At 69.6% G+C, this 51,727-nt stretch carries 44 protein-coding genes, 1 tRNA gene, 3 pseudogenes and 1 riboswitch; of the genes and pseudogenes, 22 read left to right on the plus strand and 26 right to left on the minus strand.

The window, feature by feature from the left end; genetic code table 11:
* Nucleotides 1–260, minus strand: a pseudogene (locus tag ABZ078_RS34740) (MarR family transcriptional regulator); the annotation flags it as partial.
* 141 nt (nucleotides 261–401) lie between these two features.
* On the opposite strand from ABZ078_RS34740, the gene ABZ078_RS34745 reads away from it, so the two are divergent.
* Together ABZ078_RS34745 and ABZ078_RS34750 are read left to right on the plus strand one after the other, a co-directional pair.
* The gene (locus ABZ078_RS34745; RefSeq protein ID WP_356581999.1) at nucleotides 402–1,613 is read left to right on the plus strand and encodes an MFS transporter; all 1,212 of its coding nucleotides are present in this window, start codon (nucleotides 402–404) and stop codon (nucleotides 1,611–1,613) included.
* Nucleotides 1,614–1,704: 91 nt separating this feature from the next.
* Nucleotides 1,705–2,127 carry a heme-binding protein gene (locus ABZ078_RS34750; RefSeq protein WP_356582001.1) on the plus strand — a complete coding sequence of 141 codons (423 nt, stop codon included), beginning with the start codon at nucleotides 1,705–1,707 and terminating at the stop codon, nucleotides 2,125–2,127.
* A gap of 97 nt (nucleotides 2,128–2,224) precedes the next feature.
* Here the strand turns inward: ABZ078_RS34750 and ABZ078_RS34755 are convergent, their stop codons facing one another.
* Nucleotides 2,225–3,091, minus strand: a complete 867-nt coding sequence (locus ABZ078_RS34755; protein WP_356582003.1) for a GNAT family N-acetyltransferase — start codon at nucleotides 3,089–3,091, stop codon at nucleotides 2,225–2,227.
* Between the two features lie 169 nt (nucleotides 3,092–3,260).
* Here ABZ078_RS34755 and ABZ078_RS34760 point away from each other — a divergent pair, with 169 nt between their 5' ends.
* Both ABZ078_RS34760 and ABZ078_RS34765 read left to right on the plus strand, forming a co-directional pair.
* Entirely contained in the window at nucleotides 3,261–3,893 is a 633-nt protein-coding gene (locus tag ABZ078_RS34760) for an HAD-IB family phosphatase (protein WP_356582005.1), read from the plus strand.
* Between the two features lie 296 nt (nucleotides 3,894–4,189).
* Nucleotides 4,190–5,935 carry a globin domain-containing protein gene (locus tag ABZ078_RS34765; RefSeq protein WP_356582007.1) on the plus strand — a complete coding sequence of 582 codons (1,746 nt, stop codon included), beginning with the start codon at nucleotides 4,190–4,192 and terminating at the stop codon, nucleotides 5,933–5,935.
* A gap of 14 nt (nucleotides 5,936–5,949) precedes the next feature.
* Here the strand turns inward: ABZ078_RS34765 and ABZ078_RS34770 are convergent, their stop codons facing one another.
* The 5 genes from ABZ078_RS34770 to ABZ078_RS34790 all read right to left on the minus strand — a co-directional run bounded on the left by ABZ078_RS34770 (nucleotide 5,950) and on the right by ABZ078_RS34790 (nucleotide 9,715).
* Nucleotides 5,950–6,432: an NUDIX hydrolase gene (locus tag ABZ078_RS34770; RefSeq protein ID WP_356582009.1), complete on the minus strand. Its 483-nt coding sequence runs from the start codon at nucleotides 6,430–6,432 to the stop codon at nucleotides 5,950–5,952.
* Nucleotides 6,433–6,544: 112 nt separating this feature from the next.
* Nucleotides 6,545–7,450, minus strand: a complete 906-nt coding sequence (locus tag ABZ078_RS34775; RefSeq protein WP_356582011.1) for a LysR family transcriptional regulator — start codon at nucleotides 7,448–7,450, stop codon at nucleotides 6,545–6,547.
* A gap of 231 nt (nucleotides 7,451–7,681) precedes the next feature.
* Nucleotides 7,682–8,842, minus strand: coding sequence for a cystathionine gamma-lyase (locus tag ABZ078_RS34780; RefSeq protein WP_356582013.1), 1,161 nt, complete (start codon nucleotides 8,840–8,842; stop codon nucleotides 7,682–7,684).
* Nucleotides 8,839–9,330 carry a low molecular weight protein-tyrosine-phosphatase gene (locus tag ABZ078_RS34785; RefSeq protein ID WP_356582015.1) on the minus strand — a complete coding sequence of 164 codons (492 nt, stop codon included), beginning with the start codon at nucleotides 9,328–9,330 and terminating at the stop codon, nucleotides 8,839–8,841. The genes ABZ078_RS34780 and ABZ078_RS34785 overlap by 4 nt, the downstream gene beginning before the upstream one ends.
* A 7-nt stretch (nucleotides 9,331–9,337) precedes the next feature.
* Nucleotides 9,338–9,715, minus strand: coding sequence for a phage holin family protein (locus tag ABZ078_RS34790; RefSeq protein ID WP_356582017.1), 378 nt, complete (start codon nucleotides 9,713–9,715; stop codon nucleotides 9,338–9,340).
* Nucleotides 9,716–9,775: 60 nt separating this feature from the next.
* Here ABZ078_RS34790 and ABZ078_RS34795 point away from each other — a divergent pair, with 60 nt between their 5' ends.
* The 4 genes from ABZ078_RS34795 (at nucleotide 9,776) to ABZ078_RS34810 (ending at nucleotide 12,058) form a co-directional block, all read left to right on the plus strand.
* Nucleotides 9,776–10,093, plus strand: a complete 318-nt coding sequence (locus ABZ078_RS34795; protein WP_019755167.1) for a cupin domain-containing protein — start codon at nucleotides 9,776–9,778, stop codon at nucleotides 10,091–10,093.
* 161 nt (nucleotides 10,094–10,254) lie between these two features.
* Complete coding sequence (locus ABZ078_RS34800; RefSeq protein WP_031484720.1) at nucleotides 10,255–10,467, plus strand: DUF5326 family protein; 213 nt, start codon at nucleotides 10,255–10,257, stop codon at nucleotides 10,465–10,467.
* 321 nt (nucleotides 10,468–10,788) lie between these two features.
* Nucleotides 10,789–11,523 (plus strand): IclR family transcriptional regulator C-terminal domain-containing protein, encoded by a 735-nt coding sequence (locus ABZ078_RS34805; RefSeq protein WP_356582069.1) that lies wholly within the window; start codon nucleotides 10,789–10,791, stop codon nucleotides 11,521–11,523.
* Nucleotides 11,524–11,620: 97 nt separating this feature from the next.
* Complete coding sequence (locus tag ABZ078_RS34810) at nucleotides 11,621–12,058, plus strand: SsgA family sporulation/cell division regulator (protein ID WP_356582019.1); 438 nt, start codon at nucleotides 11,621–11,623, stop codon at nucleotides 12,056–12,058.
* Nucleotides 12,059–12,330: 272 nt separating this feature from the next.
* Here ABZ078_RS34810 and ABZ078_RS34815 read toward each other — a convergent pair.
* A pseudogene (locus ABZ078_RS34815) lies at nucleotides 12,331–13,770 on the minus strand (YibE/F family protein); the annotation flags it as partial.
* Nucleotides 13,771–14,420: 650 nt separating this feature from the next.
* Nucleotides 14,421–14,610, plus strand: a riboswitch (TPP riboswitch).
* Here ABZ078_RS34815 and thiC point away from each other — a divergent pair.
* Nucleotides 14,603–16,399: a phosphomethylpyrimidine synthase ThiC gene (gene thiC, locus ABZ078_RS34820; RefSeq protein WP_356582021.1), complete on the plus strand. Its 1,797-nt coding sequence runs from the start codon at nucleotides 14,603–14,605 to the stop codon at nucleotides 16,397–16,399. It overlaps the preceding riboswitch by 8 nt.
* A 59-nt stretch (nucleotides 16,400–16,458) precedes the next feature.
* On the opposite strand, the gene ABZ078_RS34825 is transcribed toward thiC, so the two are convergent.
* Nucleotides 16,459–17,157, minus strand: a complete 699-nt coding sequence (locus ABZ078_RS34825) for a hypothetical protein (protein ID WP_356582023.1) — start codon at nucleotides 17,155–17,157, stop codon at nucleotides 16,459–16,461.
* 173 nt (nucleotides 17,158–17,330) lie between these two features.
* Between ABZ078_RS34825 and ABZ078_RS34830 the strand changes: the two are divergent.
* Nucleotides 17,331–17,468: pseudogene (locus ABZ078_RS34830) on the plus strand (thiamine biosynthesis protein ThiC); the annotation flags it as partial.
* A 131-nt stretch (nucleotides 17,469–17,599) separates the two neighbouring features.
* Nucleotides 17,600–18,703, plus strand: a complete 1,104-nt coding sequence (locus ABZ078_RS34835; RefSeq protein ID WP_356582025.1) for a hypothetical protein — start codon at nucleotides 17,600–17,602, stop codon at nucleotides 18,701–18,703.
* A 94-nt stretch (nucleotides 18,704–18,797) separates the two neighbouring features.
* On the opposite strand, the gene ABZ078_RS34840 is transcribed toward ABZ078_RS34835, so the two are convergent.
* The 3 genes from ABZ078_RS34840 to ABZ078_RS34850 all read right to left on the minus strand — a co-directional run bounded on the left by ABZ078_RS34840 (nucleotide 18,798) and on the right by ABZ078_RS34850 (nucleotide 22,326).
* Nucleotides 18,798–19,667 carry a hypothetical protein gene (locus tag ABZ078_RS34840; protein ID WP_356582027.1) on the minus strand — a complete coding sequence of 290 codons (870 nt, stop codon included), beginning with the start codon at nucleotides 19,665–19,667 and terminating at the stop codon, nucleotides 18,798–18,800.
* 193 nt (nucleotides 19,668–19,860) lie between these two features.
* Entirely contained in the window at nucleotides 19,861–20,937 is a 1,077-nt protein-coding gene (locus tag ABZ078_RS34845; protein ID WP_356582029.1) for a metallophosphoesterase, read from the minus strand.
* 276 nt (nucleotides 20,938–21,213) lie between these two features.
* A complete protein-coding gene (locus ABZ078_RS34850; RefSeq protein WP_356582031.1) occupies nucleotides 21,214–22,326 on the minus strand; it encodes a LacI family DNA-binding transcriptional regulator in 1,113 nt (370 codons plus the stop codon).
* Between the two features lie 426 nt (nucleotides 22,327–22,752).
* On the opposite strand from ABZ078_RS34850, the gene hisC reads away from it, so the two are divergent.
* Complete coding sequence (hisC, locus tag ABZ078_RS34855) at nucleotides 22,753–23,832, plus strand: histidinol-phosphate transaminase (protein WP_356582033.1); 1,080 nt, start codon at nucleotides 22,753–22,755, stop codon at nucleotides 23,830–23,832.
* Between the two features lie 49 nt (nucleotides 23,833–23,881).
* On the opposite strand, the gene ABZ078_RS34860 is transcribed toward hisC, so the two are convergent.
* Nucleotides 23,882–24,274 carry a cyclophilin-like fold protein gene (locus tag ABZ078_RS34860; protein ID WP_356582035.1) on the minus strand — a complete coding sequence of 131 codons (393 nt, stop codon included), beginning with the start codon at nucleotides 24,272–24,274 and terminating at the stop codon, nucleotides 23,882–23,884.
* Nucleotides 24,275–24,417: 143 nt separating this feature from the next.
* Between ABZ078_RS34860 and ABZ078_RS34865 the strand changes: the two genes are divergently transcribed.
* The 4 genes from ABZ078_RS34865 (at nucleotide 24,418) to ABZ078_RS34880 (ending at nucleotide 31,781) form a co-directional block, all read left to right on the plus strand.
* Entirely contained in the window at nucleotides 24,418–25,926 is a 1,509-nt protein-coding gene (locus ABZ078_RS34865; RefSeq protein ID WP_356582037.1) for a cytochrome ubiquinol oxidase subunit I, read from the plus strand.
* A gap of 20 nt (nucleotides 25,927–25,946) precedes the next feature.
* The gene (gene cydB / locus ABZ078_RS34870; RefSeq protein WP_356582039.1) at nucleotides 25,947–26,966 is read left to right on the plus strand and encodes a cytochrome d ubiquinol oxidase subunit II; all 1,020 of its coding nucleotides are present in this window, start codon (nucleotides 25,947–25,949) and stop codon (nucleotides 26,964–26,966) included.
* 72 nt (nucleotides 26,967–27,038) lie between these two features.
* Nucleotides 27,039–30,602 (plus strand): thiol reductant ABC exporter subunit CydD, encoded by a 3,564-nt coding sequence (gene cydD, locus ABZ078_RS34875; protein WP_356582071.1) that lies wholly within the window; start codon nucleotides 27,039–27,041, stop codon nucleotides 30,600–30,602.
* Nucleotides 30,603–30,704: 102 nt separating this feature from the next.
* Nucleotides 30,705–31,781, plus strand: coding sequence for a M23 family metallopeptidase (locus ABZ078_RS34880; RefSeq protein WP_356582041.1), 1,077 nt, complete (start codon nucleotides 30,705–30,707; stop codon nucleotides 31,779–31,781).
* A 22-nt stretch (nucleotides 31,782–31,803) separates the two neighbouring features.
* Here ABZ078_RS34880 and ABZ078_RS34885 read toward each other — a convergent pair whose 3' ends face one another.
* The 6 genes from ABZ078_RS34885 to ABZ078_RS34910 form a co-directional block, all read right to left on the minus strand.
* Nucleotides 31,804–32,673: an HAD hydrolase family protein gene (locus tag ABZ078_RS34885; RefSeq protein ID WP_356582043.1), complete on the minus strand. Its 870-nt coding sequence runs from the start codon at nucleotides 32,671–32,673 to the stop codon at nucleotides 31,804–31,806.
* Between the two features lie 139 nt (nucleotides 32,674–32,812).
* A complete protein-coding gene (locus tag ABZ078_RS34890; RefSeq protein WP_356582045.1) occupies nucleotides 32,813–33,715 on the minus strand; it encodes an LLM class flavin-dependent oxidoreductase in 903 nt (300 codons plus the stop codon).
* 165 nt (nucleotides 33,716–33,880) lie between these two features.
* On the minus strand, nucleotides 33,881–34,429 hold the full coding sequence (locus ABZ078_RS34895) for an RNA 2'-phosphotransferase (protein ID WP_356582047.1): 549 nt from the start codon (nucleotides 34,427–34,429) through the stop codon (nucleotides 33,881–33,883).
* A gap of 122 nt (nucleotides 34,430–34,551) precedes the next feature.
* Entirely contained in the window at nucleotides 34,552–35,499 is a 948-nt protein-coding gene (locus tag ABZ078_RS34900; protein ID WP_356582049.1) for a MerR family transcriptional regulator, read from the minus strand.
* 193 nt (nucleotides 35,500–35,692) lie between these two features.
* Nucleotides 35,693–37,450: an SDR family oxidoreductase gene (locus ABZ078_RS34905; protein WP_356582073.1), complete on the minus strand. Its 1,758-nt coding sequence runs from the start codon at nucleotides 37,448–37,450 to the stop codon at nucleotides 35,693–35,695.
* A gap of 8 nt (nucleotides 37,451–37,458) precedes the next feature.
* The gene (locus ABZ078_RS34910) at nucleotides 37,459–38,310 is read right to left on the minus strand and encodes a M24 family metallopeptidase (protein ID WP_356582051.1); all 852 of its coding nucleotides are present in this window, start codon (nucleotides 38,308–38,310) and stop codon (nucleotides 37,459–37,461) included.
* Nucleotides 38,311–38,564: 254 nt separating this feature from the next.
* Between ABZ078_RS34910 and ABZ078_RS34915 the strand changes: the two genes are divergently transcribed.
* The 6 genes from ABZ078_RS34915 to ABZ078_RS34940 all read left to right on the plus strand — a co-directional run bounded on the left by ABZ078_RS34915 (nucleotide 38,565) and on the right by ABZ078_RS34940 (nucleotide 42,801).
* Nucleotides 38,565–39,542, plus strand: a complete 978-nt coding sequence (locus ABZ078_RS34915) for an ABC transporter ATP-binding protein (RefSeq protein ID WP_356582075.1) — start codon at nucleotides 38,565–38,567, stop codon at nucleotides 39,540–39,542.
* On the plus strand, nucleotides 39,532–40,449 hold the full coding sequence (locus ABZ078_RS34920) for an ABC transporter permease (RefSeq protein WP_356582053.1): 918 nt from the start codon (nucleotides 39,532–39,534) through the stop codon (nucleotides 40,447–40,449). Before ABZ078_RS34915 ends, ABZ078_RS34920 begins: the two co-directional genes overlap by 11 nt.
* The gene (locus ABZ078_RS34925) at nucleotides 40,446–41,357 is read left to right on the plus strand and encodes an ABC transporter ATP-binding protein (RefSeq protein WP_356582055.1); all 912 of its coding nucleotides are present in this window, start codon (nucleotides 40,446–40,448) and stop codon (nucleotides 41,355–41,357) included. The genes ABZ078_RS34920 and ABZ078_RS34925 overlap by 4 nt, the downstream gene beginning before the upstream one ends.
* A gap of 10 nt (nucleotides 41,358–41,367) precedes the next feature.
* Nucleotides 41,368–42,087 carry an ABC transporter permease gene (locus ABZ078_RS34930; RefSeq protein ID WP_356582057.1) on the plus strand — a complete coding sequence of 240 codons (720 nt, stop codon included), beginning with the start codon at nucleotides 41,368–41,370 and terminating at the stop codon, nucleotides 42,085–42,087.
* A 98-nt stretch (nucleotides 42,088–42,185) separates the two neighbouring features.
* The gene (locus ABZ078_RS34935) at nucleotides 42,186–42,428 is read left to right on the plus strand and encodes a hypothetical protein (RefSeq protein WP_356582059.1); all 243 of its coding nucleotides are present in this window, start codon (nucleotides 42,186–42,188) and stop codon (nucleotides 42,426–42,428) included.
* Nucleotides 42,429–42,713: 285 nt separating this feature from the next.
* Nucleotides 42,714–42,801 (plus strand) — tRNA-Ser (locus tag ABZ078_RS34940).
* A 546-nt stretch (nucleotides 42,802–43,347) separates the two neighbouring features.
* Here ABZ078_RS34940 and ABZ078_RS34945 read toward each other — a convergent pair.
* From ABZ078_RS34945 to ABZ078_RS34975, 7 genes are all read right to left on the minus strand, one after another.
* Complete coding sequence (locus ABZ078_RS34945) at nucleotides 43,348–44,127, minus strand: HAD family hydrolase (protein WP_356582077.1); 780 nt, start codon at nucleotides 44,125–44,127, stop codon at nucleotides 43,348–43,350.
* Nucleotides 44,128–44,204: 77 nt separating this feature from the next.
* A complete protein-coding gene (gene serS, locus ABZ078_RS34950) occupies nucleotides 44,205–45,482 on the minus strand; it encodes a serine--tRNA ligase (protein WP_356582060.1) in 1,278 nt (425 codons plus the stop codon).
* 555 nt (nucleotides 45,483–46,037) lie between these two features.
* Nucleotides 46,038–46,970 carry a prephenate dehydratase gene (pheA, locus tag ABZ078_RS34955; RefSeq protein ID WP_356582062.1) on the minus strand — a complete coding sequence of 311 codons (933 nt, stop codon included), beginning with the start codon at nucleotides 46,968–46,970 and terminating at the stop codon, nucleotides 46,038–46,040.
* 77 nt (nucleotides 46,971–47,047) lie between these two features.
* On the minus strand, nucleotides 47,048–48,403 hold the full coding sequence (gene efeB, locus ABZ078_RS34960) for an iron uptake transporter deferrochelatase/peroxidase subunit (RefSeq protein WP_356582064.1): 1,356 nt from the start codon (nucleotides 48,401–48,403) through the stop codon (nucleotides 47,048–47,050).
* Nucleotides 48,404–48,411: 8 nt separating this feature from the next.
* On the minus strand, nucleotides 48,412–50,502 hold the full coding sequence (locus ABZ078_RS34965) for a copper resistance protein CopC (protein ID WP_356582065.1): 2,091 nt from the start codon (nucleotides 50,500–50,502) through the stop codon (nucleotides 48,412–48,414).
* Nucleotides 50,503–50,515: 13 nt separating this feature from the next.
* Nucleotides 50,516–50,989, minus strand: a complete 474-nt coding sequence (locus ABZ078_RS34970; protein ID WP_356582067.1) for a copper chaperone PCu(A)C — start codon at nucleotides 50,987–50,989, stop codon at nucleotides 50,516–50,518.
* On the minus strand, nucleotides 50,986–51,609 hold the full coding sequence (locus tag ABZ078_RS34975; protein WP_356582079.1) for an SCO family protein: 624 nt from the start codon (nucleotides 51,607–51,609) through the stop codon (nucleotides 50,986–50,988). The genes ABZ078_RS34970 and ABZ078_RS34975 overlap by 4 nt, the downstream gene beginning before the upstream one ends.
* Between the last annotated feature and the right edge of the window lie 118 nt (nucleotides 51,610–51,727).

Below are 51,727 nucleotides of genomic sequence, written 5' to 3' on the forward strand. Positions count from 1 at the left end.
CGGTCTTCCAGGCGGGTGACGAGGCGGGTGGTGGCGCTCTGGCTGAGGACGACGGCGTCGGCGACCTGCTTCATCTGGAGGTGGCCGCCTTCGCCATTGTGCTGGCGGCTGAGGACGTCGAGCAGGGAGTACTCGCGCACGCTGAGGTCGTGGCCGGACTGCAAGGCGCGCTCGATGTGCGCCTCGATCCGGCCGTGCAGCAGGGAGAGGGCGCACCAGCCCTGGGCGAGCGCGGTGAGCGCGGGGTCCGTCGCTGTCATGGCGTCTCCTCCGTCTCGGAGCGGCTGAAGCCAGAGTAGAGCTGCTTCGCAATAGCCTGCGCTTGCAAATATGTGGCGCATGCAAGTATTGTCATCACTCGTAAAGCGCTACTGCAATCTTCTGGGAAGGTGTACCCCTTCATGCCTCTCGCGCTTCTGGCCCTCGCGATCGGGGCCTTCGGAATCGGAACGACCGAGTTCGTGATCATGGGCTTGCTGCCCGAGGTGGCGGGCGACTTCGGGGTCTCCATCCCCACCGCCGGACTGCTCGTGACCGGCTACGCACTCGGCGTGGTCCTGGGCGCTCCCCTGATGACCGTGCTCGGCACCAAGATCTCCCGCAAGCGGATGCTGATGCTGCTGATGGGGCTGTTCATCGCCGGCAACCTGCTGTCCGCTCTCGCCCCCGGCTTCGCCGTGATGCTGATCGGCCGCGTGGTCGCTTCACTCGCCCACGGTGCCTTCTTCGGCATCGGCTCGGTCGTCGCGGCTGATCTTGTCGCCCCGGACAAGAAGGCCGGGGCCATCGCGATGATGTTCACCGGTCTGACCGTCGCCAATGTCGTCGGTGTCCCGCTGGGCACGTTTGTCGGGCAGTCCGTCGGCTGGCGCGTCACCTTCTCGATCGTCGCCGCTCTCGGGGTCGTCGGCTTGGCCGGCATAGCCAAGCTCGTCCCCGACATGCCCAAGCCCCAGGGCGTCCACCTGCGCCACGAACTGGCCGCCTTCAAGAACGCCCAGGTGCTGCTCGCCATGGCGATGACCGTCCTCGGCTTCGGCGGCGTCTTCGCGGCCATCACCTACATCGCGCCGATGATGACCCATGTCGCCGGATTCGCCGACGGTTCCGTCACCTGGCTGCTGGTCCTCTTCGGGCTCGGCATGGTCGGCGGCAACCTCGTCGGCGGCAAGTACGCCGACCGCGCGCTCATGCCCATGCTGTACGTCTCCCTGGGTGCCCTCGCCGTCGTGCTCGCCCTCTTCACACTCACGGCACAGAACAAGGTCCTCGCAGCCGTCAGCATCGCGCTGATCGGTGCCCTGGGCTTCGCCACCGTCCCTCCGCTGCAGAAGCGCGTCCTCGACCAGGCGCATGGTGCCCCGACACTGGCCTCGGCGGTGAACATCGGCGCCTTCAATCTCGGCAACGCCCTCTCCGCCTGGCTCGGTGGCCTCGTCATCGCGGCCGGCTTCGGCTACACGTCCCCCAACTGGGTCGGCGCCGCCCTCGCCGCGGCCGCACTGCTGCTCGCGTTCCTCTCGGCCGCACTGGAGCGCCGCGACGGAGCGGCACCCAGCACCGTCGTCACCGGCACCGCGCCCGCCGAGCAGCCAGCTGCCGTCCACCACTGAGCCGGCTCGCGTGCGGGGCCAGGAGCAGCCCCCGCGGCATCTCCGGCTTCGTGAGATCCCAGCTCAGCATCACACCGCAAGGAGAATCCCCATGAGCACCGTCACCACCGTCGCTCCCCTGACCACCCAGGACGCCGATACGCTCGTCGTCGCCGCCCACCGGGCCGCCGAGACCGCCGGGGTGACGGCCAGCGTCACGGTCCTGGATGCCGGAGGCCACCTGCTCGCCTTCCGGCGGGACGACCGAGCCGTGCTGATCTCCGGGGAGACCAGTACCCGTAAGGCCTACACGGCGCTGCAACTCGCCACCCCCACCGCCGATCTCGTCGACGCCGTACAGCCTGGCGGCCTCTTCCACACCCTGCCCACCGCGCTCGATCGGCCGCTGCTGTTCATCGCGGGCGGTGTACCGATCCACCGCGATGGTCGGCTGATCGGCGCGATCGGGGTGGGCGGCGGCGCGCCTGAGCAGGACCACCGGTTCGCGACGGCCGCGATCGAGGCCCTCGCCTGACCGAGTCTCCACCGAGTCTCCGTGGCCACGACGAAACGCCGGCTCCCGACAGGGAACCGGCGTTTGCCATGCAGGCCGCGGCCCGCAGCCGGGTGCTTCAGCCCGCCGCCACCGTCAGCGGAGCAAACCGCCGGGTCCAGTCGCCGGGCAGCTCCGAGATGCCGTACGTCATGACCGCGTTGAAGGCGACGGACGACAGACCGTGCTCCTTCACCCAGGTCAGCAGTTCCTCGTGGCGTACGTCGATGTCCGTGCGCAACGGGCGGTCGGTGTGGGCGGCGAGGGAGGCGATGAGTGCCTTCGCGGCCTCGGTGTCCTGGGCGATCAGCGGGCCCACGACCTGCGTGTCCATGTTGGGCCAGGCGCCCGCGTAGCCGACGATCCGGCCGTTCTCCTCGACAACGCGCAGCTGGTCGGCGAAGGCGGGCAGCCGCGTGATGATGTGCGTCCGGTCGGCGCCGAACACCTCCTCGTCGAGCCGCAGAATGCCGGTGAGGTCTTCGGCGGTGGCCGCACGCGTGGAGACCCGGGGCTCCCAGGTTCCAGGCGCGAAGTGTCCACGCAGCATCTCCGCCCGGCCGGTCACCTTGAAGCCGAGTTCCTCATAGAGCGGTCGGCCGTTCGGCGTCGCGTGCAAGGTCAGTGGTGTCGGGCCCATCGCGGAGATGACGTGGTCCATCAGTCGGCGTCCGATGCCCCGGCGGGAATGCCGCTCGGCGACCAGGACCATGCCGATGGCCCCGAGCTGAGGGCGGTCCTGAGGCCCGTACTCCGTGACGACGCAGGCGCTGACAAGCCCGCCGCGGGGGTCGTCGATGCCATAGCCCTTCCCGGCTGTGAGGAGGAACTGCCACTTGTGTTCCTCACGGGGCCAGCCCCGGTTCTCGGACAAGTCGGCGCAGGCGTTGAGGTCGCGAGGCGTCAGACGGCGGATGGGCAGAGTGGTGAGGGAAGGTGTCGGCACGCAGGTCAGGCTGTCTGACGACTGCCCTGGTCGTCCAGCCGTTTCCGGGAGACGTACGGGCTTTTGGCCATGTCATGGTCCACCACACAACCTGCCGACAGGCGCTGGCTGTTTCACGTGAAACATGGCCGAACGGCGGCGTCAGCATCTCGCATTAGCCTCATGGGCCATGGCGAGACTTCACCTCTTCGACCTCGACGGCACGCTCCTGCACGGAACGTCCGCCCCCGTGGAGATCTCACGGCAACTCGGACTGGAAGCTGAGACCGTGGCGCTCGACCGGGAGATCTCGGCCGGGTTGATCGGGCCTCCGGAGTATGCGGCGCGGGTGCACGAACTCTGGGCGGATCTCACCGAGGCACATGTGGTGGCCGCTTTCGAGAGTGCTCCGTGGCTGGCGCGGATCCGTGAGGTCTGGGCGGAGATCAGAGGGCAGGGCGACTACTGCGCCGTTGTATCGCTCTCACCCTCCTTTTTCGTGGAGCGGTTGACGGGCTGGGGTGCGCACGCGGCATACGGCTCCCGCTTTCCAGCCGTGCCGTTCACCGAGCCCGTCGACCCGACGGGAGTGCTCAGCGCGGCGGCCAAGGTGCTCATCGCCGACCAGCTCTGCGAAGAGTTCGGAGTGACGCGGGCCGACTGTGTCGCCTATGGCGATTCGCTGTCGGACAAGGATCTGTTCGGAACTGTGCCAGTATCCGTCGCGGTCAACGCGGACCGCCATCTGACCGGACTCGCGACCCACTCTTACATGGGGATGGATCTGTGGGAAGCCTATGAATTGGTACGTCACAGCCGTTAATTGAAGGAAATGCCCGTTCGCCCTCTCGACCAATTCGTGAGCGAGGAAGGGGGGACTTGTGATCGGGGCGTCGGCCGGTAGGGTCGACTCCGGTTCGTGTCCGAGCTGTGATGTAGTCCCAGTGATGCAGTCCCAGCACGGAGCGAGCGCAAGGCGATGCAGCCTCATACGGGTTGAGTGTGGCTGTATGGGGCGCGGCAACGAACGGGGAAAGCAAGCCGTCGCGGGGGAAGCAGGCACCCTCCCATCGAGGAAGTGCGTAGACCGACCGAAAGATGTTCGAGGCGAGGCACACCATGGACGCTCCGACCACCACGTCGGCCGACAACGGCACTTCCGGCGGCGGGGGCGGCTGGTTCACGCCGCGCAAGAAGCCGGCGGCCACTCCGGGCAGCGAGCAGCAGGCGGCTGAGGGCAGCCGCCTGGCAGCGATGCGCCCGGTCGGCAGGACGGCGATGGGTGACGGCACAGCCCCGTCGACGACCCAGGGCGACGACCAGTCCGCCACGACGGCCGGCCCGGCGCAACCGACGCCCGCTGACCTCAGCACCGACCCCGCCACGCCTAAGCCGAGCCCCACCCCGCCCCCGCCGCCGGCAGCGCCCTCCGCCGCGGCCCCGGGCCAAGCGCCGCCCCCTCCCGCGCCTGGGTCGGTCACCGGCCAAGCGCCGCCTGGCTCCGCCACCGCCTCGCCTTCAGGCCAAGCCCCGCCGGCCCCGACTCCTGCGACCGCCTCGGTTCCAGGCCAAGCCCAGCCCGAGCCTTCCACCACCTCTGCCACCGCCTCGGCCCCGGACCGAGCCCGGCTCCCCGCCCTTGCCCAGGCCGGCACAGCCCGACCGCCTATACCGGACCTCAGAGCTGTCTCCCCGCCCTCCTCCCAGTCCCAGGCGCGCGTTCCGGCTCAGCGCCCCGCCCCGGCCCAGACCGCCTCCCCGGAAGCGATCCTGATCCGTCGGACGATGACCGAGATCACCCCCGTCGCCGACAAGGTCACCTCGTACTTCTACGCGCTGCTTTTCGTGCGCCACCCCGACCTGCGCTCCCTGTTTCCGGCCGCGATGGACACCCAGCGGGATCGGCTGCTCAAGGCCCTGCTCACGGCAGCCGAACACATCGATGACAAACCCGTCCTCGTCGAGTACCTGCAGAACCTCGGTCGTGGTCACCGCAAGTACGGCACCCAGGCCGAGCACTACCCGGCTGTCGGCGAATGCCTCATCGGGGCGCTGAGCAAGTACGCCGCCGCCGTCTGGGACGGAGAGACGGAGGCCGCCTGGGTCCGGGCGTACACGACGATCTCGCAGGTCATGATCGACGCGGCGGCGGCGGACGAACTGCGCGCCCCCGCCTGGTGGCACGCGGAGGTCGTCTCCCACGAGCTCAGGACCTCGGACATCGCGGTCATCACCGTCCGACCCGACCAGCCCTACCCCTTCCTCGCCGGGCAGTACGCCAGCCTGGAGACGCCCTGGTGGCCACGGATCTGGCGGCATTACTCCTTCGCCTCCGCGCCCCGCTCCGACGGCCTGCTGACGTTCCATGTGAAGGCCGTGCCCGCGGGCTGGGTCTCCAACGCGCTCGTGCACCGCGCCAGGCCGGGGGACATCATCCGGCTCGGCCCGCCGGCCGGTTCGATGACCGTGGACCACACCACCGACAGCGGGCTGCTCTGCCTGGGCGGGGGTACCGGCATAGCGCCCATCAAGGCACTGGTCGAGGAGGTCGCCGAACGCGGTCAGCGGCGACCGGTCGAGGTCTTCTACGGCGCCCGCAGTGATCACGACCTCTACGACATCGACACGATGCTCAGACTCAAGCAGTCCCACCCCTGGCTGGAGGTCCGCCCGGTGGTGGACCGGCACGGACTGCTCCAGCTTCCCGACGCCATACGCGAGTACGGACCCTGGACCGAGTACGACGCCTATGTCTCCGGACCGCCCGGCATGATCCGCAGCGGTGTCGACGCGCTGAGAGGCGTCGGCATCCCGTCCGAGCGAATACGCCACGACTCGGTGGAGGAGCTCGTCGTCGGCGACTGACCTTCCGCCGGGTATCAGCCCAGGTCGGGGGCGTGCATCGCGCGGACGCCCTCGATGTTCCCGTCCAGGTAGTGCCGCAGCGACAGCGGTACGAGATGGACCGAGGCGATGCCGACCCGAGTGAACGGCACCCGTACGATCTCGTACTCGCCGATGGGCTCGTCCACCTCGGGCCCGTGTCGCAGGGACGTGTCCATCGACTCCAGACGGCAGACGAAGAAGTGCTGCACCTTCACCCCGGTCGCTCCGCCGTCTTCGCCGATGTGCTCGACGGTGTCGACGAAGCAGGGCACCACGTCGACGATCTTGGCGCCGAGCTCCTCGTACACCTCCCGGTGCAGTGCCTCGACGACGGTCGTGTCCGTCGGTTCCACTCCGCCACCGGGAGTGAGCCAGTAGGGATCCATGCCGGGCTTGGTGCGCTTGATCAAGATCAGGTCGTCGCCGTCCAGCAGAACGGCGCGTGCGGTGCGCTTGACCACGGGTCGGACGGTCATGGGAGAAATGTGGCCCGGCTGGTTCCACGTGAAACATCGCGAGACGTCACCGGTCCGGCTCAGGGTGTGACGGGACCGGACGCCCTGCTCAGGCCGTGTCGAAAGCCGTTCGTCAGGCCCAGTCGGAAGCCGCGCGCAACAGCCACTCATGGGCACGCGCGATGTGGGGCATCGCCAGTGTGCCGGTGCGGACCACCAGGAAGTACGTCCGTAGCGGCGGGACCGGTGGATCGTGCAGGGCGACGACGTCCCCGCGCTCCAGGGCGGCCGCGCACAGATAGCGGGGCAGTACCGCCAGCCCGGCCCCGGCGGCGGCGCAGGCGAGCACCGCGCGCAGGTCGGGGACGATCACGGTGCCCGGGGCGGCGGGACGGGAGTCGTAGACCGAAGCCCAGTAACGCGAGACGAACGGCAGGGACTCGTGCACCTCCACCACCGGGATGTCCTCCAGCGCGTGCGCACCCTTGCGGCGCAGGGGCACCGCACCGATGAGGTCGGACCAGAGGGGAGCGGCGACGAGGACGTGTTCCTCGTCGCAGAGCGGAGTCGCCGTGAGCAGGGCGCCGCGCGGGCGGGCCGTACTGATGGCCAGATCGTGATGTCCGGCGGCCAGCCCTTCGAGGGTTTCCTCGGCGTTGCCGAAGGACGCCCGCAGCGCGAAGCGCTGGCCCTCCTCGCCGGTCAGCTCGGTGAGTGCGGGCAGCGCCCGTTCCGCGGTGAACTCGGGAGGACCGGCGACGTGCAGGGATCGTAAGGAGGACTCGTCGTCGATCCCGGTTTCGGCGATCTCCACCAGGGCGTCGAGATGAGGGGCGGCCTTGTGGGCGAGTTCGTCGCCGATGGTCGTCGGCGTCACTCCGCGGGCCTGGCGCAGGAACAGGGGGCGGCCCAACTGCCGTTCCAGGGTGCGGATCTGCGAGGTGACGGCCGGCTGCGACAGTCCGAGCAAAGCGGCGGCGCGAGTGAAGGAGCCGGCCCGGTGCACGGTCACAAAGGTGCGTAACAAGGCCAGATCCATGCGACAGCCTCCCCTTCCCCGCCCTTCTCCCCACCCCCGGGGCAGGGGCCAACTATAAATAAGTCGATAGGTCGCTGTCGCTACTGTGATTGGACACTGACAGAGAGTCAACTAGCCTTGTTCGCGCGGTTCTTCGCGCGCGGAACCGAGGACGGTCCGAGCCACGAGGGGGGAGGCTCGGACCGTCCGTTCCACGTGAGCCGGATGCGACCGAACTCGGCCGCGGCCAGGTCACCGCGTCGATTCGTCCAGCGCGCGCAGCACGTCCGCCACCAGATCCGCTGGGTCCTCCGCACCGATCGACATGCGAACAAACCCCTCCGGTACGGCGTCTCCGCCCCAGCGTCCGCGTCGCTCGGCGGTGGACCGCACCCCGCCGAAGCTGGTCGCGTCGTCGACGAGCCGCAGGGCGTCGAGGAAGCGCTCGGCACGCGCGCGCGTGGGCAACGTGAAGGACACCACGCATCCGTAACGCCTCATCTGCTGCGAGGCGATCTTGTACGAGGGGTCGCCGGGCAGGCCCGGGTAGCGCACCCCGAGTTCCTCCGGCCAGTCCCGCAGCGCCTCGGCGACCGCGAGGGCGTTGGCGTTCTGCCGCTCCACGCGCAGCTCGAGCGTGGCGAGGGAACGGTGCGCGAGCCAGGCCTCCATGGGCCCCGGAATCGCCCCGACGATCTTGCGCCAGCGCCGTACGGCGACCATGGCCTCGGCGTCGCGGCCTGTGACGTATCCCAGCAGCACGTCGCCATGTCCCGTGAGCTGCTTGGTGCCGCTGGCCACCGAGAAGTCGGCGCCGAGCTCCAGCGGGCGCTGTCCGAGCGGCGTCGCGAGCGTGTTGTCGACGGCGACGCGAGCGCCACGCGCGTGTGCCGCCTCCACGAGCCGCCGGATGTCACACACGTCCAGACCGGGGTTCGACGGGGTCTCCAGCCACAGCAGCTTCGCTCCGTCCAGGACGTCGAGCTGGGCGTCCCCGCCGGTCGGCGCCGTGCGCACCTCGATGCCGTACGCCTCCAACTGCGCCCGCACCAGGGGCAGCGCCTGATAGCCGTCGCCGGGCAGGACGACCGCGTCCCCGGCCCGCAACTGGGAGAAGATCACGGACGAGGTCGCGGCCATGCCCGACGCGAAGACCAGCGTCTGGACGCCGTCCTCCCCCGGTGCCTCCAGCTCGCCGATGGCGCGCTCCAGGTGGGTCCAGGTCGGGTTCTCGTCGCGGCCGTAGGTGTACGGTCCCGTGGGCTCGCCCGGCAGGTGGTAGTGGGCGGCGAACACCGGGCCCGGGAGTGTCGGCTCGTGCTTGACCGGCTCGGGGAGACCGGCCCGCACCGCGCGTGTGCCGTCTCCGTCTCCGTCGCCGGAAGGCAGACCCTGCGCCTCCGTACCGCTCATGCCGCCCGTCCCTCCACCTGCTCGCGGATCGCCGCGAACAGGCCCGTGCTCGCCGCCTCCACCATCTCGAGGCACTCCTCGAAGCCGTCCCTGCCGCCGTAGTACGGGTCCGGCACGTCGAGGTCGTCGCCCGCGGCGGGGTCGTAGGAACGCAGCAGCCGCACCTTCGCGGCGTGCTCCGGCGAGGGCGCGAGGCGGCGCAGGGCATCGAGGTGACCGGAGTCGAGCGCGATGACGAGGTCGAGACGGGCGAACCAGGACGGCTGGAACTGCCGGGCCGTGTGGCCGCTGTCGTAGCCGTGCTCCTCGAGAACGGAGACGGTGCGCGGGTCGGCCGGGTCGCCCTCGTGCCAGCCGCCGGTGCCGGCGCTGTCGACCTCGACCAGGGCGTCGAGCCCGGCCTCGGCCACGCGGGCGCGGAAGACGGACTCCGCCATCGGCGAGCGGCAGATGTTGCCGGTGCAGACGAAGCAGACGCGGTAGGTCATCGATTCCTCAGTCCCCGTCGGGAAGGATCATGTTGAGGGCCCAGGAGACGATCGAGATGATCAGGCCACCGAGCACGGCGGTCCAGAAGCCGTCGACGTGGAAGCTCAGGTCGACCGTGTCGGCGAGCCATGAGGTCAGCAGCAGCATCAGCGCGTTGACGACCAGCGTGAACAGGCCGAGCGTCAGGATGAGCAGCGGCAGGCTGAGGAGCTTCACCACCGGCTTGACCAGGAAGTTCACCAGGCCGAAGATCAGTGCGACGAGGATCAGGGTGCCGACCTGCTTGCCCGTGCTGTCACCGGTGAGGGTGATCTTGTCGAGCAGCCAGACGGCGACCGCCAGGGCGCCCGCGTTGGCGATCGTCTTGACTACGAAATTCTTCATGTGTCTGATCGTGGCAGACGGGATCGGCCATGAGCACGGGGACGAGGGCGGACGAGAACGATGAAGGCATTCCGGCTGGACGAACTGGAGGCGGAGCGCGCCGCCAACGAGGGCGCCTACCTGCAGTTTCTGCGGGAGCGCAACATGTCGGTCGGTCTGTACGCGCTCAACGCCGGCGAGCATGATCCACAGAAGCCGCACAATCAGGACGAGGTGTACTTCGTTGTGAGCGGCCGCGCCCAGATCACCGTCGGCATGGAGACCACGCAGGTGGCGCGCGGCAGCGTGGTGTACGTGCCGGCCGGAGTCGCCCACAAGTTCCACCACATCAGCGAGGACCTGCGGGTGCTGGTGGTGTTCTCTCCGCCCGAGAGCTGACCTTTGGCCTCAGGGTTCCCTAGGGGATCGCTCAGGGGAGTACAAGGGCTGCGAGGCCCCCGCCGGAGCACCTGCGGCCCTAGCATCGAGTGCAGGGAATCAGCGGATTCGAAGGATCAGGACCCGGCACAGCGACGGGCGGAGAGATGAGGACGAGGGCGATGCGTGAGATCTTCGCGGGACTGCCGTGGTGGGTGAAGTGGATCGCGGTGCCGGTCATCGCTCTGGTCGTGTTCGGCGGGCTGATAGCAAATGTCGTCGGGTTCGTCATCGGACTGCTGTTCAAGGTGCTCGTCTTCGTGGCACTGGTCGGTGGACTCATCTACGTCGTACGCAAGTTCACCTCGAGCTCCTCGTCACGCAGCGACTGGTGAGGGCCGTGAGGCGAGGGGTGCGGTAACGGGAATCGCCGGTTCCCTCGGGCGAGGGAAGTTTCCCGGGCAGCCCGTCTGCGAGCGGTGGCAGGCGAATAGAGTCCGGAAATCGACGCGGGGACGACCCCGCGAGCGGCGTGCACCCCACCCGTGTTCCCCAGCACGGGCTCCCCCCTCGCGCTTCGGGAGTGACCCTTGGCCACGGTTGACACCGCACCCTCAGACCCTCACGCATCCATCGGACGGCCGTGTTCCTCCGTACCGCAGGTACCGCGGCAGGCGTCCCCGACCACCTCCGAGCAGTCGCACTCCGCGACGCTCATCGGATCCGTCCAGCGGGCGATGCGCCTGCTGGAATGTGTCGCCGAGCACGAGTACGGCGCTCCCGCCAAGCAACTCGCCCGAGAGACGGGACTGGCGCTGCCGACCGCCTACCACCTGCTGCGCACCCTGGTGCACGAGGGCTATCTGCACCGCGACAAAGGGCTGTTCTTCCTCGGCGAGGCGGCCGTGCGGCTGAGCAGCAGCGGAGCCCAGCAGAAACGTCGCAGCACGGTCGCCGACGCACTCGCCCACTGCCGTGACGCCATCGGCGTCCCCGTGTACTACGCCCTGTACCGAGAAGGCGAGATCGAGGTCATGTGCGTCTCCGACACCCCGGGCAATCCGGCGGTCGAGGAATGGGCCGACTTCCGTGAGACCGCCCACGCGCACGCCATCGGCCAGTGCCTGCTGTCCCAGTTGGACGAGGACGCCCGCCGCGACCACCTCGACCGCCACCCCGTGCAGTCCATCACCCCGTACACGGTGCGCGACAGCCGCACCCTGCTCCGACGCCTGGACCGGACCCGCCGGATGGAGACCGTGACCGAACGCCAGGAGTACGCACTGGGCACGGTGTGCGCGGCGATTCCGATCACGGTGGGCACCACGGCCGCCACGATGGCCATTTCTCTCCCTGTTCACCAGGCCGACCGGTTGCTGCCGGCGGCACGGCAACTGCAGGACGAGGTCGGGCGGTTGTTGGGGTCGCTCGCGATCTCTATCAGTATCTGAAAACTCACTCCTTGTGATCTCTCGTGTACGTTCAGCAAGATTCCACCAGTGTCGGGATCCGTTCCCGGCCAGTCGACGGCAAACGACGGGGTAGGCGATGCGCGAGTCCGTACAGGCAGAGGTCATGATGAGCTTTCTCGTCTCCGAGGAGCTCTCCTTCCGCATCCCGGTGGAGCTGCGCTACGAGACCTGTGATCCCTACGCCGTGCGGCTGACCTTCCACCTGCCCGGTGATGCCCCGGTGACCTGGGCGTTCGGCCGCGAGTTGCTGGTCGACGGGGTGGGCCGACCGTGCGGGGAGGGAGACGTACGCGTCTCGCCGGCCGGGGCTGAGACGCTGGGCGACGTGCTGATCCGGCTTCAGGTGGGCGCCGATCAGGCGCTGTTCCGCTCCTCGGTGGCGCCGCTCGTCGCCTTCCTCGACCGCACCGACAAGCTGGTGCCGCTCGGGCAGGAGGGTGCGCTCGCCGACTTCGACGCGCACCTCGACGAGGCCCTGGACCGCATCCTGGCGGAGGAGCAGAGCGCGGGCTGAGTCGTCAGGACAGCGCGGGTGTGGGGTGGCGTAACGCTTCGCCGGGTGCGGTGAGCGCTGAGGCGTCGTGCGGGGTGCTGTAAGTGCCGAGGCACGATGCCAGTGCCCGGGGGTGCCCATGGGTGCTGAAGGCACGCTGTGGGCGCTGTCGGCTGCTGCTGTGGGGCGCGTAGGAGCTTCAGAGGCGCGCGGGGACGCCCTTCCCTCACAGGCGTGCACCCGCATGCCGCCGGATGGACAGAACGGCTGCCTGGGACCGGTGGCCGCGTCCCTCACCGCTTCCGCCGTCGCCCCCGCCCGCCACGCGGAGCAGACTGCCCCGGAGCGGGCTGCGTGCCCGCCGCGGCCGACTGGGCCCCCACCGGCGCCGCCCCCTTCCCCGGCCGGTCGGCCGAGACGACCAGGGCCGCGAGAGCCGTGGTGACCGGCACCGACGCAACCAGGCCGATCGACCCCACCAGCGTGCGCACGATCTCCTCCGCCACCAGCTCACTGTTGGCGACCGTGCCGACGCTGCTCTGGGCGATCGAAAAGAGCAGCAGCAGCGGCAGCGCGGCGCCCGCGTAGGCGAGGACGAGGGTGTTGACCACGGACGCGATGTGGTCGCGGCCGATCCGGATACCCGCGCGGTACAGCCCGCGCCAGCCCATCGTCGGGTTGGCCTCGTGCAGCTCCCAGACCGCGGACGTCTGGGTGACCGTCACGTCGTCGAGGACACCGAGCGAGCCGATGATGATGCCGGCGAGCAGCAGACCGCTCATGTCGATCGACGGGTACAGGCCGTGGATCAGTCCGGTGTTGTCGTCGGTGTTGCCGGTGAGCGCGGCCCAGCCGTTGAACACCGAGCCGAGGACGCCGATCAGCAACAGGGAGATCAGCGTGCCGAGCACCGCCACGGACGTACGGGCCGACAGGCCGTGGCACAGGTACAGGGCGATGAGCATGATGGCGCTCGACCCGACCACCGCCACGACCAGGGGGTTCGAGCCCTGCAGGATCGCGGGCAGGATGAAGAAGGTCAGCACCATGAAACTGATGGCCAGCGAGATCAGCGCCATGACACCGCGCATCCGCCCGACGACCACGACGGCGAGTGCGAAGATGCCGGCGAGCACGGCCAGCGGCACGCGCCGGTTCACGTCGGTGACCGAGTACTGCAGGTCCCTGGGAGCCGAGGGCTCGTAGGCGACCACGACCTCCTGGTCCTCGTGCAGCTGCCGTGACTGGTCGGGCTGCACGATCTCCGTGAACGTACGGCCCTTGTCCTTGCCCGTGTCGACGCGGATCGTCGCCTTCTTGCAGGTGCCCTTCTCCTGCTGCACGGCGGAGGAGCCTTCGGCGGTGGAGGTGTCACCGGTCGGGGGCACTCCGGAGGCGCCCACGTCCTTGCAACTCACCTCGACCACCTTGGTGACCGTGGCCTGCTGCGTCTGCCGGTCGAAGCCGACTCCCGTGCGCTCGTGCGGCGGAGCACCGCCCGGCCACAGCACCACGAGCCCCGCCACCACCGCCGCGGCGAACGGGATCAGAACCGCCGCGATGACCTTGCGCAGATGCAGGGAGACGGGTGCCGCCGGCCCGTGGGCGTGACTGTGCGAGTGACCATGACCGCCGCTGCCCCCGCCGCTCCCGGCACCATCGTCGTCACCGCCGCCGCGCGAGCCTCCGGAACCAGGCCCGTGACCATGACCACCAGCGAAGTCGTCGCCATGACCTTCACCGAAGCCGTCCCCATGACCGTGGCGGGAATCGTGCCCGTGACCACTTCCGGAGTCGAGACCTTGACCGTGACCACTACCGGAGCCGAAACCTTGACCGTGACCATCTCCGGAATCGCGACCGGGACCACGACCACTTCCGGAACCGAGACCGTGGTCACGACCACTTCCGGAATCGCGACCGTGACCATGACCACTTCCGGAGCCGTGACCAGCCCCGCCCCCGCCCCCGGACCCCTGCCCCGGTACGCCGCGGTAGCCGGGACCGTAACCCTGCACGCCACCCGAACCGGGTCCGCGTTCGTGCCCGCCGCCGACCCCGCTCCCGCGCTCCTGCATCCCACCGGAGCCCTGGCCGTGTTCGTGCCAGCCGTCGGATCCAGCCGCGTCACCGTCGGGACCGCCTCCGGCACCACGGCCGAAGCCACTGTCGTAGGCACCGTCGTATCTGCCGCGGGGAATCGCCGAACCCCGGCCGTCGGTACGGCCGTTGCCCCGCGCGGGGCCGTTTCCGGAGCCGGAGCCGCGGTGCGGCTCGGGCGGTGGGTACGGAGGTTCATGCGTCGTGGTCACCGACCGATCATCGCAAGAACGACGGGGGCCCTCTGTTCACCGCGCCCGAATTGACGCTAGCGTGGAGCCACCTTTGTACACGCGGGAGCTCGGAGCACCGGGCTGAGAGGGCGCTGACCTCCGTCCCAGCGATGTTTCACATGAAACATCACCCATCGCGAGTGATGTTTCACACGAAACGTCGGCAGACGGAAGCCGCTGCGTCGACCGCCGAACCTGTTACCGGGTAATGCCGGCGTAGGGAGTAGGTCTCATGACCATCAAGGACGCGCGCACGCCTGCCTCCGTTCAGGACGAGAAGTCCCAGGAGGCCGGGAAGTCCATCGGCTGGCACAAGGCGTACGTCGAGGGCTCACGCCCCGATCTGCGGGTGCCGGTCCGCCAGGTGCACCTCACCAACGGGCAGTCGGTCACGCTGTACGACACGTCGGGCCCGTACACCGATCCACTCGCCGAGACAGATGTCCGCCGCGGACTGCCCGCGCTGCGGGAGAACTGGATCATCGCCCGCGGCGACACCGAGGAGTACGCGGGCCGCCCCGTCCGTCCCGAGGACGACGGGATCAAGCACACCTCGCCACGTGGCGGCCTGCGCAACCTCGACGCGGTCTTTCCCGGACGGCCGCGCCAGCCGCGTCGCAGCCGGGACGGCAAGGCCGTCACACAGCTCGCCTACGCGCGCCGTGGCGAGATCACCCCGGAGATGGAGTTCGTGGCCATCCGCGAGAACGTTTCTCCCGAGGTGGTGCGTGAGGAGATCGCGTCAGGCCGGGCGGTGCTGCCCGCCAACGTGAACCACCCGGAGATCGAGCCGATGATCATCGGCAAGCGGTTCCTGGTGAAGGTCAACGCCAACATCGGCAACTCGGCGGTCACCTCCTCCATCGAGGAGGAGGTCGAGAAGATGACCTGGGCGACGCGCTGGGGCGCCGACACGGTCATGGACCTGTCCACCGGCCGCAACATCCACACCACCCGCGAATGGGTGCTGCGCAACTCCCCCGTACCGATCGGCACGGTGCCGCTGTACCAGGCACTGGAGAAGGTCGACGGCAGGGCCGAGGATCTGACCTGGGACATCTACAAGGACACGGTCATCGAGCAGGCCGAGCAGGGTGTGGACTACATGACGGTCCACGCGGGCGTGCGCCTGCCGTACGTGCCGCTCACCGCCAACCGCAAGACCGGCATCGTCTCGCGCGGCGGCTCGATCATGGCCGCGTGGTGCCTGGCGCACCACAAGGAGAGCTTCCTGTACGAGAACTTCGAGGAGCTCTGCGAGATCCTCGCGGCGTACGACGTCACATACTCGCTGGGTGACGGCCTCAGGCCCGGCTCGATCGCGGACGCCAACGACGAGGCGCAGTTCGCGGAGTTGAAGACGCTCGGAGAACTCAACCGGATTGCCAAGCGTTTCAACGTACAGACCATGATCGAGGGCCCGGGACATGTCCCGATGCACAAGATCAAGGAGAACATCGACCTTCAGCAGGAGATCTGCGATGAAGCTCCGTTCTATACGCTCGGCCCGCTGACGACCGACGTCGCCCCGGCGTACGACCACATCACCTCCGGCATCGGTGCCGCGATGATCGCCTGGTGGGGCACGGCCATGCTCTGCTACGTCACGCCCAAGGAGCACCTGGGCCTGCCCAACCGTGACGACGTCAAGACCGGCGTCATCACCTACAAGATCGCTGCCCATGCGGCCGACCTCGCCAAGGGGCACCCCGGTGCGCAGGAGTGGGACGACGCGCTGTCCGACGCCCGCTTCGAGTTCCGGTGGGAGGACCAGTTCAACCTGGCCCTCGACCCGGACACGGCGCGGGAGTTCCACGACGAGACCCTGCCGGCCGAGCCCGCCAAGACGGCTCACTTCTGCTCCATGTGCGGGCCGAAGTTCTGCTCGATGAAGATCAGTAGAAGCATCACAGAGCAGTTCGGCGGCGACTCGGGTGCCACCCCGGAGGAGATCCAGGCCGGGATGCTGGAGAAGTCCAAGGAGTTCGCGGCCGCCGGCAACCGCGTCTACCTGCCGCTGGCGGACTGATCTGGGCAGACGGCTGGCCGATGCCTACCGAAGGTGTCGGCCAGCCGTTGAGCCTGTGATCAGGGTTGCTGAGCGTTCCGTAGCCGTTCCACCTGCCGACTGATCAGCTCGGTGGGGAATGACAGGTCTGCGCCTACGCCGAGCTCGGAGAACGTGGCGATGGTGTTCCCCGTGCGTACCACGATGAACTGCTCGTTGCGGTCTCCGGGCTGATCCGGCCCCATAGGGATGATCTCCCGGAAGGCCAACGCCTCTTCGCCGACCTGCGGCGGTGTCTCCGTCCGCACCGTCGCCTTGAACCGTCCGGCGTAGCTCTCCCCCTCGTAGGACCGGCAGGTGGTGAGGGCCTGCTTGACTTCCGCGAAGCGCTGTTCGGCCTTGTCCTCCTCATAGGAGGCGAGTGTCGAACTGCCGCCCATGATGTTCTCCTTCCAGTTGAAGATCTGGAAGACGTGAGCGGATGACCCCTCGCCGTTGCGGATGTCGATGAGGGGCTGGCAAGCAGGGACGGATACGGGCGGGAAGGAGCGTCCGCTTCCTTGCGGCTGGGGTTCCTTTACCGTGATGGGCTCGTGGGCTTGCGGGACCTCTCCGTCCTTGAAAGCGAGGTTCTTGAGTTGAGCCGTCGTCAGGGGTGTCACCGGGGCCTTGGCCGAAGGTGTGGTGGACGAGGCTCCAGCAGCGGCCTTCGGCTCCTGCGCCGGGGCGCACCCGGACGCGAGGAACACTCCGATGACAGTTGCTGCGGCTGTTGTCATCAGCCGTGTCGTGCGCGTTTGCATGAGTCCCCCGGAACGGTGTGGATGAGAAGCCGACGCTAGTGAGGTAAGAAGCCGGTGACCAGGGGATATTCGACCACGGATCGGGAAAATGGGATCCGGACCACGCATCGGGAAATCGGGATCCGGTGTCGGCCGACGGTGGGCTGATCTGTCGATCGGTGAAGATCTTCCAGGACATCCGCCGCGAACAGGGCGGTTCCCGGCAGGAGATCGAGGAGGGCATGGCGAAGAAGTCGGAGGAGTCCGCGGCGGCGGGCAACCGGGTGTACCTGCCGATCGCGGACTGAGCGAGTCCCGGCCGGACAGGGGAGCACGCACACCTCCGCGCCCGTGCCCGCCGGACTCGGCGAGCCGCCCGTCCCGTAACGGAACGAGCACGACGCCCCTCCGTCAGACCAAGATCCCTAGGGTCTCTCGTGTGAGTGGGATCGATGTCACCAACGGAGTGGTCGGCGCCTTCATCGGCATGCTGTTCGCGGTGCTGTTCCAGCAGCCCCTTCAGAACCTCTGGTACCGGCTGCGCAGACGGTCGGCCAGTGCGTTGCGCAGTCTGGGGCGCAGGGAGGAGTCCGGGCCTGTCTGGAGTACGTTCTCGCTGGGGCCGCTGCAGACGTCCGCGCTGATCGTCGAGGGAGACGGTGACAAGCCGATCGCCCCGGAGTCGGTGCACGTCCATGTGCTGGACGGTGAGGTGGAGTTGCCGTCGGACATGGCCGGCTGGCGGGCGGAGATCGCCGAGGAGAGTGAGCGGCTGCGGGCCGAGGGGCGCACACCGTTGTGGAACGGGCCGCGGTACGCGGTCGACTCGGTCGACATCACCCGTACCGCTCTCGACGAGTCGCCCGAGGTCCATCTGCGACTGCGTCCGACGGACTACTACACCTTCCTCGCCGCCCAGCAGCTCGACCGCCGACTTCCCGACGGCACGACTCCCCGCTCCCGCTACCTGGACCCGGAGAGGCCGCTCCAGGCACCGGACTTCCTCCAGTGCAGCTTCGCCGTCAACATCGCGGTCGTCACCGCCGACGACATGCTGGTGGTCAGTCAGCGCAGCGACCGGGTGCGCATGGCGCCGGGTGTGTGGAACTCCTCCGTCAACGAGGGCCTGTCACGGCACATCGACTCCTCCGGCAGAAGCGCACCGGATCTGCACGCGGTGGCCCGCCGGGGCATGCGGGAGGAACTGGCCGTGGAGCCGCACGAATACACGCTCGAACTGCTGGCGTTCGTGCTGGACATCGACAAACGCCATTGGAGCGGGCACTTCCACGCCAGACTCAAGGAACTGAAAAGCCCGGATCTCCAGGCGCGGATGAGCCGGGGTGTCGCGGACCGGTGGGAACACGAGACCATCGAGTACGTGCCCTTCCGGCCGGCCGCCGTGGTCAGGTACCTGCTGCGGGAGGACCGCGTGCATCGATGGGCACCCCTGGCTCCGGCCCTGTTCCATCTGTCCCTGGTGCACGCCTTCAGCCGACCACTGGTCGAACGCGTGGAAGCGCAGGTCCTTCGGCGTCTCTGACGCCGCGACGAAAACCTTCCATCGGGTCTTCGGCTTGCGCTCCCCTGGGCAGGGGGCGCAAGCCGAGGGGCAGATCCGGCTGGAGTCACTCCGGTCACTCCGGCTGGTGTTCCGGCCCCCCGAAGTCCGGGCTCGTGTAGTCCGGGCTGGTGAAGCTCGGGCGCGTACCACGGGAGGGTCCGTCGTCCGGGCTGCTGAAGCCAGGGCGGTCGTAGCCGAGGTTCGGGATGCGGCCGGCCGGCGTCGACGGTGGCGTGTGGTGCAGTGCCGATGCCGGACCGGGAGCGGCGAGTGCCTCCCGTAGGAACGGCAGGATGCCGCGCTCCAGCAGTGCCTCACGCCAGGCTTCCCTGGCCCGCGCCACCTCCTCGCCCAGTTCGCCGTACGGCCCGCCCTCGAACGCGGGGCGATTGCGCAGGGCGGTGAGCAGGAGTCCGACGGCGGCGACCAGGATCGCGGCCGCTGCCAGGGCGCCGAACACCCATCCGGTGGTGAGCATCGTCTGGGCGAACGCCGGCTCGGGGCTGAGCATCTTGAGGATGTAGCCGACGAGCAGGAAGATCGCCGCGGCGGTGCCGGCGAGGACGGGTGCCAGGACGGCGAGGACGGCGGTGACGCCCGGGCCTGCTGTCTCGGCGACTTCTCCCATGGTGGTGGCGAACCCCATCGCGCCGCCGCCCGACTCGGTGGAGCCGGACTCGCGGGCGGACGACGGGGTGGACGGCGCCGGTTGGCGCAGTTCCTCGCGGACCTTCACGTAGTGCTGGTACTCGGTCGCCGCGGCCGCCGTGATGAGTGCGGTGGCGTTGAGCGCCATGGTGCGCAGCTGTTCTGGGTTGAGCCGCTGTCCGACAGCGGCCAGTTCCGGGCGGTGTGGTGCGGAGCGCAGCGCCTCATCGAGGATCCGCTCGTATTCCTGGCGGTCCTCGCTGTGCAGGTGCTGCGGAACGCTGTTCATGTGCATCCCCCGATGCTCCGTAGGGCTTGGGGCTCGCATGCCAACGAGCCGTCGGGCAGAAACGGAGGGGAGCCTGCTACGGATAAGCCGATGGTAGAGCGGTGACGGCACACGGTGACAGGGGGTTTGCCAAAATTGGGCCTTGGCCTGCGCCGTCCTTTGTCACCGCGTCATGGGGCGACGCCTTCCCCGTGAACGTTCAGATACCCAGGGGAAGTTGCTGGACCAGCAGCTTTCCGGCCATGGTCACGCCGCCGTCCATCGCGATGGCGAGGCCGTCCGCGTAGACGTGCGGCCCCGCGACCGAGGGCCCGCTGTCGTCCTCGCCGTCCTCGGAGCCGACCTCGCCCAGCAGGTACGGAATGGGGCTGTGGCCGTGAACGATGCGGGTGCCGCCGTACGTATCGAGCAGGGAGCGCACATGGTCGGCGCCGCCCTGGTCACGGAAGGAGAAGCGCTTGGTGAACTTGCGGAAGAGGTCCCAGACTTCGTCGGCGTCGTTGCGGGTGAGCGTCTCGCGGACGGTGTCGTTGACCGCCTCGATCGAGTCGCCGTAGTCCAGATAGGCGGTGGTGTCCGAGTGCACGAGCAGGTGGCCGTCGACCTCCTCCATGGCGTCCAGCCGGGACATCCACTGGAGGTGGTGGTCCTGGAGGCGGTCCATGTCGGTCTTCTGGCCGCCGTTGAGCAGCCACGCCGCCTGGAAGGTGGCGGTGCCCGCGCCGGAGTTGACGGGGGTGTCCCCGAACCGCTTGGCGCCGATCAGCAGCAGCTCGTGGTTGCCCATCAGGGCCTTGCAGTAGCCGCCGGCCGCGGCAGCCTCCGCGGACAGCCGCATCACGAGGTCGATGACACCGATGCCGTCCGGGCCGCGGTCGGTGAAGTCGCCGAGGAACCACAGCCGGGCGGTGCCGGCGCTCCAGTTCCCCGCGGAGTCGATGAGGCCCTTCTCCTGGAGGGCGGCCACCAACTCGTCGAGATAGCCGTGCACGTCGCCGACGACGAACAGCGGGCCGGGGCCGTCCGCCGACTGCGGGACCGGCACAGAGGCGGGGTCGACATGCACCTGGACCGTGTCGCCGCGATTGATCACGGGCAGGTCCCGCTGCGTGGGCGTGTACCCCTCCGGATAGGTTTCGTCGAGGTGCGGGGCGACATCGCCCGAGTGTGTGCTGTGGACGTACGGACCGGTCTCGTGGACGTAAGCGGGCACCCGGAAGTCGCGCAACGTCGCCGTCCGCTCCACCTCGGGTCCCTGACCGGCCCCCTGAGTCATCAGACCCCTCCACCATCGCGCCGCAGCTGCACCGCATCGGACTGCCTGGTCGCAGCGGCCCGCGGTGTCGTGGGCCCATCATAGGAATGCCGATCGCGCCATGTGATGACCCAGGGGTGGTGAATCGGAGCGGGACTCCTGTTCGCCGCGGCTTTCGCCCCGATTGGGCAGGTCTTCGGCCGTCCGACGGCAGCCTCCGCGTCGCTCCCCGACCTGCCTTCGCCGACCTGTCCTCGCCGTTCCCGGACGGGCTCTGCCACCTCCGCCGACCTGCTCCTACCGCTCCTCGGGCGACCGGGGCGGGCTGACCGTCGTACGCGGTGGCCGTCGCTGGGACGAGGTACGCACGATCAGCTCGGTCGGTATCACCTGCTCGACCGGGTGATCCGACTGCGCTCCTTCGATGGCGTCGATGAGGAGTTGGACCACGGCCGTGCCGATGCGGCGCGGCTTCAGGGAGAGCGTGGTGAGGGGCGGATCGGTGTTGGCGTACACGGTCGACTCGCTGCAGCACACCAGCAGCAGGTCGTCCGGCACGCGCAGGCCGTAGCGGCGGGCGGCGGCGAGCAGGTCGGTGCCGTTCGGGTCGAACAGTCCGTAGACGGCGTCGGGACGGTCGGGGCGGGCGAGCAGCCGGTCGGCGGCGACGGCGCCCGCGCACGGATCGTGCGCCGGGTAGGCCTCGTACACCGGATCCTGGCCCACCCGCTCGCACCAGCGCAGGTACGCGGTGGTCGACAGATGCGTGTACGTGTCCGTCGTGGTGCCCGTCAGCAGGCCGATGCGGCGGGCGCCGGCGTCCGCCAGGTGGTCGAGGATGCCGAGTACGGCGGCCTCGTGGTCGTTGTCGACCCAGGCGGTGACCGGCAGCGAACCGGCCGGGCGGCCGTCGGAGACGACCGGCAGTCCCTGTCGGACCAGTTCGCTGACGACCGGGTCCTGGTCGGACGGGTCGATGACGACCGTGCCGTCGAGGGCGACGTTCGACCAGACGTCGTGGCGCGAGGTCGCGGGGAGGATCACCAGGGCGTAGCCGCGGGCGAGCGCGGCCGAGGTGGCCGCGCGGGCCATCTCGGCGAAGTACGCGAACTCGGTGAAGGTGAAAGGTTCATCCCCGTATGTCGTCACGGTCAGGCCGATGAGGCCCGACTTGCCGGTACGGAGCGTGCGGGCGGCGGCCGAGGGGCGGTATCCGAGCCGGTCGGCGACCTCGCGGACATGGCGTCGGGTGGCGTCGGGGAGCCTGCCCTTGCCGTTGAGGGCGTCGGAGACGGTCGTGATGGAGACCCCGGCGGCGGCGGCCACGTCTCTGATCCCCGCCCGCCCGGGCCGGCTGCCTCGACGTGAGGTTTCCGCGCGGCTCACCTGGTGCTTCCCTGCTGCTGTCATGGCGAGCCGATAGTAGGGCTCATGCGGTGGGGTAGTGCGGACGCATATGCACTCGTTGACAGGCACGTTTCTGCAAGGTCATCAGGCGTCAAAATCCTTGAATTGCAAGGGAGTTGAACGATCCAATAGTAGGACGTGACTTGTCGGCACGCATGAGCCTGCCAAGTGTCCGATGTTTCGAAGAGGTCTCAACTCACCTTCACGAGGGATGCGCGCCACGGCGCGAGCCACCGGCGCATAGATATATGTGTGATGCGCCCCCCAATTCGTACAGATTCGTACAGTGATGCCCCTGATGCTGATGTGGCAGAAGGGTTCACAGACGAGGGCTCGCACCTGTACGCATCGGCGTCGAATCCTCATAAGGTAAGGAGCATTGGAGCCGGCGGTGACGATGGGCCGCCAGTGGTCACGAGGAGGACTGCGGTGAGCGAGACGAGCCCCAGGCTGCGTGCCGAGCTGGAGGGTATCCCCACCTACAAGCCGGGCAAGCCCGCCGCGGCCGGTGGCCCGGTGGCCTACAAGCTGTCCTCCAACGAGAACCCGTATCCGCCGCTGCCCGGTGTGCTGGAGACCGTGACGGCCGCGGTCTCGTCGTTCAACCGCTACCCAGACATGATGTGTACGGCGCTGATGAACGAGTTGTCGGAGCGCTTCGGCGTGCCGGTCTCCCACCTGGCCACCGGCACCGGCTCGGTCGGCGTCGCCCAGCAACTGCTGCAGGCCACTTCGGGTCCCGGCGACGAGGTCATCTACGCCTGGCGGTCCTTCGAGGCGTACCCGATCATCACGCAGATCAGCGGCGCCACGTCCGTGCAGGTGCCGCTGACGCCGGGCGATGTGCACGACCTGGACGCGATGGCCGCCGCCATCACCGACCGGACCAGGATGATTTTCGTCTGCAACCCCAACAACCCGACGGGCACGGTCGTGAAGCGGGCCGAGCTGGAGCGGTTCCTCGACCGGGTGCCCGGCGATGTGCTGGTGGTGCTCGACGAGGCGTACCGCGAGTTCATCCGCGATCCCGAGGTGCCGGACGGCGTGGAGATCTACCGTGAGCGGCCCAACGTCTGTGTCCTGCGGACGTTTTCCAAGGCGTACGGCCTCGCCGGCCTCCGTGTCGGCTTCGCGATCGCCCATGAGCCGGTCGCGGCGGCGCTGCGCAAGACGGCTGTGCCCTTCGGAGTGAGCCAGCTCGCGCAGGACGCGGCCATTGCCTCGCTGCGTGCCGAGGACGAACTGCTCGGCAGGGTCGGCTCATTGGTGTGCGAGCGCAACCGTGTGGTCGACGGGCTGCGCGCTCAGGGCTGGACGGTGCCCGAGACCCAGGCCAACTTCGTGTGGCTGCGGCTGGGGGAGCGCACGGTCGCCTTCGCTCAGGCCTGTGAGCAGGCGGGCGTGGTGATCCGGCCGTTCCCGGGCGAGGGTGTGCGGGTGACGGTCGGGGAGGCCGAGGCGAACGACATCTTCCTGAAGGTGGCGGAAGGGTTCCGGAAGGAGCTCTGAGGCTCCACACGGCGCTTTACCTGTAGTAGCTGAGTCTCCGAGAGGAGCCTCAGCTGTCCACGAGTTCCACGCGTACGGGGTCGCCGTCGCGCACCGTGGACAGTAGGCGCGGGTCGCCGTCGACGCGACCCAGGACGTTGGACGGGCTGGCGAGGCGGCATTCGTCGCCTCGCGAGACCGGGGTGGGCCCGTAGGGGAGGGCGAGCGCGTCGCCGTCCGTCCAGAAGGCGACCGTGCCCGGTTCGACGACCTGTCGGGCATTGGTTTCACGTGGAACGGCGACGCCCGTGTCGAAGTAGACCTCCTCGCCCCAGGTGCGGGCGGTGGAGACGAGGGGCAGTGCCTTGGCGAGGGCCTGCGTGGTCGGGGTGTCGTCGAGGGTCGCGGTGAGGTGGCCCGCGGGCCAGGAGATCCGTATCTGTAGTGGCGGCTGTGTCTGCATGCTGCTGATTCAACAATATGTTGAAGGCCGCGCCAAGGGGTCGGTGTCGATGAGGGGACCCCCCTTCCGAGGCGGGAACAGCTGTGCTGCATAATTGCTTGTGAATGTGAACGCTTTCACAAGCGTAGGTAAGGAGCGGCGACGTGGACCTGGCTTTGGCGCCGGAGACTCTGGCGCGCTGGCAGTTCGGTATCACCACCGTCTACCACTTTCTGTTCGTCCCCCTGACGATCTCGCTGGCCGCCCTCACGGCCGGACTGCAGACCGCGTGGGTGCGTACCGAGAAGGAGAAGTACCTCAGGGCGACGAAGTTCTGGGGCAAGCTCTTTCTGATCAACATCGCGATGGGGGTGGTCACCGGCATCGTGCAGGAGTTCCAGTTCGGCATGAACTGGTCCGACTACTCCCGCTTCGTCGGTGACGTCTTCGGCGCTCCGCTCGCCTTCGAGGCCCTGATCGCCTTCTTCTTCGAGTCCACTTTCATCGGCCTGTGGATCTTCGGCTGGGACAAGCTGCCGAAGAAGATCCACCTGGCCTGTATGTGGATGGTCTCCATCGGCACGGTCCTGTCGGCGTACTTCATCCTCGCGGCCAACTCGTGGATGCAGCACCCGGTCGGTTACCGGATCAACGAGGCGAAGGGGCGGGCCGAGCTCACCGACTTCTGGCTCGTGCTGACCCAGAACACCGCGCTCGCCCAGGCCTTCCACACCCTCTCGGCGGCCTTCCTCACCGGTGGCGCGTTCATGGTCGGCATCTCGGCCTATCACCTGCTCCGTAAGAAGCACATCCGCGACATGAAGACCTCGCTGCGGCTCGGCCTGGTCACCGTCGTCATCGGCGGCATGCTCACCGCGATCAGCGGCGATGTCCTCGGCAAGATCATGTACGAGCAGCAGCCGATGAAGATGGCCGCGGCCGAGGCACTGTGGGACGGCGAGAAGCCGGCGCCCTTCTCGGTCTTCGCCGTCGGTGACGTCGACAAGGGCCACAACAAGGTCGCGATCGAGATACCGGGCCTGCTGTCCTTCCTGGCCAAGGACGACTTCTCCTCGTACGTCCCCGGCATCAACGACGTCAACAAGGCCGAGCAGGAGAAGTACGGCCCCGGCGACTACCGGCCCAACATCCCCGTCGCCTACTGGGGCTTCCGCTGGATGATCGGCTTCGGCATGGCGTCGTTCACCATCGGTCTGATCGGGCTCTGGCTGACCCGCAAGAAGTTCATGCTGCCGCAGCATCTCAGGGTCGGTGACGACGAGGTGCCGCATCTGGTCCTGCTCCCGAAGAAGGCGCTCGGCCCCAAGCTCACGAAGTGGTACTGGCGCATCGCGATCTGGACCCTGGCCTTCCCGCTGATCGCCAACTCCTGGGGCTGGATCTTCACCGAGATGGGCCGCCAGCCGTGGGTCGTCTACGGCGTCCTGCGCACCCGTGACGCGGTCTCCCCCGGCGTCTCCCAGGGCGAGGTCCTCACCTCGATGATCGTCTTCACCACGCTCTACGCCATCCTCGCCGTCGTCGAGGTCAAGCTGCTCGCGAAGTACGTCAAGGCCGGCCCGCCCGAGCTGACCGAAGCCGACCTGAACCCGCCCACGAAGATCGGCGGCGACTCCCGGGACGCCGACAAGCCGATGGCCTTCTCGTACTAGGCCGAGGGAGCTGCACAGTCATGGAACTTCACGACGTCTGGTTCGTCCTGATCGCCGTCCTGTGGATCGGCTACTTCTTCCTGGAGGGCTTCGACTTCGGGGTCGGTGTCCTCACCAAGCTGCTCGCCCGCGACCGGCCCGAGCGGCGCGTGCTGATCAACACCATCGGGCCTGTCTGGGACGGCAACGAGGTGTGGCTGCTCACCGCGGGCGGCGCCACCTTCGCGGCCTTCCCCGAGTGGTACGCCACCCTCTTCTCCGGCTTCTATCTGCCCCTGCTGCTCATCCTCGTCTGCCTGATCGTCCGGGGCGTCGCCTTCGAGTACCGGGTGAAGCGACCCGAGGAGAACTGGCAGCGCAACTGGGAGCACGCGATCTTCTGGTGTTCGCTGATCCCGGCGTTCCTGTGGGGAGTGGCCTTCGCCAATATCGCGCGGGGCGTGAAGCTCGACCAGAACCACGAGTACGTCGGCACCGTCCTGGACCTGCTCAACCCCTACGCGCTCATCGGCGGTCTGGTGACGCTGACGCTGTTCACCTTCCACGGTGCGGTGTTCACCGCTCTCAAGACCGTCGGGGAGATCAGGGGGCGGGCACGGACGCTGGCCACGCAGGTCGGGATCGCAGCCGCCGCACTGGCGCTGATCTTCCTGCTCTGGACGCAGATCGAGAGCGGCGACGGCAAGAGCCTGGTCGCGCTCGTCGTGGCCGTGGCCGCGCTGGTGGCGGCGCTGGTGGCGAACCAGGCCGGGCGCGAGGGATGGTCGTTCGCCTTGTCCGGCGTGACCATCGTGGCCGCCGTGGCGATGCTCTTCCTGACACTCTTCCCGAACGTCATGCCGTCCTCGCTCAATGACGAGTGGAGCCTCACGGTCACCAACGCCTCGTCGAGCCCGTACACCCTGAAGATCATGACGTGGTGCGCGGCGATCGCCACACCGATCGTCATGCTCTACCAGGGCTGGACCTACTGGGTGTTCCGCAAGCGGATCGGTACGCAGCACATCGCCGCAGACGCCGCTGCGGGGGCCAAGCACTGAGTCCGCGGTGGCAGGGTGTTTCGCGATGTTTCACGTGAAACACCCTGCCCTGGACCGAAGGGCATGTTTCACGTGAAACCGATCGATCCGCGTCTGCTCCGTTACGCCCGCGCCACCCGCCTCTTTCTGGTGGCGGTCGTCGGCTTGGGCATCCTCGGTGCCGGGCTGCTCATCGCACAGGCGATGCTCATCGCCGAGGCGGTGGTGGGTGCGTTCCAGCATGGGCTCTCCGCCGCCGAACTGCGCACTCCCCTGCTGCTGTTGGTGGCAGTCGCTGTCGGTCGCGCGGTGGTCGCGTGGCTGACCGAGCTGGCCGCCCATCGTGCGAGCGCGGCCGTGAAGTCGGAGCTGCGGGGGCGGCTGCTGGAGCGGGCGGCCGAGCTGGGGCCTGGCTGGCTGAGTGGACAGCGGACCGGATCGCTGGTCGCCCTCGCCACCCGGGGGGTCGACGCCCTCGACGACTACTTCTCGCGCTACCTGCCCCAGTTGGGGCTCGCGGTGGTGGTGCCGGTGGCGGTGCTGGCGCGGATCGTGACCGAGGACTGGGTCTCGGCGGCCATCATCGTCGGCACTCTGCCGCTCATCCCGATCTTCATGATGCTGATCGGCTGGGCCACGCAGTCCCGGATGGACCGTCAGTGGCGGTTGCTGTCCCGGCTGTCCGGGCACTTCCTGGACGTCGTGGCCGGACTGCCGACCCTGAAGGTGTTCGGGCGGGCCAAGGCGCAGGCCGAGTCGATCCGGCGTATCACCGGCGAGTACCGCAGGGCCACCATGCGGACCCTGCGGATCGCTTTCATCTCTTCCTTCGCCCTGGAACTGCTCTCCACGCTCTCGGTGGCCCTGGTCGCCGTGACGATCGGCATGCGGCTCGTCCACGGCGACATGCATCTGTACGACGGGCTGGTCGTCCTCGTGCTGGCGCCCGAGGCTTACCTGCCGCTGCGTCAGGTGGGCGCGCAGTACCACGCGGCAGCCGAGGGGCTGTCCGCGGCCGAGGAGATCTTCGAGGTGCTGGAGATTCCGGTGCCGGCGTCGGGTGGCACGGCGGTGCCGACGGGGTCGGTGTCGTTCGACGGGGTCTCGGTCCGGTACCCCGGGCGGTCCGCCGATGCCGTGTCGGACGTGTCCTTCTCCGTCGAGCCAGGGGAGACGGTCGCGCTCGTCGGGCCGAGCGGTGCGGGCAAGTCGACCCTGCTGAACGCGCTGCTGGGGTTCGTGCGGCCGACCGAGGGGCGAGTCCTGGTCGGAGGAGCCGATCTCGCCGAGCTCGATCTGGAGGAGTGGCGCTCGCGGATCGCCTGGGTGCCGCAGCATCCGCACCTGTACGCCGGGACGATCGCCGAGAACGTACGGCTGGCGCGTCCCGACGCGGATGACACGGCCGTACGACGTGCGCTGGGGGACGCCGGGGCGCTGGGATTCGTGGACGCGCTGCCCGAGGGCGTCGAGACGGCGCTGGGGGAGGACGGGGTCGGGTTGTCCGCAGGGCAGCGGCAGCGGCTGGCGCTGGCCCGGGCGTTCCTCGCGGACCGGCCCGTCCTGCTGCTCGACGAGCCGACGGCCGCACTCGACGGGGCCACCGAGGCCGAGGTCGTGGAGGCCGTGCGGAGGCTGGCGGTGGGGCGGACGGTGCTGCTGGTGGTGCATCGGCCGGCGTTGCTGGGCGTGGCGGACCGGATGGTGCGGCTCGCGGAGGCCGTGGCGTCTGTGCGGGTGGAGGGCGTGATCGACCCTGTGCGGGTGGAGGGCGTTTCCAACCCTGGGCAGACGGAAGCCGTGCTCGGGCCGACCGTTGCCCGTGCGGTCGAGGGGGAGGCGTACGGCGGTGCCGCTTCGGGCGACGCCGAGGACGTGTCGCTGGACGTGTCCCTCCCGAGGGACACACGCGGAGTCCTGGCCCGCGTCCGCGCCATGTCCGGTGCCCGGCGTGGCCGTCTGGCCCTCGCGCTGGTGCTCGGGAGCCTCGCGCTCGGCAGTGCGGTGGGGCTCATGGCCACCTCCGGGTGGCTCATCTCGCGGGCCTCGCAGCAGCCACCGGTGCTGTATCTGATGGTCGCCGTGACGGCGACGCGGGCCTTCGGCATCGGGCGGGCCGTGTTCCGGTACGCGGAGCGGCTGGTGTCGCACGACGCGGTGCTGAGGATGCTGGCCGACACCCGGGTCGCCGTCTACCGGCGGCTGGAGCGGCTGGCGCCCGCAGGTCTGCGCCGCGCCCGCCGGGGTGATCTGCTCTCGCGGCTCGTCGCCGACGTGGACGCGTTGCAGGACTACTGGCTGCGGTGGCTGCTGCCCGCCGCTGCCGCGACCGTCGTCTCCGCGGGGGCCGTCGGCTTCACCGCCTGGCTCCTGCCGGCGGCCGGTGCCGTGCTCGCCGCCGGTCTCCTGGCGGCCGGGGCCGGAGTGCCGCTCGTCACGGGTGCCGTCGCCCGACACGCCGAACGCAGGCTGGCCCCCGCGCGCGGCGTGCTCGCGACGCGCGTGACGGATCTGCTCACCGGCACCGCCGAACTGACCGTCGCCGGCGCCCTGCCCCGCCGTACGGCCGAGGTACGGCAGGCCGACGGGGCCCTCACCCGGATCGCCTCGCGGGCCGCCACCGCCACCGCGCTCGGTGACGGACTCACCGCGCTGATCTGCGGACTCACCGTCGCCGGCACGGCCCTCGTGGGCGCCCAGGCGGTCGCCGACGGGAGGCTCGCCGGCGTGACGATGGCCGTCGTCGTCCTCACCCCGTTGGCCGCCTTCGAGTCCGTTCTCGGCCTGCCGCTCGCCGTGCAGTACCGGCAGCGGGTGCGCAGGAGCGCCGAGCGCGTGTACGAGGTGCTGGACGCCCCCGAGCCCGTACGGGAACCGGGGCACCGCCGGCAGGCGCCCGCCTCGCCCTTCCCGCTCGCCGTCAGGGGCCTGACCGCCCGCCACGCCGGGCAGGACCGGGACGCGCTCGCCGGACTCGACCTCACCCTGGAGGAGGGCCGCCGGATCGCCGTCGTCGGGCCGTCCGGCTCCGGCAAGACCACGCTGGCGCAGGTGCTGCTGCGCTTCCTGGACGCGGACGCGGGCTCGTACGCGCTGGGCGGTGTGGACGCGTACGCGCTGGACGGCGACGACGTACGGCGGCTCGTCGGGCTGTGCGCACAGGACGCGCACCTCTTCGACAGCTCCGTGCGTGAGAACCTGCTGCTCGCCAAGAAGGACGCCACCAAGGCAGAAGTGCGCGACGCGCTGCAGCGCGCCCGGCTGCTCGACTGGGCCGACAGCCTGCCCGACGGACTGGACACGCTGGTGGGCGAGCACGGGGCGCGACTGTCCGGTGGGCAGCGACAGCGGCTCGCGCTGGCCCGCGCGTTGCTCGCCGACTTCCCCGTCCTCGTCCTCGACGAGCCCGCCGAGCACCTCGACCTGCCCACCGCCGACGCCCTCACCTCCGACCTGCTGGCCGCCACCGAGGGCCGTACGACACTGCTCATCACCCACCGACTGGCCGGGCTGGAGGCCGTGGACGAAGTGGTCGTCCTGGACCAGGGACGTGTGGTGCAACGGGGGACGTTCGCGGAGCTGGCCGCCGCCGACGGGCCGCTGCGGCGGATGGTGGAGCGGGAGGCGGAGGCGGACCTGTTGGTGGGGGCGTCGTAGCGCGTACGTCAACAGGAGTACTGACCCGTCCGCAGCAACCCGTCCCCCAGGCGTACGACCCGAACAGGACCGAGGCCCGCCTCGCGGGTCACGATCGCTGACATGCGCTCACATCGCCGTCGTGTCCTCGCCGTTCCGGCGCTGCTGTGCGCGCTCGTCGTGCCCATGGCGCGGCCCGCTGCCGCTGCCGGTGACGGCAAGGGGCCGCCCGGGCACAACGGCGTGGGTGACGACTCGGCCCTCAGCACGCAGGTGGTGCGGCTGTACGAGGACGCGGCCCTGGCCACGCAGCGGTACGAGACGGCGCGGCAGGAGGCCGAGGCGCAGCGGGCCAAGGCGCAGCGGGCCGAGGCGCTGCTCGAGCGGGAGCGGCAGGAGATCGGTGTCCTGCGCGAGGATCTGGGCCGTATCGCGCGTGCCCAGTACCGCAGCGGCGGCGGGGTGCCGCTCACCGCGCAGATCATCCTCGCGAAGAGTCCGGACGAGCTGATGCGCGGGCAGCGCGTGTTCTCGCAGACGAGTCTGGTCGTCGACAACGCCATCGAGAAGAGCCGCCGCGCCGAGGCCCGGCTCGCCGCGGACGAGGCCAAGGCAGCGGCGGCCTGGCAGACCCTGGAGAAGCGCAACGCCGAACTCGCCGGGCTGAAGAAGGGCATCGAGCAGAAGCTCGAAGAGGCGCGATGGCAGTTGCAGGGACGGGCTGACGCCTCCGTGGCCGCCGGCTCCTGCCGTGGTGCCGTACGGCTCGACCAGCCGAAGACGGACCTCACCAGCGCGTGGGCCGCTCCGGTGGATTCGTACGAACTGTCCGCGGCCTTCGGCAGTGGCGGACAGCGGTGGGCCAACCGGCACACCGGGCAGGACTTCGCGGTGCCGATCGGCACACCGGTGCGGGCGGTCGGGGACGGGCGTGTGGTCAAGGTGGCGTGCGGGGGCGCCTTCGGCATGGAAATCGTCGTCCGGCACACGGACGGCTACTACACGCAGTACGCCCACCTCGCCGCCGTAGCTGTCGATCAGGACGAGCGGGTCGACACCGGGCAGTGGATCGGTCAGTCGGGCACGAGCGGCAACTCCACCGGCCCGCACCTGCACTTCGAGGTGCGGGTCACTGCGGAGATGGGCTCGGCGGTGGATCCCGTGCCGTGGCTCAAGGAGCGGGGGGTGCCACTCGGGTAGGGCGGCCGTGGCCGGCCTTGAGCTAGTACCGCTCCGCCAGCAGCTGTTCGATGACGATCGCCACGCCGTCCTCGTTGTTGGCGACCGTCCGTCCCGAGGCGGCGGCGACGGCATCGGGGTGCGCGTTGCCCATCGCGTACGACTGGCCCGACCACGTCAGCATCTCCACGTCGTTGGGCATGTCCCCGAAGGCCACGACCTCCTCGTGCGAGATACCGCGCTCGGCGCAGCACAGGGCGAGCGTGCTGGCCTTCGAGACGCCGGGGCCGCTGATCTCCAGCAGGGCGCTGGGGCTGGAGCGGGTGACATTGGCGCGCTCGCCGATGGCGAGGCGGGCGAGGGTGAGGAAGGCGTCGGGGTCGAGGGTGGGGTGGTAGGCGAGGATCTTGAGGACCGGCTCGGCGGCCCCGGGGCCGTCCGGTGCCAAGAGGTCCTCGGCCGGCGCGAGCTGGTCCGGTATCTCCATGTGCAGCTTGGGGTAGTCGGGCTCCTGGTAGAAGCCGTACGTCTGCTCCACCGCGTACACCGTGCCCGGCGCCGCCTCACGCAGCAGCGCCACGGCGTCCAGCGCGTTCTCCCGCGCCAGCTCCCGCACCTTCACGAAGCGGTGGGCGCCGGGGCCGCCGTGCAGGTCGACTACGGCGGCGCCGTTGCCGCAGATCGCCAGGCCGTGACCGTGGACGTGATCGCTGACGACGTCCATCCAGCGCGCCGGGCGGCCGGTGACGAAGAACACCTCTACGCCCGCCTCCTCGGCGGCGGCCAGCGCGGCGACCGTGCGGGGGGAGACCGACTTGTCGTCACGCAGCAGGGTGCCGTCCAGGTCGGTGGCGATGAGCCGCGGGCGGACAGCGGCGGCCGGGGTCTGGTGCTGTCGAGTCGCTGAGGTCACCGGGTCATTCTCCCGCATATGCCTGCACGGCCGTGCAGGACTCCGCACATCTGAGGCGGCAGGTGAGGAGATACCGCCCCTGAGCACATCACCGACACCATCGACATCGCCCTCACCAGCGCCGTCATGCCCGCCGCGCTCAGCGCAGCTGCGCCGGCGCCTCCATGGCGATCTGCTCGAACACCTTCTCGTCGGCTGCGAAGTCCGAGTCGGGGATCGGCCAGTGCACCACGATCTCGGTGAATCCCAGCTCCTGGTGGCGCCCCGCGAAGTCCACGAACGCGTCCAGGGACTCCAGCGGACGGCCGCGGTCCGGGGTGAACCCGGTGAGCAGAATCTTGTCGAGATCACCTACCTCCCGGCCGATCTCGGCGCAGGCGTCGGCCAGCTTCTCGACCTGCCCGCGAATGGCTTGAACCGACTGTTCAGGAGTGCCGTTCTCGTACAGCTTGGGGTCACCCGTGGTCACCCACGCCTGCCCGTACCGTGCCGCGAGCCGCAGCCCGCGCGGGCCGGTCGCGGCGATCGCGAAGGGCAGCCGGGGTCGCTGTACGCAGCCCGGGATGTTGCGCGCCTCGTGCGCCGAGTAGAAGTCGCCCTCGTACGACAGCGAGTCCTCGGTCAGCAGCCGGTCCAGGAGCTGGACGAACTCGGCGAACCGGTCGGCTCGCTCGCGCGGCGTCCATGGGTCCTGTCCGAGCACGGTCGCGTCGAACCCGGAGCCGCCCGCACCGACGCCGAGCGTGAGGCGGCCACCGGAGATGTCGTCGAGGGAGATCAGTTCCTTGGCGTAGGGCACCGGATGCCGGAAGTTCGGCGAGGTCACCAGGGTGCCCAGCCGCAGATGGTCGGTGACGGCCGCGGCGGCGGTCAGAGTCGGCACGGCACCGAACCACGGGCCGTCCCGGAACGTGCGCCAGGACAGGTGGTCGTAGGTGTACGCGGCGTGGAAGCCGAGCTGCTCCGCGCGCTGCCACGCCTCGCGGCCTCCCTCGGACCAGCGGCGATACGGGAGGATCACGGTGCTCAGGCGCAGGCTCATGTTTCGAGCCTAAGCGGCCGCACGTGTTTCACGTGAAACGGTCACTGCACGCCGCTGCCCAGCCACGGAGTGAGGTTGTCATCAGCGTGTACTCCGATGCGCGCGGTCGGTCGCCGGTCGCCGGGTGGGGATCGCCGGGCGGCGGCTGGCGGGTGGCGGCACGATTCAGTGCGACGCGGGAAAGCGCAGGTACTCCGGTGGCACGGCTTTCGTCAGCCACACCCCGTTCGCACTGACGTGGAAGACATGGCCGTCGCGGTGCATGGCGCCGGCGTCCACGGAGAGCACCACCGGGTGACCACGTCGCGCGCCGACCCGTGTCGCGGTCTCGCGGTCGGCGGAGAGGTGCACGTCGTGCCTGTTCATGGGCCTGAGGCCGGCGCTGCGAATCGCGTCCAGACTGCGGGCGACGGTGCCGTGGTAGAGGTACGGCGGCGGGGTCGCCGGAGGCAGCCCGAGGTCGACGTCGATGCTGTGGCCCTGGCTGGCGCGGATCCGTGTGCCCTCGATCGCGAAGCGCTGCTTGTCATTGGCGGCCACCACGTGGTCCAGATCTTCCCGGGTGAAACGGAATCCGTGCGCCGCCGCGGCGGCGATCAGGGCGTCGATCTCGACCCAGCCCCCCTCGTCGAGCGTGAGCCCGATGTGCTCGGGCTGGTGGCGCAGGTGTTTCGAGAGGTACTTCGACACCTTCACGGTGCGTCTTTCGTCCATGCCACCAGGCTGCCGGGAGAGGTAGGAATCACGCGAACGATTTCGCTCCGGATGTTTGATCCACAACCAAGTGTGGTTATCCACAGGGGAATTGACGGTTCTGTGGACAACGAGCCGTTGTTTCAGGGGGTTTCGTCAAGATCAGCTGATGATCTGTGACTTGAGGCAAGGCGGTCCAAGGCGCGTGCCCGCACCTCCCGTTCGGCGGCCAGCGCGATGAAGTCGGCAGCCTGCTGAGGACCAACCAGCCTCTCCACGCCCCGCATTGTCTCTTCGGGGATGGGCACGGTTCTCGTCGGAATCGGAGTATCCGGCGCCTCGTCCGCACCCAGACGCTGACGCAGGTGCCGAACCGCCAACAGCCGCATCGCCCGGGCGAGTTCCGCGTCCACCGTCTGCTGGGCGAGCGGCCGCAGCCGGCGTACGAGCGAGGCTGCTTCGGTCGCGTCGGCGTCCGTCGGGCGGTGCGGTCCGTCCAGGTAGCGAGCGAAGAGGTGCTCGGTGGTGAACTGCAGGAAACCGGCGGCGATGTGCTCCACCTGCCCCCTCAACTCCCGCAGGTGACCTGAGATCGCGGACAGGGGAACCCCGGCAGCATGCAACTCCACTGCCACGGCAAGCTCTTGGGGACTCGGCACGAGGAAGGAGTCCTCGTCGCCGGGGACCGGCTCCAGTACGCCGAGCTCCACGGCCTCGGCCACCGCCGCGTCGTCGGGTGTGCCGCCGAAGCGCTCCTCCAGATCGGCGCGCGAGATCCGCGCCGCCTCCTCGTCGGTCCATGGCCCGTCCACCTCGGCGACCAGCCCGAGCACCCCGCCCAGGCCACGACCCGCGTCCCAGGCATCCAGGAGTTCTTTGATGGAGGCCAGGGTGTAGCCGCGGTCGAGGAGGTCGGCGATCTGGCGCAGGCGGACGAGGTGGGCGTCCGAGTAGAGGTTGGCGCGGCCCCGGCGCTCCGGGCGGGGGAGCAGGCCGCGGTCCTGGTAGGCCCGGATGGTGCGGACGGTGGCACCGCTGAGGTGCGCGAGGTCCTCGATCCGATGGGCGGGAGAGGCAGGTTCCGCAGTCACGCGCCCGACCTCACCGCCTTCGGCCCGATCCCCGGTCACACGATCGCCGTCGCCCCGGTTACCGGTCACGCCGCCGTCCCCGCCGCGGGTGATCTGCGCCGGTACCGGGGTATCGGCCCACCCAGCGCCGGGAGTTCACCGATCAGGACCGTACGCGACCGGTCGAAGGGCACACGGCGTGGAACGACGGCGTTCACAGAGGTGGCTCCAGTCGTGCGATCGCCCGCAGTGCCTTCGGCGTGAACCTCGACATGAGATACGCGCCACGCGCCTCCGGCGTCACCGGAACGACGGCCTCACCGCGCACCACCGCCCGCAGGATGGCGTCCGCGACCTTCTCCGGCGGATAGTTCCGCAGCCCGTACAGCCGCGCGGACTTCTTCTGCCGCCGCTTCTCCTCCTCGGCGTCGACCCCGGCGAAGCGCGCGGTCGAGGTGATGTTGGTGTTGACGAAGCCGGGGCATATCGCGGTGACCCCGATGCCCTGCCCGGCCAGCTCCGCGCGCAGGCACTCGCTCAGCATCAGCACCGCCGCCTTGGAGGTGCTGTAGGCGGGCAACGCCCTGGACGGCTGGAACGCCGCCGCAGACGCGGTGTTGACGATGTGGCCGCCCTGCCCGCGCTCGGCCATCTGCTTCCCGAACAGCCGGCAGCCATGGATGACGCCCCACAGATTGACGTCGAGGACCTTCTTCCAGTCCTCCGGTGTGGTGTCGAAGAAGGAGCCGCCCAGGCCGATCCCGGCGTTGTTCACCAGGACGTCGACCACGCCGTACTCGGCGGCGACCTTCGCGGCGAGCTTCTCCATCGCCTGCTCGTCGGAGACGTCGACCGTCTCCGCCCAGGCATCCGGGGCGCCGATCAGACGGGCCATCTCGGCGGTGCGGGCCGCGCTCTCCGCGTCCCGGTCGACGGCCACCACGCGCGCGCCGGCCTCGGCGAACGCGTACGCCGTCGCCCGTCCGATGCCGCTGCCGGCACCGGTGACCAGGACGAGCTGTCCGCCGAAGCGGTCGGCGTACTTCCCGCTCGCCGTCACCCCCTCCGGGCGCCCGCCCTCCACGGACGTGACGAAGTCCGTGATCCAGGCCGTGAGTTGGTCGGGGCGCGAGCGCGGTACCCAGTGCCTCGCCGGAAGCGTGCGCCGGGTCAACTGCGGAACCCACCGCTCGAGTTCGTCGTAGAGCCGCTCGGACAGGAAAGCGTCCCTCACAGGCGTGATGAGCTGCACGGGCGCGTGCGCGTATGCGTCCGGGCGCGGACGGCGCAGTCTGGCCCGGACGTTGTCCCGGTACAGCCAGGCGCCGTGCGCCGCGTCCGTCGGCAGTGAGGAGGTCGGGTAGTCGCCACCCGGAACCTTCTCCACGCGCTCCAGAATGCGCGGCCACCGCTTACCGAGAGGGCCGCGCCAGGCCAGCTCGGGCAGCACGGGCGTGTGCAGCAGGTACACGTACCAGGACTTGGCGCCCTGGCCGAGGAGCTGGCCCACCCGGCGGGGAGTGGGGTGCTTCAGGCGCCGGCTGATCCAGTGGCCGAAGTGGTCGAGGGACGGTCCGGACATCGACGTGAAGGACGCGATCCGGCCCTCCGTTCGCTTGACCGTGGTGAACTCCCAGCACTGCACCGAGCCCCAGTCGTGCCCGACCAGATGCACGGGCCGGTCCGGGCTGACCGCGTCCGCGACCGCCAGGAAGTCGTCCGTCAGCTTCTCCAGCGTGAACCCGCCACGCAGCGGCTTCGGTGCCGTCGACCGGCCATGGCCCCGGACGTCGTACAGCACGACATGGAAACGGTCGGCCAGCCGCGGCGCGACCTCGGACCACACCTCCTTGCTGTCCGGATAGCCGTGCACCAGGATCACCGTCGGCTGCCCGACCTCGCCCAGCTCGGCGACACACAGCTCGACCCCGCCGGTCCGCACCCGGCGCTCGCGCGCGCCCTGAAGAGTCACCGGCACCGTCACTTCTCCTCCACCCAGCGCCGCACGTGCGGCAGATCGTCGTCCAGCCAGAAGGCGCTCTGCTCGGGATCCGCGGAGTCGGTGACGACCAGGATCTCCTCGAACTTCGCTCCCGTGCCCCGGAAACCGAGGTGCGGTTCGACCGCCCACAGGCCCGGCTGCGGCGGGTGGTCGGAGAAGCGGTACGGCGACCACAGCGGCGACCAGCCCTCGCGGTGACCGTGCAGCGCGTCGCTCGCCAGGCCCTTCAGGGACTGCGTGCCGAACCCGAACACATGCGGTGACCAGCGGCGCTGCCTGACCCGGTCGACCTTGTGCGCGATCACGCCGAAGGGATAGGCACGGTGCCGGTTGGCATAGCCCTGCCGGACCATGAGGCGGTCCACGTCCTCGTAGATCTCCCGCAGCGGCCGCCGCTCGCGCACCTCCCGCAGGATCAACTCCCGGTGCGCCTCCAGGTCCGCCACCAGCTTGTCCTGTACGGGGTTGATGCCGAGCGAGCCCGAGTAACCGATGTCCGCCGTGTAGCCGTCGAACACGGGGGCCATGTCCAGGATGAACGGCATCCCGGGCTCCAGCCGGCGGTTGGTGGGGAAGAACTGCAACGGGACGCGGAAGTTCACGAACGCGGTGCGGTCCCCGAACCACGCGAAGGGCAGATGGAACCAGTCCCGTACACCGCGCTCGCGCAGCCACTCGCGCTGCATGCGCGCCGCCTCGCGCTCGGTGATGCCCGGTTCCAGCCGCGCCGCGACGGCCTCCGCGCACTCGTACGCCAGCCGCTGGACCCGTCTGAACCCTTGCAGGTCCGCGGAGTCCGCCGAGAGCTCCCCTGCCATCGCCGTAGTCATGCCACCGCCCCACTTGTCCACGCTGACTGCGGTACGTGCCCGTAACTTGACACTGGCGAATGTGACAGTTGTTAGAGGCCGCGTCAATAGAGGTGCCTCGGGCTGTGGAAAACCCTGCACCTGTGGAAAACCTGGGCGCCGTTGTTCGACCTCAGGGTGACCCCTAGGGTCCCGTACACCTGAGGTCTGACTTCAAGACAGCTCTGCGGGGTGACGACCGGCGCGGGCCGCGTCACTACCTTCGAAGCGTGACTGTGATCGCGACCGAAAGCCTGAGCAAGCGGTTCCCCAGGGTGACCGCGCTTGACCGGCTCTCCGTGGACGTCGGGCCCGGTGTGACCGGACTCGTCGGAGCCAACGGAGCCGGCAAGTCCACACTGATCAAGATCCTGCTGGGTCTGTCCCCCGCCACCGAGGGCCGTGCCGAAGTGCTCGGACTCGATGTCGCCACCAAGGGCGCCGCCATCCGCGAGCGGGTCGGGTACATGCCGGAGCACGACTGTCTGCCGCCGGACGTCTCGGCGACCGAGTTCGTCGTGCACATGGCCCGCATGTCCGGCCTGCCGCCCGCCGCAGCGCGCGAGCGCACCGCGGACACGCTGCGCCACGTCGGTCTGTACGAGGAGCGCTACCGCCCGATCGGCGGCTACTCGACCGGCATGAAGCAGCGCGTGAAGCTGGCGCAGGCCCTGGTGCACGACCCGCAGCTGGTCTTCCTGGACGAGCCGACCAACGGCCTCGACCCGGTCGGCCGCGACGAGATGCTCGGCCTGATCCGCCGCATCCACACCGACTTCGGCATCTCCGTCCTGGTCACCTCCCACCTGCTGGGCGAACTGGAACGCACCTGCGACCACGTCGTCGTCATCGACGGCGGCAAGCTCCTGCGCTCCAGCTCCACCACCGACTTCACCCAGACCACGACGACCCTCGCCATCGAGGTCACCGACACCGACGACCACCCGGACGGCACCCGCGCGGTGCGCGACGCGCTCCACGCGCGCGGGGTCGACGTACTCGACGGCAGCGGCGGCCTCCCCGGCGCCGGCCACATCCTGCTGCTCACCGCGCAGGGCGAGGAGACCTACGACCTGGTGCGGGACGTGGTCGCCGACCTCGGCCTCGGCCTGGTGCGCATGGAACAGCGCAGGCACCACATCGCCGAGGTCTTCAAGGACAGCGAGCAGAGCACCGACGCACAGCGGAAGGAGGCGGTCGGCCATGGCAGTTGAGCAGCCCATGCGGACACCCGTCACGACGTCGGGTGACCAGACCCGCATCCACAACATCGGCTACCGCACCTACGACGGCCCCCGCCTCGGCCGCTCCTACGCCACCCGCTCCCTCTACTCGCAGTCCCTGCGCGGCGCCTACGGCCTCGGCCGGTCGGTGAAGTCCAAGGTGCTGCCGATGCTGCTGTTCGTGGTGATGTGCGTGCCCGCGGCCATCATGGTCGCCGTCGCGGTCGCCACCAAGGCGAACGACCTGCCCGTCGACTACACGCGCTACGCGATCGTCATGCAGGCCGTCATCAGCCTCTACGTCGCCTCGCAGGCACCCCAGTCCGTCTCGCGCGACCTGCGCTTCAAGACCGTACCGCTGTACTTCTCGCGGCCCATCGAGACCGCCGACTACGTACGCGCCAAGTTCGCGGCACTGGCCTCCGCGCTGTTCCTCCTCACCGGGGCCCCGCTGCTGGTGCTCTACGTGGGCGCGCTGCTGGCCAAGCTCGACTTCGCCGACCAGACCAAGGGATTCGCACAGGGACTCGTCTCCGTGGCACTGCTCTCGCTGCTCTTCGCCGGCATCGGCCTGGTCATCGCCTCGGTCACGCCCCGCCGCGGCTTCGGCATCGCCGCCGTGATCGCCGTACTGACCATCTCCTACGGAGCCGTCTCCACCCTCCAGGCCATCGCCGAGGTGCAGAACAGTTCGGGCGCCATCCCCTGGGTCGGCCTCTTCTCACCGGTCACGCTCATCGACGGCGTGCAGTCCGCCTTCCTGGGTGCCACGTCCGCCTTCCCGGGCGGAGTCGGCCCGTCCAACGGGGAGGGCGCGGTCTATGTCCTCGTCACCCTGGGCCTGATCGCCGCCTCCTACGGCCTCCTGATGCGCCGCTACCGAAAGGCCGGACTGTGACCACGCTCTCCATCGACCACGTCTCCCGCTGGTTCGGCAACGTGGTCGCCGTCAACGACATCACCATGACGATCGGCCCCGGCGTCACCGGCCTCCTCGGCCCCAACGGCGCCGGAAAGTCCACCCTCATCAACATGATGGGCGGCTTCCTCGCCCCGTCCACCGGCACGGTCACCCTCGACGGACAGCCGGTCTGGCGCAACGAGGCCATCTACAAGCACATCGGCATCGTCCCCGAGCGTGAGGCGATGTACGACTTCCTCACCGGCCGCGAATTCGTCGTCGCGAACGCCGAGTTGCACGGCCTGGGCGCCAAGGCGGCCCAGAAGGCCCTGGCCACGGTCGAGATGGAGTACGCACAGGACCGCAAGATCTCCACGTACTCCAAGGGCATGCGCCAGCGCGTGAAGATGGCGAGCGCCCTCGTCCACGACCCCTCGCTGCTCCTGCTCGACGAGCCCTTCAACGGCATGGACCCGCGGCAGCGCATGCAGCTCATGGACCTGCTGCGCCGCATGGGCGACGAGGGCCGCACGGTGCTGTTCTCCTCGCACATCCTCGAAGAGGTCGAGCAACTCGCCTGGCACATCGAGGTCGTGGTCGCCGGACGGCACGCGGCGAGCGGTGACTTCCGCAAGATCCGCCGCCTGATGACCGACCGTCCGCACCGCTACCTGGTGCGCTCCAGCGACGACCGCACGCTCGCGGCCGCGCTGATCGCCGATCCGTCGACGTCCGGCATCGAGGTCGACCTGACCGAGGGCGCGCTGCACATCCAGGCCGTCGACTTCGGCCGCTTCACCGCCCTGCTGCCGAGGGTGGCGCGTGACCACGGCATCCGCCTGCTCACGGTCTCGCCGTCCGACGAGTCCCTCGAGTCCGTCTTCTCGTATCTGGTCGCGGCGTAGGAGGCCGAAGATGTATGACCCCACAGTCGCCCGACTCACCTACCGGGCCCTGCTCGGCCGCCGACGGGCCCTCATCCTCGGCGCGCTGCCCCTGCTGCTGATCGTGATCGCCGTGGCCGTACGCGGCCTCGCCGGGGCGGACGACCAGACGGCGTCCGACCTGCTGGGCGGCCTCGCCCTCGCCACGATGGTGCCGATCATCGGCGTCATCGCCGGAACCGGCGCGATCGGGCCGGAGATCGACGACGGCTCGGTGGTGTATCTGCTGTCCAAGCCGGTGAAACGACCGACGATCATCTTCACCAAGCTGATCGTGGCGATCGCCGTGACGATGGTGTTCTCGGCGCTGCCCACCTTCATCGCAGGCTTGATCCTCAACGGCAACGGCCAGCAGATCGCCGTCGCCTACACGGTCGCCGCACTGGTCGCGTCCATCGCGTATGCCGCGATCTTCCTGCTGCTCGGCACGGTGTCCCGGCACGCGGTGGTGTTCGGGCTCGTGTACGCGCTGGTCTGGGAGGCCCTGTTCGGCTCCCTGGTGTCGGGTGCGCGCACGCTGAGCGTCCAGCAGTGGTCGTTGGCGGTGGCGCAGAAGGTCGCCGGCGGGGACATGGTGACGTCGGATGTCGCGCTGCCCACGGCGACGGTGCTGCTGGCGGTGGTCACCGTGCTCGCGACCTGGTACGCGGGGCAGAAGCTGCGGTCGCTGACGCTGGCAGGGGAGGAGTAAGGAGTCGGGCCCCTGACCGGGCCCGCTCTTGACGAGGGCTTCACCTCTTCCCGGGCACACTGGGCAAAGAGGACGCACCGCATGAACGGGAGGACGGGATGGCAGGCGGGACGTCACAGCACGAGGATCGGGAACAGTCCGGGGACGACGCCTGGGACGACCTGGTCCTGGACGACGACTTCATACGCGGGGCCGAGACCTCGGAGCCGTCCGCCCGCGCCCGCATGCTGGCCGCCCGCTGGCGCCGTGAGAAGCCCGAGCCGCAGCCGTGGCGCTCGGACGAACCGCCGGCGGGGTGGTTCTTCAGCAAGGGGCGCCGGCGCAAGTGGCGCCGCCGGTAAGGGGCGTGCGGGCGCCTTCCCCGGGCTCCTTAATTCAGTGGCGCGCAACTCGTCGTACAGGCACAGTGGTTGTGTCCACATCGCCGGACGGTGAGTTCGGCGCCACGTTCTGGGAGAGGAGCTCGGCGATGTCCATGCACGGCAGTACGTCGAGCTCCCGACAGGGCAGCCGGCGGCGGACTCCGGAGTAATCGCTACCCCTCCGTCGAGTTCGTCACGCCCGGGGAGCTGCCCGGGGCGGCCGCTTCGAGCACGCGATGTCGCTCTCGCGTGGGCCGCCCACCCGGAGGATTGGCCGAGTGGTAAGGCACCGGTTTGCTAAACCGTGGTCGGGTCTGAAAAGCCCGCGCACGTTCGATTCGTGCATCCTCCGCGAGACGTTGCCACTGGGGCTGGGCCGATGTGCAGGGCTTGGGGTGCGTGGAGAGGCGCCCGGCGCTGCCGAGAGGTCGGCCGACGCAACCCGGCGCCGACGGGTTGCCGCCCGCGCCCACCTGTGCCGCCCCGGCAGCACGACTGCCCGCGACTTGGCTGCGCCAGCTGCGAGCCGCCGTCCCCCGTGGCTCCAGCCGCTGTCGGCTGCCGCTCGTGGGTCAGCCGTTGAACATCGTCGGCCGCGCAGTCCTCCGGCCGCCGCCAGCCGCTCCAGCGACACGGCTACCCGCGACTACGGCTGCGCAAGCCACAAGAGCCGCCAGCCCTCGCGGCGCGGCCAGCCGCCAGCCGTCAGCTGCTGCTCCTGGGCCAGCCTCCAGCCGCCGCCATCTGCCCCAGCCCCTAGCCGCCGCCGACTACGCCCGCCGCCAACCGTCGGTTACCGCTACCTACCGGCTGCCCCCGCCGACGACGCCAGCCGCCAGCCGCCGGCCGTCGCCAACCGTCCCCCACCGCCACCTACCGGCTGCCCCCGCCGCCGACGTCAGCCGAGCAACCGCTCCAGTACCGTCGCGATCCCGTCCTCCTCGTTGGAAGACGTCACCTCGTCCGCCACCGCCTTGAGTTCCTCGTGGGCGTTGGCCATGGCCACTCCGTGGGCCGCCCAGGCGAACATCGGGATGTCGTTGGGCATGTCGCCGAAGGCGATCGTGTCGGCTGCCTTCATGCCGAGGCGGCGGGCCGCCAGTGACAGGCCGGTCGCCTTCGACAGGCCCAGGGGAAGCAGCTCGACGATGCCCTCGCCGGCCATCGCCACCGTGACGAAGCCGCCCGCGGCCTGGCGTGCGGCCTCAGCCAACTCGTCGTCCGACAGCTTCGGATGCTGTATGTAGATCTTGTTCAGCGGGGCCGTCCACAGATCCGACGCGTCCGTGAAGGGGGTCGACGGGAGGGCGCCCATGACCGCGTAGCCGGGGCCCACCAGGACGTCGCCGTCCAGGCCGTCGCGGCTCGCCGCCAGGAACAGCGGCCCTACCTCGGCCTCGATCTTGGCCAGCGCCACCCCCGCCAGCTGTCGGTCCAGGGTCACCGACGTCAGCAGACGGTGCTCGCCGGCGTCGTACACCTGGGCCCCCTGGCCGCAGACGGCGAGGCCGTGGTAGCCGAGGTCGTCGAGGATGTGGCGGGTCCAGGGGACCGCTCGGCCCGTGACGACGATGTGCGCCGCGCCCGCCGCGGTGGCCGCGGCGAGCGCGTCACGGGTGCGCGGGGAGACCGACTCGTCGGAGCGCAGGAGCGTCCCGTCGAGGTCGGTCGCGATCAGCCGGTACGGGAAGCCTTCCGATCTGCTCGGGAGGTCTCCCGAAGCGTCCTCGGAATTCCCGGCGGAAGCCGTGTCGCTCACTTGGCCACCGGCTCCAGGACCTCCCGGCCGCCCAAGTACGGGCGCAGCACCTCGGGCACCCGGACGGAGCCGTCGGCCTGCTGGTGGTTCTCCAGGATCGCCACGATCGTGCGCGGCACCGCGCACAGCGTGCCGTTGAGGGTGGCCAGCGGCTTGACCTGCTTGCCGTCACGGACCCGGATCGACAGGCGGCGGGACTGGAACTCGGTGCAGTCCGAGGTCGAGGTCAGCTCGCGGTACTTGCCCTGGGTCGGGATCCACGCCTCGCAGTCGAACTTGCGGGCCGCCGAGGAGCCGAGGTCGGCCGACGCGACGTCGATGACCCGGAACGGCAGTTCCAGTGACGTCAGCCACTGCTTCTCCCACTCCAGCAGGCGCTGGTGCTCGGCCTGCGAGTCCTCGGGAGCGACGTACGAGAACATCTCGACCTTGTCGAACTGGTGCACGCGGAAAATGCCGCGCGTGTCCTTGCCGTGCGAGCCGGCCTCGCGGCGGAAGCAGGGGGAGAAGCCCGCGTAGCGCAGCGGAAGCTTCTCGGCGTCGAGGATCTCGTCCATGTGGTAGGCCGCGAGCGGGACCTCGGAGGTGCCGACCAGGTAGAGGTCGTCCTTGTCGAGGTGGTAGACGTCCTGGGCGGCCTGGCCGAGGAAGCCGGTACCGGCCATCGACTGCGGCCGGACCAGCGCCGGGGTCAGCATCGGCGTGAAGCCGGCCGCCGTCGCCTGTGCCATCGCGGCGTTGACCAGGGCCAGCTCCAGCAGGGCGCCGACGCCGGTGAGGAAGTAGAAGCGGGAGCCGGAGACCTTCGCACCGCGCTCGACGTCGATCGCGCCGAGGAGCGAGCCGAGCTCCAGGTGGTCCTTCGGCTGGAAGCCCTCGGCCGCGAAGTCGCGGATCTCGCCGTGCGTCTCCAGCGTGACGAAGTCCTCCTCGCCGCCGACCGGGACGTCCGGGTGCACGAGGTTGCCGAGTTGGAGGAGCAGCTCCTGGGTCTCCGCGTCGGCCGCGTCGCGCTCCGCGTTGGCCGTCTTGACGTCGGCGGCCAGCTGGCTCGCCTTCTTCAGCAGCTCGGCCTTCTCGTCTCCGGCGGCCTTGGGGATGAGCTTGCCGAGTTGCTTCTGCTCGGCACGCAGCTCGTCGAAGCGGACGCCGGACGACCTGCGCCGCTCGTCGGCAGACAGGAGGGCGTCGACGAGCGCGACGTCCTCTCCACGGGCGCGCTGCGAGGCGCGCACTCGGTCGGGGTCCTCACGGAGCAGGCGAAGGTCAATCACGTGCTCAAGGCTACCGGGGTGGGGTGACAGCCCACGACTCACTATTCCGGAGCGCGGCGTTCATCCCGTTGTGAGTGAATTGCGTGACGTGTCAATGGAAGGCGTCTCACTCCCTGGAACGGGGCAGGCGCACGGCGGCCGGTTGACTCGATTCCCTTGTGGGGAACGGGACTTGGGCCGCCGTTGTCCACAGGAATCCCCAGCCTCGGCAGAGTTATCCACAGGGTGTGTGGATGGGTTGTGGACTTCGGAATTGATCACTCCGTAACGGGCCGAGCGAGCCGAGGATTCCCAGGACAAACCCTTCTGATCGACACTTTCGAGTGGAAAGCGGTCGCCCCAAAGGATGGCTCAAAGGAAAAGAGTGGACGAAGGGTGACTTGCGTGACGGTGGACACCGAAGGGGCCTGGGGAGCGATTTGTCGACAGTGTCACGCTTGCTTGTCGACTTGTCCCCAGGTCGAGATGAGGACCTGTGGATAACTCCTGTGGATAACGACAACCAGCTGGTAGGACTGGCGGAAATCCAGCGTCTGCGGTGGCCTCCGAGGCCCCTCAGAACCGCCCGTCCTGGCATCGCGCCACCCAGTCCGCCGCCGACACGAACTCCTCGTCCGAGGTCCCGGGGCGCGGCGGCTGGACATCCCCCGGCGCCATGTCCGCGCGTGGGTACGAGCCCAGGAACCGCACCTCCAGGCAGATCCGCTTCAACCCCATCAGCGTCTCGGCCACCCGGCGGTCGGAGATGTGTCCTTCGGCGTCGATGCAGAAGCAGTAGTTGCCGATGCCGGCGCCGGTCGGCCGGGACTGCAGCAGCATCAGGTTTATGCCGCGCGTGGCGAACTCGCCGAGGAGGTCGCGCAGCCCGCCGGGGTGGTCGTCGCGCTGCCACAGCACGACGGACGTCTTGTCCGCGCCGGTCGGCGCCGCGGGCCGGGCGGGCCTGCCCACCAGCACGAACCGCGTCTGGGCGTTCTCGGCGTCGTGGATTTCGGTCTCCAGGGCCTCCAGGCCGTACCGGGCGGCCGCGAACTCCCCGGCGAAGGCGGCGTCGTACTGGCCCTCCTGGACCAGGCGCGCGGCGTCCGCGTTCGAGGCGGCCGACTCCCAGTGGGCGTCGGGGAGGTTCTTCTTCAGCCAGTTGCGCACCTGCGGCTGGGCGGCCGGGTGCGCGGAGACCGTCTTGATGTCCGACAGCGTCGTGCCGGGCCTGACCAGCAGCGCGAAGGTGATCGACAGCAGCACCTCGCGGTAGATCATCAGCGGCGCGCCCGCGACCAGCTCGTCGAGCGTGGTCGTGATGCCGCCCTCGACGGAGTTCTCGATCGGCACGAACGCGGCCTCGGCCTCACCGGCGCGCACCGCGTCGAGCGCGGACTGCACGGACACATAGGGGATCAGCTCCCGGGTCGCGGCCTCGGGAAGCGTGCGCAGGGCGACTTCGGTGAAGGTGCCCTCGGGGCCGAGATAGGCATAGCTCGCTGGCATGACCTCACCCTAATGGGCCTTGCGAAGGGCGGCGCACGGATCTCACTCGGCCGCCGAAAGGGGCGATCGGCGCCACATCACCCCTCCAGCAACCGCTGTCCCACGTACTCCCCCTCCGCCGCCCCGCCCGGCACCGCGAAAAGCCCGCTCGCCTCGTGCCGGATGAACTTTGACAGGGCGTCGCCCCGGTCGAGCTTGCGCTGGACGGTGACGAAGCCGCGCAGCGGGTCGGCCTGCCAGCAGATGAACAGCAGCCCCGCGTCGGGCACCCCGTCCGTGTCGATGCCGTCGTGGTACGAGAACGGGCGTCGCAGCATCGCCGCGCCGCCGTTCTGGTCGGGCCGGGTGATGCGGGCGTGCGCGTTGATCGGGACGACCAGGTTCCCCGCTTTGTCCGTCTTCTCCAGGTCCATCTCGGTCGTCTCGGTGCCCCCGGACAGCGGCGCCCCGTCGGACTTGCGGCGCCCGATGACGTCCTCCTGCTCCTTGACCGAGAGCTGCTCCCAGTCGTCGAGGAGCATGCGGATGCGGCGTACGACGGCGTAGGAACCGTTCGCCATCCAGGCCGGGTCGTTCGAGCCGGACTCCGGCACGAAGACGCGCTCGTCGAAGTCGGCGTCCGTCGGCTTCGGATTGCGCGTGCCGTCCATCTGGCCCATGAGGTTGCGGGCCGTCATGGGGTGCGCGGTGGCGCCCGGCGACCGGTTGAAGCCGTTCATCTGCCAGCGCACCTTGGCGGCCCGGCCCGCGTCCTTCTGGATCGCACGCAGGGCGTGGAAGGCGACCAGGGCGTCGTTCGCACCGATCTGCACCCACAGGTCACCGTTGCTGCGTGCCTTGTCGAGCTGGTCGGAGGAGAAGTCGGGCAGGGGGTCCAGGGAGACCGGGCGCTGCTTCTCCAGGCCGGTCCGCCCGAAGAAGCTGTGCCCGAAGCCGAAGGTGATCGTCAATGAGGCCGGTCCGGCGTCCCGGGCGACATCCGTGTCGTCCTGCTTGGCCGCCTCGCCCGCCATCAGCCGCCGAGCCGTCTCCGACCAGCGGCGTAGCAACGCCGCTGCCTCCTTGCGGCCCGCGCCCGCCGCCAGATCGAAGGCGATCAGATGGCCGCGCGCCTGGAGTCCCTGGAGGATGCCGGGCTGATGTTTCCCGTGAAACATCACCTGATCGGCGCCCAGCGAGGTGAGCGGAGTCGCCTCCGCCGGCCGTGCCGCATAGCCCACGGCCCCGCCGGCCGCCCCGAGGACCAGCCCGGTGGCACCGGCGGTCCCGAGCAGCAGCCGCCGCGAAATGCCCTCCTTGCCCGCGGCGCGTTCGTCGCCGGCGCCTTCCACAGGGGCGCCTTCGCGGACGCCGCCCTTGAGTGCCGCCTCGGGAGCTTCGGTGGTTCCGGGACTCCGAGGGGTGCGGGCCTCCGGAATGGACTGGTCAGCCATGGTGAGGTTCAGCCGATCTGCGCGTTCTTGGAGACGGTGGTCTGGTCGATGTCGGAGGTCCGCACGGTCACGGCGATCTTCCACTCGCCCGCCATGGGGATCTGGACTCCGCTCGCCGACCAGTGTCCGGTGGCGATGTGGTCGGGGACGACGGGCAGCGGCCCGATGTCCTGGGCCTCCAGGGTGAAGGCGATCTTCACCTCGGGGATGTCGAAGGCGCGGCCGTTGGGCCGCTGGACGTAGACGTGCATCTCGTTGCCGCCCACGCGCGCCGGATCGAGGTCGACTCGTACGACGCCCTTGCCGTCCTCGCCGCCGGTGTCGAAGGACATGTCCAGGGTCAGCGCCCCGGACGCGGACGCGTCGGCGGAAGAGGAGGACGACGCGGCCGCCTTGGCCTCCTCCTCCGTGCGCCCTGGCTCCGTCGACGTCAGCATGGTGGTGACGGCGAGCAGGACGACGGCGACGCCCGCCTCGGCGAGGACCGAGCGCCGCAGTCCGAACCGGTTGGGGTCGGCGTCCCGCTGCCGCTTCTGCCGGGCGGCGTCGATCGCGTCCTGCTGCCGGGCGAGCTGGGCGGCACGCTCGGAGTCGCCGCCCTTCTTGCCGGGCACGGCGGCCGAGGCGGCCTTCTTGCCGGAGACGGACAGCGAGGCGGAGGTGCCGGACCGGGCGGCGGCGTGCTCCTTCTCGCCCTCGCCCGCGGTCTCCTCGCCTTCGTCGGCCCTCGTCTCCCGCACGTGGGCCGCCTTCGTCTCCCGCTCATCGGCGCCCTTCTCCGCCTCGCCGGGCTCCTTCTCGCGCTCGACGGCGTCCTTCGCCTTCCGTGGCTTCAGCACCGCCGTCTCCGCCGTCTCCGCCGGCACCGCCGTCTCCGCCAGCCGCGCCGTCCACCGCCGCGACACCCACGCGATCCCGACGAGCAGCACCACGAGCCCGATCTTGACCAGCAGTAGCTGCCCGTACCGCGTGCCGGTGAACGCCGACCATGAGCCGAGCTGCCGCCAGGACTGGTAGATCCCGGTCGCGACCAGCGCCAGCACGCTGCCGAAGGCGACGCGCGAGAACCGTCGTACGGCGGACGCCTCGACCGGCGTGTCCGCGGGCGCCCGGTAGAGGGCCACGAGCAGCGCGGCGAGCCCGCCGAGCCAGCCCGCGACGGCCAGCAGGTGGACGACGTCGACCGGCATCGCGATCCCGGCCTGGAGCCCGGTCGAGGCGTGCTCGGACATGGCCCAGCTCGCCGCGAGCCCCGCCGCCACGACGGTCCCGCCGATCGCGAGCCCGAAGGTGAGGTCCCGCTTCTCCTCGTCCTCGCGCTTGTCGTACGCCCCGAACAGCACCGCGATGAACAGCGCCGCCGCGGCGAGCAGCAGCAAGCGGGACACCAGCGCCGCACCCGTCTTGGTCTGCAGCACCTGCCCGAGCAGCTCCAGGTCGAAGATGTCGCCGACCTTGCCCGTGCTGGTGTACGAGCCGCGCAGCAGCAGCAGTCCGAGCGTGGCGGCGGTCAGCGCCAGCCATCCGGAGACGACGAGCCGTTGCAGCGCCCGCACGCCCGACCCGCGCTGCCAGCAGGCCAGCACGAAGGCGGCACCGCCGACCAGGACGATGAAGCCGGCGTACGACACGTACCGCCCGAAGCCGTACAGCCAGCCGACGACCCCGCCGCCCGCCTCCTGGGCGGAGACCGAGACGGTGGTCTGCGAGGGCGCGCCGATGGAGAAGGTGTAGGCGCCGGCGACGGGATGGCTGTCCTCGGACACCACCTGGTAGGTGACGGTGAACGTGCCGTCGGGCAGGCCGCTGTGGAGTTTCACGGCGTACGTCGTGCCGCTGACATTGGCCGGGTCGCCCCGGTCGATGCGCTTGCCCTTGGGATCGAGCACGCGCAGCGAGTCGTCGGACAGGGCGACCTTCTCGGAGAAGGTCAGCGAGACCTGCGTCGGGGCCTTGTCCACCACCGCCCCCTGCCGGGGGTCGCTGCCGGTCAGGGCGGCGTGCGCGGAGACCGGCCCGGCACCGGCGAGGAGCAGCCCGGTGGCGGCCAGGAGCAGCAGCACCAGGGTCCGGACGCGGGGGGCGATGGTCTGGGTCAAGGCGATCTCTCCCTCAGTGTCCGGTGGTCGGGGTGTACGTCGCGGACTTCACCGGCATCTCGACGGTGACCGTGCCGGACTCGGCGAAGTGGAGCTTCACGGTCACCTTCTCGCCCTGCTTCGGCTTCCGCTTCAGCTTCTCGAACATCAGATGGCTGCCGCCGCTCTTGAACACGAGCTGCCCGTGCGCGGGGACGTCGATGTCCTTGACCTCCTGCATCGACGAGTCGACGGTCTCGTGGGTGGTCACATCGCCGATGTCGCTCGTGACGGAGGTCAGTTCGTCCTTAGCGCCGCCCTTGTTGGTGATCGTCAGGAAGCCGGCCGCCATGGAGTCCGAGACCGGCTGCGGGATGTAGGCGCCGCTGACGGACAGTTCGGCCTGGGAGTCGCCGGAGTCGCCGGAGTCGCCCGAGCCGCAGCCCGCCAGGACGAGGGCCGCGGTCGTCACCAGGCTCACCAGGGTCACCGGGGCCAACCGCCTCACGGCTTCTCCCCCTTGATCAGCTTGGGGAGGTCCTTGGTGTAGTCGCCCACCTGGGCGTCCTCGGTGTAGAGGACGTACCCGGCGTCGGTCTTCGGCGAGAACGCGACGACCTGGGTGCCGTGGGTGGAGACCATCTTGCCGTTCTTGTCCTTGTGCGGCGGCTCGATGGAGATGCCGAGCGTGCGGGCGCCGGCCTGGATGGTGTCGAAGTCGCCGGTCAGGCCGACGACCTGCGGGTCGATGCCCTTGAGCCACTTGCCGAGCGCGGACGCGGTGTCGCGCTTCGGGTCGGTGGTGACGAACACGACGCGCAGCTCGTCCTGCTCGGCCTTGGGCAGCTGCTTCTTGGCGACGGCGATGTTGCTCATCGTCAGCGGGCAGACGTCGGGGCAGTTGGTGTAGCCGAAGTAGATCAGCGTGGGCTTGCCCTTGGTCTCCTTGCGGAGGTCGTACTTCTCGCCGTGGGTGTCGGTGAGGACCAGGTCCGGCTTCTCGAACGGCTTGTCGAGGACTATGGCGGCCTTGTCCGAGCCTGCCTCCTCGGAGACGACGGTGACGGGCTGCTTGCCGTCGTCACCGCTGCCGCAGGCGGAGAGGGTGAGGGTGGCGGCGGCGAGCAGTGCGGCCGCGGTGAGGGTCTTGGCCGGCGTGGCCGCAGCCGCCGCAGAAGCCGCCGCTGTTGCACTCGCAGCCGCATCCGTGGTTCTGGGTTTCCATTTCCAATTCCCCTTTCTCTTC

This window comes from Streptomyces sp. NPDC006385 (assembly GCF_040612485.1).
In the GTDB taxonomy this organism is placed as follows: domain Bacteria; phylum Actinomycetota; class Actinomycetes; order Streptomycetales; family Streptomycetaceae; genus Streptomyces.

Bases quoted from the DNA above. Each gene is read 5' to 3' on its own strand.
- ABZ078_RS34840 (WP_356582027.1), bottom strand. From the start codon at position 19,667: ATGCACATGAACAGCGTTCCGCAGCACCTGCACAGCGAGGACCGCCAG.
- ABZ078_RS34785 (WP_356582015.1), bottom strand. From the start codon at position 9,330: ATGACCTACCGCGTCTGCTTCGTCTGCACCGGCAACATCTGCCGCTCG.
- ABZ078_RS34910 (WP_356582051.1), bottom strand. From the start codon at position 38,310: ATGACTACGGCGATGGCAGGGGAGCTCTCGGCGGACTCCGCGGACCTG.
- ABZ078_RS34745 (WP_356581999.1), top strand. From the start codon at position 402: ATGCCTCTCGCGCTTCTGGCCCTCGCGATCGGGGCCTTCGGAATCGGA.
- ABZ078_RS34880 (WP_356582041.1), top strand. From the start codon at position 30,705: ATGCGCTCACATCGCCGTCGTGTCCTCGCCGTTCCGGCGCTGCTGTGC.
- cydB (WP_356582039.1), top strand. From the start codon at position 25,947: ATGGAACTTCACGACGTCTGGTTCGTCCTGATCGCCGTCCTGTGGATC.
- ABZ078_RS34890 (WP_356582045.1), bottom strand. From the start codon at position 33,715: ATGAGCCTGCGCCTGAGCACCGTGATCCTCCCGTATCGCCGCTGGTCC.
- ABZ078_RS34935 (WP_356582059.1), top strand. From the start codon at position 42,186: ATGGCAGGCGGGACGTCACAGCACGAGGATCGGGAACAGTCCGGGGAC.
- ABZ078_RS34770 (WP_356582009.1), bottom strand. From the start codon at position 6,432: ATGACCGTCCGACCCGTGGTCAAGCGCACCGCACGCGCCGTTCTGCTG.
- ABZ078_RS34780 (WP_356582013.1), bottom strand. From the start codon at position 8,842: ATGAGCGGTACGGAGGCGCAGGGTCTGCCTTCCGGCGACGGAGACGGA.
- ABZ078_RS34850 (WP_356582031.1), bottom strand. From the start codon at position 22,326: ATGACAGCAGCAGGGAAGCACCAGGTGAGCCGCGCGGAAACCTCACGT.
- ABZ078_RS34845 (WP_356582029.1), bottom strand. From the start codon at position 20,937: ATGACTCAGGGGGCCGGTCAGGGACCCGAGGTGGAGCGGACGGCGACG.
- ABZ078_RS34795 (WP_019755167.1), top strand. From the start codon at position 9,776: ATGAAGGCATTCCGGCTGGACGAACTGGAGGCGGAGCGCGCCGCCAAC.
- ABZ078_RS34765 (WP_356582007.1), top strand. From the start codon at position 4,190: ATGGACGCTCCGACCACCACGTCGGCCGACAACGGCACTTCCGGCGGC.
- ABZ078_RS34800 (WP_031484720.1), top strand. From the start codon at position 10,255: ATGCGTGAGATCTTCGCGGGACTGCCGTGGTGGGTGAAGTGGATCGCG.
- efeB (WP_356582064.1), bottom strand. From the start codon at position 48,403: ATGGCTGACCAGTCCATTCCGGAGGCCCGCACCCCTCGGAGTCCCGGA.
- pheA (WP_356582062.1), bottom strand. From the start codon at position 46,970: ATGCCAGCGAGCTATGCCTATCTCGGCCCCGAGGGCACCTTCACCGAA.
- thiC (WP_356582021.1), top strand. From the start codon at position 14,603: ATGACCATCAAGGACGCGCGCACGCCTGCCTCCGTTCAGGACGAGAAG.
- ABZ078_RS34810 (WP_356582019.1), top strand. From the start codon at position 11,621: ATGCGCGAGTCCGTACAGGCAGAGGTCATGATGAGCTTTCTCGTCTCC.
- ABZ078_RS34825 (WP_356582023.1), bottom strand. From the start codon at position 17,157: ATGACAACAGCCGCAGCAACTGTCATCGGAGTGTTCCTCGCGTCCGGG.
- ABZ078_RS34775 (WP_356582011.1), bottom strand. From the start codon at position 7,450: ATGGATCTGGCCTTGTTACGCACCTTTGTGACCGTGCACCGGGCCGGC.
- ABZ078_RS34860 (WP_356582035.1), bottom strand. From the start codon at position 24,274: ATGCAGACACAGCCGCCACTACAGATACGGATCTCCTGGCCCGCGGGC.
- ABZ078_RS34760 (WP_356582005.1), top strand. From the start codon at position 3,261: ATGGCGAGACTTCACCTCTTCGACCTCGACGGCACGCTCCTGCACGGA.
- ABZ078_RS34895 (WP_356582047.1), bottom strand. From the start codon at position 34,429: ATGGACGAAAGACGCACCGTGAAGGTGTCGAAGTACCTCTCGAAACAC.
- ABZ078_RS34750 (WP_356582001.1), top strand. From the start codon at position 1,705: ATGAGCACCGTCACCACCGTCGCTCCCCTGACCACCCAGGACGCCGAT.
- ABZ078_RS34930 (WP_356582057.1), top strand. From the start codon at position 41,368: ATGTATGACCCCACAGTCGCCCGACTCACCTACCGGGCCCTGCTCGGC.
- ABZ078_RS34790 (WP_356582017.1), bottom strand. From the start codon at position 9,715: ATGAAGAATTTCGTAGTCAAGACGATCGCCAACGCGGGCGCCCTGGCG.
- ABZ078_RS34920 (WP_356582053.1), top strand. From the start codon at position 39,532: ATGGCAGTTGAGCAGCCCATGCGGACACCCGTCACGACGTCGGGTGAC.